Raw genomic sequence first — 57325 nt, 5'->3', positions numbered from 1 at the left:
AGTGTCCCCCACGCGGTGTCGTCGAGGGCGGCCAGGCGGTCGGCGTGGTCGCGGGCCGGGGGTGCGGCGAGGTCACCGGGGACGGTGAGGGCGGCGGCGGCCATCAGGTGGCCGTGGCGCAGGCGCTGGCGCACGGGCAGTCCGCGCAGGGTGGCGGAGAGGAACCCGGCGGCGAAGGCGTCGCCCGCGCCGACGGCGGCGACGACGTCGACGGTGAGGGCGGGGACGGTGGTGACGCGGGTGGTCTCGGTGCCGTCGGCGTCGACGGTCCGGTGGAAGGCGGTGGCGCCGGCGGCGCCCTGCTTGACGACGAGCAGGTCGGGTTCGGGCAGCGCGGCGCGCACGGCTTCGGGGCCGCCGAGTCCCCACGCCTCGTCCTCGCCGACGAAGACGAGGTCGGCGCCCCGGGCCAGCTCCAGGAGCACCCGGGGGCCGTCGGTGTCCCCGTGCCACAGCCCCGGGCGGTGGTTGACGTCGAAGGAGACGAGGGGCCGGCCGGGGCGGCGGGCGGTCAGCTCCCGCATCAGCTCCAGGCAGTCGGCGGAGAGCGCCGGCGTGATGCCGGACAGGTGGAGCACGCGGCCGGAGCGGATCGCGTCGAGGTCCATGGTGCGGACGGACATCGCGGAGGCGGCCGAGCCCGCCCGGTAGTACGCGACCTCGTGGGCGTCGGTGGCGCGGTCCCCGGCGGTGCGGAAGTAGACGCCGGTGGGGCGGTCGGGGTCGCGGCGCACGGCGTGGACGTCGACCCCGTAGGCGCCGATGGCCTCGACGAGGTGGTCGCCGAAGCCGTCCGCGCCGACCCGGCTGATCCAGCGGGCGCTGTGGCCGGCCGCGGCGAGCACACAGGCCACGTTGGACTCGGCGCCGCCGATGGCGCGCTCGAAGGAGGGGACGTCGGCGAGGCGGCCGGGCACGGTGGGGAGGAAGGTGACCATGGACTCGCCGAGCGCGACGACGTCCACGACGTCGGGGGTGGTGCTGCGGGGTCCGTCGAGGGTCACGATGGTCATGGCTCCTGGTCGCGTCTCGCGGGCGGCGGCTCCGTTGACCCCGCGTTCGCCGAGATGTTAGACAGCAGTAAGCGATATACGCAACGACCGTTGCAAGTGTTGCAACGCAACCGCAACGCATCAGAGCAGGGAGGCTCCATGGCCCTCGACACCGGTACCGCGGGCAACCGCGACGCCCTCGCCAAGCTGGGCGAGGAGCACGTCGACCACCGCTTCAAGGGCCTCCCGCCGGACGCCTACGGCCTGACCGTCGCCGAGCTGGCCGGACAGCGCCGCAACCTCTTCACCGGTGGCTTCACCACGCCCGTGCTGGCCCTGTCCGCCGAGCGCCTGGAGCACAACCTGAGGCTCATGGAGACGTACTCCGCCCGGCACGGCCTGGCCTTCGCGCCGCACGGCAAGACCTCCATGGCCCCGCAGCTCTTCCAGCGCCAGATCGAGCACGGCGCCTGGGGCATCACCCTCGCCGTGCCGCACCAGGTGCGGGTGGCGCGGGCCTTCGGCGTCCAGCGGGTCTTCCTCGCCAACGAGCTGGTCGACGCCGCCGCCCTGCGCTGGATCTCCTCGGAGCTGGACGCCGACCCGGACTTCCGCTTCGTCTGCTACGTCGACTCCGTGCGCGGGGTCGAGCTGATGGACGCGGCGCTGACCGGGGCGGGCGCCTCCCGCCCGGTGGACGTCGTGGTGGAGCTGGCCGCCGGTGAGGGCGCGCGGACCGGCGTGCGCACCGAGGCCCGGTGCGCGGCCGTCGCCGACGCGGTGGCCGGGGCGCGGACGCTGCGGCTGGCGGGAGTCGCCGGGTACGAGGGCGAGGTGCCGGACGCCGACACCGGGAAGGTGCACGCCTGGCTGCGGCGGCTGGTCGCGCTCGCCGTCGACTTCGACAAGGCCGGGCGGTTCGACGGGCTGGAGGAGATCGTGGTGAGCGCGGGCGGCAGTGCCTGGTTCGACGCGGTGGCCGACGTGTTCGCCGAGGTCCCCGACCTGTCCCTGCCGGTGCTGAAGCTGCTGCGCTCGGGCGCGTACGTCTCCCACGACGACGGCCACTACCGCGAGCTGACCCCCTTCAACCGGGTCCCCGAGGAGGGCGCCCTGGAGCCCGCCTTCCGCCTGTGGAGCCAGGTCGTCTCCCGCCCCTCCCCCGGGCAGGCGTTCACCAACGCGGGCAAGCGCGACGCCGCCTACGACCTCCACCTGCCCTTCGCCCAGGTCGTGCGCCCCGCGGACGGCGGCCCCGAGCGCCCGGCGACCGGCATCGAGGTGACCGGGCTGTCCGACCAGCACGCCTGGCTGCGCACCACCGAGGAGGCCGACCTGGAGGTGGGCGACTGGCTCGGGGCGGGCCTGTCCCACCCCTGCACCTCCTTCGACAAGTGGCAGCTCATCCCGGTCGCCGAGGCGGACGGGACGGTCGTCGACTACATCCGCACGTTCTTCTAGGACGCCCGAGAGCGCCTGGGAAAGGGAGCCGGACATGGAAGAGCTGGTCATCAGGGACGCGGACGTGGTCGACGGCTCCGGCGCGGATTCCTACCGCGCGGACGTCGTGGTCGACGGCGGCCGGATCGTCTCGATCGTCAAGGAGGCGGCCGCCGCCGGCTGCCAGCGCCCGAGGGCACGCCGTGAGCTGGACGCCGAGGGCCTGGTCCTGGCCCCCGGCTTCATCGACATGCACGCCCACAGCGACCTGGCGCTGCTGCGGGACCCCGACCACAGCGCCAAGGCCGCGCAGGGCGTCACCCTGGAGGTCATCGGCCAGGACGGGCTGTCGTACGCGCCGGTGGACGACCGCACCCTCGGCGAGGTGCGCCGCGCCATCGCCGGGTGGAACGGGCCCGGCGACGACGTGGACTTCGACTGGCGGTCGGTCGGCGAGTACCTGGACCGGCTCGACCGCGGCATCGCCGTCAACGCCGCGTATCTGATCCCGCAGGGCACCGTCCGCGCCCTCGCCGTCGGCTGGGACGACCGGGAGGCGACCGAGGCCGAGCTGGAGCACATGCGGCGGCTGGTCGCCGAGGGCATGGAGCAGGGCGCGGTCGGCATGTCGTCCGGGCTGACGTACACGCCGGGCATGTACGCCAAGGACGCGGAGCTGACCGAGCTGTGCAGGGTGGTGGCCTCGTACGGCGGCTACTACTGCCCGCACCACCGCTCGTACGGGGCCGGGGCGCTCCAGGCGTACGAGGAGATGGTGGAGCTGACCCGGGAGGCGGACTGCCCGCTCCACCTCGCCCACGCCACCATGAACTTCGGCGTCAACAAGGGCCGCGCCCCCGAACTGCTGACGCTGCTCGACGACGCGCTCGCCGCCGGCGCCGACATCACGCTCGACACCTATCCGTACACCCCCGGCTGCACCACCCTCGTGGCGCTGCTGCCGAGCTGGGCGAACGAGGGCGGCCCGGAGCGCGTCCTGGAACGGCTCGCGGACGACGACACCGCCGAGCGCATCCGGCACCACCTGGAGGAGACCGGCTCCGATGGCTGCCACGGCGTGCCCGTGGAGTGGGAGACGATCGAGATCTCCGGCACCGGCGACCCGGCCCTCGCCGAGTACGTCGGCCGTACGGTCCTGGAGTCGGCGCGGCTGCGCGGCGAGAGTCCGTGGACGGTCGCCCGGCGCCTGCTGCTGACCGACCGGCTGGCGCCGACCATCCTCCAGCACGTCGGCCACGAGGAGAACGTCCGCGCGATCATGCGGCACCGGGTGCACACCGGCGGCTCGGACGGCATCCTCCAGGGCGCCAAGCCGCACCCGCGCGCCTACGGCACCTTCCCGCACTACCTCGGGCACTACGTGCGCGAGCTGGGCGTGCTGTCGCTGGAGGAGTGCGTCGCGCACCTCACCTCGCGGGCGGCGGCGCGGCTGCGGCTGCCGGACCGGGGGCTGGTCCGCGAGGGGTACCGGGCCGACCTGGTGCTCTTCGACCCGGCGACGGTCGGGGCGGGCAGCACCTACGAGAACCCGCGTGTGCTGCCGACGGGCATCCCGCACGTGCTGGTCGACGGACGGTTCGTGATGGAGGACGGGCGGCGCACGGATGTGCTGGCGGGGCGGTCGGTGCGGCGCGCTCCGCGGTGACCCGGCCGCCAGGGAGTGAGGAAATCCACCCAAACCACACGTCTCACGTGGCGGATAACACGGCCCGTGGGAGGTGACCGGGTCGTAAGCTCACGGACATGCAGGTGATCCAGTCGACCAAGCTCGCCAACGTCTGTTACGAGATCCGGGGCCCGGTGCTCGAGGAGGCGATGCGGCTGGAAGCGGCCGGCCACCGCATCCTGAAGCTCAACACCGGCAACCCGGCCGCCTTCGGCTTCGAGTGCCCGCCGGAGATCCTGGAGGACATCCTCCGCAACGTCTCGACGGCCCACGGCTACGGCGACGCCAAGGGCCTGCTGGCCGCGCGCCGGGCCGTGGTCATGCACAACCAGACCCTCGGCATCGAGACCGACGTCGAGCACGTCTTCATCGGCAACGGCGTCTCCGAGCTGATCGTGATGGCGATGCAGGGCCTGCTGGACGACGGTGACGAGGTCCTGGTCCCGGCGCCCGACTACCCGCTGTGGACGGCCGCCGTGTCGCTGTCCGGCGGCACGGCGGTGCACTACCGCTGCGACGAGCAGTCCGACTGGATGCCCGACCTCGCGGACGTCGAACGGAAGATCACCGACCGCACCAAGGCGCTCGTGATCATCAACCCGAACAACCCGACGGGCGCGGTCTACGACGAGGCGATGGTGCGCGCGCTGACCGACATCGCCCGCCGCCACAACCTGCTGGTCTGCTCCGACGAGATCTACGACAAGATCCTGTACGACGAGGCCACGCACACCCCGACCGCCGCCGTCGCCCCGGACCTGCTGACCCTCACCTTCAACGGCATGTCGAAGGCGTACCGGGTGGCCGGTTACCGCGTCGGCTGGATGTCGATCTCCGGGCCGCGCGCGCACGCCGAGTCCTACATCGAGGGCCTGACGGTCCTGGCCAACATGCGGCTGTGCGCCAACATGCCGGGGCAGCACGGCGTGGTCGCGGCGCTCAGCGGGCGGCAGACCATCAACGAGCTGGTGCTGCCGGGCGGGCGGCTGCGCGAGCAGCGGGACGCCGCGCACGAGGCGCTGACCAGCATCCCGGGGGTGACCTGCGTGAAGCCGAAGGGCGCGCTCTACCTCTTCCCGCGGCTCGACCCCAAGGTCTTCAAGATCAAGGACGACCGGCGGATGGTCCTGGACCTGCTGCGCCAGGAGAAGATCATGGTCGTCCAGGGCACCGGCTTCAACTGGCCCGAGCCCGACCACTTCCGGGTGGTGACCCTGCCGACGGCGAGCGACCTGCGCGACGCGGTGGGGCGGATCGGCACCTTCCTGGACGGCTACAGCCAGCCCTGAGCCATTTCCCGATCGGCATCAACTTTAGATTAAATCTAATGTAGGATGGCTTCCTGAAGCAGTCAGGAGGCCATCCCATGTACGAACCGATCCGTACCAAGTCGGTCCACAGCACGATGGCCGGCACCACCGCGGACTTTCCCCACCGGTCCCGGGAGGAGGAGCTGGACATCCAGCTCGCGGGCCACCTCTCCGCGCTGCTCGCCGTCACCGACGAGCTGCGCGCCCTGGCGCCCGGCACCGACCTGGACACCGCCGCCGACCGGCTCGCCGAGCAGGTGACCCGGCTGCGGGGAGGACAGGCGCCGGTCCGCGTACCGGTGACCGCCGCCCGCCCCTCGGCCCGTCCGGCGGCCCTGCACCGTCGGGCGCACACCCTGGCGGGCCGCGCCCTGGTGGTGGCGGCCTCCCGCGCCGACACGGCGGTCGCGATCCTGACCGCCGAGCGGATGGACGCGCACGCCGCGGCCCTGGAGCCGCGCGAACTCGCGTCCCGCTGAGCCCTCCGGGCTCCCCCGACGGCCCCGGCCCGCGCGCACCCGCAGCGACGCGCGGGCCGGGTGCCCTTCACTTCCGGCCCGGGGTCAGCGGGTGACGCGCACCGTCGCCGACGCGCTCGACCCCTCGTGCAGGTCGTCACCGGCCCAGCTGACCGTGTAGGTGGTGTCCCGGCGGGTGCGCGGCAGGTCGTCGACGGTGAACGTGCCGTCGGCGGCGACCGTCACCGAGGACAGCGTGCCGGTGCCCAGCCGGTCGGTGCGCTCCACCTTCAGCACGGCCCGCTCGGGCAGCGCCTTCCCCTGCGCGGTGAACGTGCCGGCGATGTGGACGCCGGTGCTCATCGACGCCTCCGCCGGAGCCGTCAGCGCGATCGAGCTGGCCGCCTTGCCGACGGTCACCGTGTGGGTCACGTCGGTGGCCGGGCGGTGGGTCAGGTCCCCGAGGAACGACACCGTGTACGTGGCCTCACCGATCAGGTCCGGCTCGTCGAGCACGGTGAAGGTGCCGTCCGCCTTGACGGTCGCGGTGCCCAGCCGGTGGGTGCCGGCCGCGTCGGTGCGGGTCGCCGTGACCTTCAGCGGCTCGGCCGGCGCCGGGCCGTCCAGCTCCAGCCTGCCGCGCACCGCCAGCGCCTCGCCCACGACCGCCTGGGCCGGGCTGTGGGCCAGGCCGCCGGTGAAACGGGCGTCGTACTGGACGGCGGGCGGCTGGACGACGTGCAGCCAGAACTGGTTCCCGGCGGTGTTGGTGGTGACCGCGAACAGCCGGGAGCCGTCGGCGGACCACTCCAGGCCGCGCGGCGCCACCCGGTCGCCGTCGAGGCTGCCCTCGAAGGCGAACTCCAGCGGAGCCGTCCCGTCCTCCGGATCGGCGGGCGACAGAAGCAGGTCGGGCGTGGCACCGGAGGCCGCGGCGCCGCGCGCGAGGTACTTCCCGTCACCGCTGAAGGCGACGGCGGAGGCCGAGGCGCCGGACGGCAGCGCCGGGTAGCCGGTCGCGGCGTCGGACAGGTCGGCGGTGTTCAGCAGCCGGGTGCCGGCGGCCGCGTCGGCGACGGCGACCTTGCTGCCGTCGGCGGAGAACGCCATGTCCTTGAGGTTCAGGGCGCCCTTGCCCTCGGCGTCGGCGAAGCGGCGGCCGGCCGTGCGCACCAGGGTCGTCCCGCTCGCGTCGAACACCGACACGAAGGGGTCCGGGGCCTTGGTGTTCAACGGCTGACCCATCATCAGCCGGTCACCGGGACCCGCCTCCAGCTGGAGCTTGCCATTGTCCTGCCACCCGCTGCGCTGCCAGGTGTGGTCGGCCTGGCTGTAGTCCAGGTACGTGAGCGTGGTGTCGCAGTCGGACAGGTAGTTCGCGTACGGCGCGGTATGGTACACCTTGCCGCCCGCGAAGGCCATGCTGCGCCCGCAGGTGTCGGTGCCCGCCACCACGGAGCTGAGCGGCAGGTACGTGGTGGTGTCGTACCGCAGGACGCCGTCCCGGCTGCCGACGTACAGCACGCTGCCGTCGGCGTTCAGCGCCAGGCCGGAGATGTGGCGCGCGGTGGTGAGGGTGGTGACGCGCTCGCCGGAGAAGTCGTAGACGGCGACGAGCCCCTTGTTGTCGTAGTAGCCGAGGTTGCTGTCGGCGACGTACACGCGCTGGTGCGCGGAGTCGACGGTCAGCGCCGAGAAAGAGGAGATCGGCAGCTTGGCCACGACGTCGGAGGCCGCGGCGTGCGCGGCGGGTGCGGCGGCGACCGTCAGGCCGCCGGCGGCGAGCGCGGCGGTGAGCAGCGTGGCCGCGAGACGTCTGGTGTTTCGGACGGTATTCAACTGTGCCCCCCACAGGTCTTGTTGGCGGCCCTCGCGAAACGGCACCCCCCTCCCCGCAGGACGGGGAACAGCCGTTCGGGCCGGACAAGATCGGGAGCGTACACCGCCGATCCGGCGGAGGGGATCGTTCCCGTTGCATACCGGTATGGCTCGGCCACTTCTCGTTCACCCGGGACGCCGGGGAACGTAGAGTTCCGCGGAGATGCTCCGCGAGTGAGACGAATCGCAGGAATAGTCCTCGCGGTCCTGCTGATCGGCGGAGTGGTGGCAGCCGTCGTCGCGGGCCGGGAAGCGGCCGACGCGGAGGACAAGGGCACGGCAACGAAGACCGTGCGCGCGGTGATCGGGTCGGAGAAGGCGGCCTTCTTCACCGACCCCGACGTGGTGAAGGCCCTCGCCACCAAGGGCTGGACCGTACGGGCGGAGACCTCCGGCTCGTGGGCCATGGAGCAGCTCGACCTCGGGGGGTACGACCTCGCCTTCCCGTCCAGCCAGGCCCCGGCCGACGAACTCGCCGACACCTACGGCGTGCGCAAGCCGCTGCCCCGGCCCTTCTACTCGCCGCTGGTCGTGGTGGCCCACCGCAGCGCGGCCCAGGTGCTCGCGGCGAACGGGCTGGTGACGCTCGACCGCAGCCGGGGCGGCACCCTGAGGATGGGGCCCTTCCTGGACGCGGCCCGTGCCGACCGGACCTGGCAGCAGCTGAAGGGGGCCGGGAAGCACGGCGAGCTGATCGGGACGGTGTACGTCGCGACGACCGACCCGGAGAGTTCCAACTCCGGCGCGCTCTACCTGGCCGCCGCCTCCTACGTGGCGAACGGCAACCGGGTCGTGGCCGGCACCGCCGAACTGGACCGCGTCACGCCGCTGATGCGCAAGCTGGTCCAGGCCCAGGGCGCCCAGAAGTCCAGCTCCGACGCGACGTTCCGGGACTTCGTCAGCGGCGTCGGGGACCCGCTGGTGCTGGTGTACGAGTCGCAGGTGGCCGCGCTGCTGAGGGAGGGCGGCCCGAGCGTCGGCGACCTCACCGTGCTGTACCCGGACACCACCGCCACCAGCGACCACACCGTGGTGCCGCTGACCGACGAGGGCCGCGCGCTCGGCGACCTTCTCGCCGCCGATCCGCAGCTGCGGCAGCTCGCGGTGCGGCACGGGTTCCGGCCGCAGGGCGCGAGCGCCGAGTTCACCGAGGCCACCGACGCCCACACCGCCTATCTCAACCAGCAGCTGACCGGCGTCCGGCAGGCTCCCGTGCCCACCTCCGAGGTGCTGCGCGAGATGGCCCGCCGGGCGCGCGGATGACAGCGGACGACAGGGGGACCGTCCATATGACCGGCATCGACGACGACTTCACGCTCACGCTCACCCCGCCCGACCCCGTCGCGGCCGTGCCCCGGGAGAAGGCCGGCGGCCTCGTGCCCGTCGACGAAGGGGTCCGCGCGGACATGGACCGCAAGGCCGCCGCCTACGTCGAAGGGCTCGCCGCGCTCGACGCCCGCTCACCGGAGTTCGCCGGCAAGGTCGGCGAGATCACCGGGCTCGGCGCCGCCGAGATGCGGACCGCCGCCGCGCAGTCCAACCGGATGCTGGAGCGGACCGTGCGCAGCCTGCCCGACCGGGGCGACGACGCCCAGGCACGGGTCGCGGGCTCCCTGGTGGAGCTGCGGCGCGTGGTGGAAGACCTGGACCCGCGCGCCCTGCCCGCCGGCAAGGGCCGCGCGTTCCTGTCCCGGCTGCCCGGCGGCAACCGCCTGCGCGACCACGTCGCCAAGTACGCCTCCGCGCAGTCCACCCTCAACGGGATCGTGGGCTCGCTGCGCGGCGGCCAGGACGAACTGCGGCGTGACAACGCCGCGTTGCAGACCGAGCGGGTCCGCCTGTGGGAGACCATGGGCAAGCTCCAGGAGTACGTCGTGCTCACCGAGGCCCTGGACACGGCCGTCGAGCGGCACGTCGCCGGGGTGGAGCCGACCGATCCGCGAGCCGCCGACGCGCTGCGCGCCGACGTCCTCTTCCCGGTGCGGCAGAAGCACCAGGACCTGCTCACCCAGCTCGCGGTGTGCGCCCAGGGCTACCTCGCCATGGACGTCGTGCGCCGCAACAACGAGGAGCTGATCAAGGGCGTCGACCGGGCGGCCACGACCACGGTGTCCGCGTTGCGGATCTCCGTGATGCTGGCCTCGGCCCTGGACCACCAGAAGAAGGTCGTCCGGCAGGTCGACGCCCTGCGCGGGACGACGGAGGACCTGATCCGGGGCAACGCGGAGATGCTCGGCACGCAGAGCGGCGAGATCCAGCGCATCGCCGCCGACCCGGCGGTCGGGGCGGAGACCCTGCGCGGCGCCTTCCAGCAGATCTACCGCACCCTCGACGCCATCGACACCTACAAGGTGCAGGCGACCGAGGCGATGGCGGCGACCGTGGAGTCCCTGACCGGCGAACTGCGGCAGGCGAGCGCGTATCTGGAGCGCAGCCGCGCGCAGGGGCGGCTGGAGTCCCGCGAAGGGGGCCCGGCATGAGACGCGCCCTGGCGGGATGCCTCGCCGCGCTGGCCCTCCTCACCTCCTGCACCACGCGGGAGGACGGGACGGACGACGCGCCGCCACCCGGTGCGCCGGCCACCGCCGAACCCGGCACCCTGCGGGTCCTCGCCTCCAGCGAGCTGAGCGACATGGCCCCGGTCCTGGAGCGGGTCCGCGAGGACACCGGCGTCACCGTCCGGCTCACCCCCATCGGCACCCTCGACGCCGTGGACCTGCTGGCGCGGGGTGCGACGGACGGGACGTACGACGCCGTGTGGCTCTCCTCCAACGACTCCCTGCGGCTGCGCCCCGAGGCGGGGAAGAGGATCGTGTCCGAGACCCCGGTGATGACCAGCCCCGTCGCCATCGGCGTGAAGGACGCCACCGTGCGCGCACTGGGCTGGCGGCCGCGGGAGGTCACCTGGTCGGACGTCGAGCGGGCCGTCGCCGAGGGGCGGCTCACCTACGGCATGACCGACCCGGCCCGCTCCCACTCCGGCTTCGCCACGCTGGTCTCCGTCGCCTCCGCGCTCTCCGGCGCCCAGTCCGCCCTGACGGACGCGGACGTGGCGAAGGCGACGCCCCGGCTGAAGGAGTTCTTCACCGGGCAGAAGCTGACCTCGGGCTCGTCGGGCTGGCTGGCGTCCGCCTACGAGCGGCGCGGGAACGTGGACGCGCTGCTCAACTACGAGTCCGTCCTGAAGGGCATCGACGGCCTCACCGTCATCCGGCCCGCCGACGGCGTGCTCACCGCCGACTACCCGCTCTCCAGCCTCGCCTCGACCGACGCCGCGACCCGCGAGGACGTCCGCCGCGTCGCCGACGCGCTGCGCACCCCCGGGATCCAGCGGGAGATCACCCGCGTCACCCACCGCCGCCCGGTCGACGCCTCGGTGCCGCCGGCGCCCGGCCTGGGCACCGGCCGACGGCGCGAACTGCCCTCGCCGGGGTCCCGGTCGGTGGCGGACGGCCTGCTCGACGCGTACGAGAACGACCTGCGCCGCCCGTCCCGGACGGTCTACGTCCTCGACACCTCCGGCTCGATGGAGGGCGGGCGGCTGAAGCGGCTGAAGCAGGCGCTCACCGCCCTCACCGGCGACTTCCGCGACCGCGAGGAGGTGACGCTGATGCCCTTCGGGTCGGAGGTGAAGCGGGTGACGACCCATGTCGTGGACCCGGCCGACCCGCAGTCCGGACTGGACGGCATCCGCCGGGACACCGAGCGGCTCACCGCACGGGGCGACACCGCGATCTACACCTCGCTGGAGAAGGCGTACGACCGTCTCGGCGGCGGGGACGACACGTTCACGTCGATCGTGCTGATGACGGACGGCGAGAACACCACCGGAGCCGAGGCGGCCGACTTCGACCGCTTCTACGGCTCGCTGAGCGCGGACCGGAAGGAGATCCCGGTCTTCGCCGTCCTCTTCGGCGACTCCGACCACGCGGAGCTGGCCCACATCGCCGAACTCACCGGCGGCCGCCTCTTCGACGCCCGGGAGGGTTCGCTGGACGGCGCCTTCGAGGAGATCCGTGGCTACCAGTAGGAGCGGCGGCCTCTGGGCGTACCTGGAGTCGCGCAAGAACCTGACCGGCAGCGCCTGCGGGCTGGCGGGGGTGGTGCTGACCTTCACGGGGGCGGCGGGGCCCTACTGGCCCGCGGTCGTCGCCGGGCTGTACGGCGCGGGCGCGCTGCTCGCGCCGCCCGAGCGGCCCGCGCCGCCGGACTTCCCCGACCCGTCGGCGCAGCTGGACGAGGTGCGCGCCGACTTCGGGCGGCTGCGCGGCTACCTGGCCGGCGTCGAGCTGCCGCCGGCCGCCGGGGAGCGCCTCGGTGAGCTGACCGGTCTGCTGGGGGCGCTGCTGGAGCCCGGCTGGGTCGCCGAGGTGCTGGCCGCCGACCCGGACGGGGTGCACGCGGTGTCGCGGGCGGTGCGGCAGGACGTGCCGGAGGCGGTCGACGCCTATGTGCGGGCCCGGTGGTGGACGCGGATGACGCCGGGGCAGGAGCCGCCGGAGCGGCATCTGGAACGGCAGCTGACGCTGCTGCGCGAGGAGGCGGCACGGCTGACGGACCGGCTGCGGGACGCCGAGGCCCGGCGGCAGGAGTCCCACACGCGGTATCTGGAGGACCGCTCGGGCTGAGGGGCGACGGGCGGTCCGGGAACGCCGAAGGGCCGGGTCCTCCGCACGCCGTTGTGCGGTGACCCGGCCCGAGCGGGACCTCCCCGTGCTCCGGGGTACTGCTGAGCTACTGGAGCGCGGGGCGGTCCCCTCGTGGCCGGCCTTCGTGACGACTTCGCGGGTCAGGGCTAGTCGGACCGGCCACGGAGACTGTCGGTGCGGGCGGGCTCAGCCCAGGCGCCGCACCAGCGCCCGGTACTGGTCCCACAGCTCGGCGGGCGTGTGGTCGCCGAAGGTGTTCAGGTGCTCGGGGACGAGCGCCGCCTCCTCGCGCCACACCTCCTTGTCGACACTGAGCAGGAAGTCCAGGTCGGCGTCGGCGAGGTCGAGGCCGTCGGTGTCCAGGGCCTCCTTGGTCGGCAGGATGCCGATCGGGGTCTCGACGCCGTCCGCCTTGCCCTCCAGACGCTCCACGATCCACTTCAGGACGCGGCCGTTCTCGCCGAAGCCCGGCCAGACGAACTTGCCCTCGTCGTCCTTGCGGAACCAGTTGACGTAGTAGATCTTCGGCAGCTTGGACTGGTCCTTGTCCTTGGCCACGTCGATCCAGTGACCCATGTAGTCGCCCATGTTGTAGCCGCAGAACGGCAGCATGGCGAAGGGGTCGCGGCGCAGCTCGCCGACCTTGCCCTCGGCGGCGGCGGTCTTCTCGGAGGCCACGTTGGCACCGAGGAAGACGCCGTGGTTCCAGTCGAAGGACTCGGTGACCAGCGGTACGGCGGTGGCGCGGCGTCCGCCGAAGAGGATCGCCGAGATCGGCACGCCCTTGGGGTCCTCCCACTCCGGCGCGATGATCGGGCACTGCGCGGCGGGGGTGGTGAAGCGGGCGTTGGGGTGGGCGGCCGGGGTGCCGGACTCGGGCGTCCAGTCGTTGCCCTTCCAGTCCGTGAGGTGGGCCGGGACCTCCTCGGTCATGCCCTCCCACCACACGTCGCCGTCGTCGGTGAGGGCGACGTTGGTGAAGACGGAGTTGCCCCACAGGGTCTTCATCGCGTTGGCGTTGGTGTGCTCACCGGTGCCCGGCGCGACGCCGAAGAAGCCGGCCTCGGGGTTGATGGCGTACAGGCGGCCGTCCTCGCCGAACCGCATCCAGGCGATGTCGTCGCCGATGGTCTCCACGGTCCAGCCGGAGATCGTGGGCTCCAGCATGGCGAGGTTGGTCTTGCCGCAGGCCGACGGGAAGGCGGCGGCGACGTACTTGGGCTCGCCGGTGGGCGGGGTCAGCTTCAGCACCAGCATGTGCTCGGCGAGCCAGCCCTCGTCGCGGGCCATGACGGAGGCGATGCGCAGGGCGTAGCACTTCTTGCCGAGCAGGGCGTTGCCGCCGTAGCCGGAGCCGTAGGACCAGATCTCGCGGTCCTCGGGGAAGTGCGAGATGTACTTGGTGGAGTTGCACGGCCACGGGACGTCCTGCTGGCCCTCCTCCAGGGGGGCGCCGAGGGTGTGGACGGCCTTGACGAAGAAGCCCTCGTCGCCCAGCTCGTCCAGGACCGGCTGTCCCATGCGGGTCATGGTGCGCATGGAGACGGCGACGTACGCGGAGTCGGTGATCTCGACGCCCAGCGCGGACAGCGGGGAGCCGAGGGGGCCCATGCAGAAGGGCACCACGTACATGGTCCGGCCGCGCATGGAGCCGCGGAACAGGCCGCCCTCGCCCTTCTCACCGGTGAAGATCTCCCGCATCTCGGCGGGGTCCTTCCAGTGGTTGGTGGGGCCGGCGTCCTCCTCCTTCGCGGAGCAGATGAAGGTCCGGTCCTCGACGCGCGCGACGTCGGAGGGGTCGGAGGCCGCGTAGTAGGAGTTCGGGCGCTTGATGGGGTCGAGCTTGCGGAAGGTCCCCTTCTCGACGAGCTCCCCGCACAGGCGCTCGTACTCGGCCTCGGATCCGTCACACCAGACCACTTCGTCCGGCTGGGTCAGTTCGGCGATCTCGTTCACCCACGAGATCAGCTCCTGGTGGTTGGTGGGGACGGGGGGAGCAGCGATGTCGCGCGCCACGATTGCTCCTAAATGAGGGGTTTTTTGTTGGGAGGCCCCGTGGGGGCTGCGACCCGGATGCGTGACGTTGTCCTCTTGGGCGCTCATCCGGTGTCGACCGCACTCATTTGATCATCCGACGTGAGCGCCCATCTGTCCAGAGGGCGTCACACCTGAGCGGCGTGAGGATCGCCACGTGCCCGCATCGGGGGTTTTCGGGGGGTGCGCGGCCGGGTACCCCGTGAGACGATGACCACTCAGGATCGACGAGACTCCGTACTGACGCGTAACTTACGGTCCCGTAGGTACGATGCGGCCATGACTGCGTCCGTCCCCGACGCGCACGAGGACACGCCGGCCGCCGGCCGCGGTCCCGTGGCGCTCTCCCTGCCGCATCCGGTCAAGCCCAAACTGCGCGGTTGGCTGCACCTCGGCATGTTCCCGGCCGTGCTGGTCGCGGGCCTGGTGCTCACCGCCCTCGCCGAGACGTCCGAAGCCCGCATCGCCTGCGGGATCTACGTCCTGACCGCCTGCCTGCTGTTCGGCGTCAGCGCCCTCTACCACCGGGGCAACTGGAGTCCGCGGATGGACGGCGTGCTGCGCCGTCTCGACCACGCCAACATCTTCCTGATCATCGCGGGCACCTACACCCCGCTCACCATGCTGCTGCTGCCCGACGCCAAGGGCCAGTGGCTGCTGTGGGGCATCTGGGCCGCCGCCGCGGCGGGCATCGTCTTCCGCGTCTTCTGGGTCGGCGCCCCGCGCTGGCTCTACACGCCGTGCTACCTCGCGATGGGCTGGGCGGCCGTCTTCTACCTCCCCGACTTCATGCGGTCCGGCGGCATCGCCGTCCTGGTCCTGGTGATCCTGGGCGGCCTGCTCTACAGCGCGGGCGGCGTGATCTACGGCATCAAGCGTCCCAACCCCTCACCGCGCTGGTTCGGCTTCCACGAGGTCTTCCACTCCTTCACGCTGGCCGCCTTCATCGCGCACTACGTGGGGATCTCGCTGGTCGCCTACTGATCCGGGGAGGGGCGCGCCGGACCTGCGACATCCCCGAGCCCGCGCCCCTCGCCCCGTGGCATCCTCACAGGGTGAACGGTCCCGAGATCCACGTGGAATTCGCCCCCGAACTGCACCTGTTCGTCCCGCGCGCCCGCCCCACCGGCGCCACCCGCGCCGGCACCGACGGCGTCTCCACCCTCGGCCACGTCGTCGAGTCCCTCGGCGTCCCGCTGACCGAGGTCGGCGCGCTCCTCGTCGACGGCCGCGAGGTGCCGCGCGGGCACGTGCCCTCGGGTGGCGAGTCGGTGAGCGTCCGTGCCGTGGAGCGCCCCCAGCGGGTGCCGGGCGCTCCCCTGCGCTTCCTGCTCGACGTGCACCTGGGCACCCTCGCCCGCCGGCTGCGGCTGCTCGGCGTGGACACCGCCTACGAGTCCACCGACCTCGGCGACCCGGCGCTCGCCGCCCTGTCGGCGGCCGAGAAGCGGGTCCTGCTCAGCCGCGACCGGGGCCTGCTGCGCCGCCGCGAGCTGTGGGCCGGCGCCTACGTCTACGGCACCCGTCCCGACGACCAGCTCCGCGAGGTGCTGGACCGGTTCCGGCCCGAGCTGCGTCCGTGGACGCGGTGCACCGCCTGCAACGGGCTGCTGCGGAAAGCCTCCAAGGAGGAGGTGGCGGACCAGCTCAAGGGCGGTACCCAGCGTTCCTACGACGTGTTCGCGCAGTGCCGGGAGTGCGGGCGGGCGTACTGGAAGGGCGCGCACCACGAGCAGCTGGAGGCCATCGTGGAGCGCGCCCTGACCGAGTCGCGCGGGGAGCGCTAGCGCCTTCCGCGCACGTCGCCCTTCCCGCAGGCGACGCCGTCGCGGTCGCGGTCGAGCTTCAGCGGGTCGTCCTTGCCGTTGACCTTCAGACGGCCGTAGTCGTGCTCCTTCAGCCAGGTGCAGCGGTCGGCCGTCGTCGCCTTCACCTCCTCGGGGAAGGCGGTCGGCACGCACACGTTGGCGGAGCCGTAGTGCCGGTCGCAGCCGGAGACGGTGGGGCTGACCGGCTGCGAGGTCCGCTTCGCGCCCTCCTCGGTCACCTTGCCCCGCGGGGCGTCGGCGAAGGAGTGGACGTGGGCGGAGGCGTCCTTGGTGCTGAGCGCCTGCGGGCCGTCGAGGTGCACCCACTTCGCCACCGAGGGCACGCCGTTGGCGTCGACCGCGAAGAGCATGTACCAGCCGGGCGGGGCCAGGTTGGGGTTGCTGGTGACGTTGAGGTCGACGTTGTTCCCGTCGACGGACAGCGGCAGGTCGACGAAGCGCTGGTTCGGGTCCGAGGAGTGGGTGACGGCGGCCGGGCGGATCAGCTCGGCCTTGGCGATCGGGCGGTCGACGGTGATCCGCTGGGTGTCGCCGTAGTTCCACTCGGTGTCGATGACCGAGGTGATCGCCGGACGCTCGCCCTTGAGCAGGTAGGGCGGGGTGTAGATCGACACGTCGTGGTTCCAGGAGCCGTTGCCCGGGTTGTCGCCGGTCGTCATGACCCGGCCGTCGGGCAGCAGGAACGCCGAGGAGTGGTAGCCGCGGGCCTCGGGGTCGACGGCCACCGGGTCGAAGGTCTCGGTCGCCGGGTCGAAGATCGAGGTCTCGAAGACCGGGTCGGCCCGGTTGTGCAGGGCGCCGCCGGTCTCCAGCACCTTGCCGTCGGGCAGCAGCACCGCGGAGACGTACATCTTGCCCTGGTCACCGGTCTGCGGGACCGGACCGTCGCCGAGGTCGACGGTGCCCTGCGGGAGCGGCGGCCCGGCGACGTACGCCGGGTCGGGCTGCTTGAGGTCGATGATGTCGGTGAGGCGGTTGGCCTCCGGGTTGGAGTCGATGTTGCCGCCGCCGATGGTCAGCACCTTCTGGTCCTGCGCCGGGGGCAGCAGCACGCTCATCGACTGGTCCCGCTCGTCCTTGCGCTGGAGGCCGGGCACCTGGGTGATGGTGTTGGCCTCGTAGTCGTAGATCGCCGAGCCGGTGCCGGGGATGTTGTTGCCGAAGACGTGGCTGCCGGAGTAGAAGAGGCGGCCGTCCTGCATGAGGATCATCGACGGGTACAGGCCCCAGTAGGACCAGGTCTGGTTGACCTGCCAGGTCGGCAGCCACTTCTGCTGCTCGTCGGACCACAGGTCGGCCGTCACCGAGCCGGTGGAGTCCTCGCGCAGCCCGCCGAAGGAGATCACGTCGCCGTTGCCGAGGATGGTCGCCGACGGGTACCAGTGGCCGTCGTTCATGTCGTTGGTCTTGGAGTAGGTCTCGGTCTGCGGGTCGAAGATGTACGAGTCCTTGTAGCCCTGGTAGCCGATCGTGCCGTCGGCGGACGGGTAGCCCTTGTTGCCGCTCATGACGAGGACCCGGCCGTCCTTGAGCTGCACGTGCCCGGCGCAGAACATGTCCTTGGGCGTCGGGATCGCCTTGTAGTCGCCGGTCTCGGGGTCGTAGAGCGCCGTTTCGAAGGTGCCCGCCTCGAACATCTCCGGATCGTTGCCGGAGCCCGCGATCAGCAGCACCTTGCCGTTGTGCAGGACGACGGAGTGCATGGAGCGGACCGGGTTCCGGGTGGGCAGCACGTCCCAGCGGCCGTCGGCGCACTCCGCGGCGGTGCCCGTGCACTCCGGGTCCGGAATCGGGTCGGCGACCTGCTCCATCGTGTAGTCGTCGGTCGTCGCCGAGCCGGTGCCGTAGACGGAGACGCCCCAGCTGATGCGGTCGGTGCCGGCCGGGACCTCGGGGGTGCGCACGCTCGCCCGCGTCCAGTCGGCCGCCAGGTCCAGGGTCTTGAGGTCGGTCCAGTACTGCCAGCCGGCGGTGGCGTCGTGCCGGAAGAGGGTGAGGGAGGCGTCCGGCGTGGTGGTCTTGTACCAGAGCGACAGGTCGTACTGCTTGCCCTCGGTCACCACCGGCGCGCACTCGGCGGACTCGGTGATCAGGGCCTTGCGGTCGCCGTCGGTCCGGCGGGTCAGCTCGACCTTCATGGCCTTGGTGCCGGTGTGGGCGTCGGCGACCGTCTCGAAGGTGAAGTCGTTGTCGCCCCAGCCGGACTTCTCCCAGCAGTACGGCATGTCGCCGGTGCCGGCGGTCTCGAAGCCCGGGTTGGTGATCAGGTTGGCGGCGGAGGCGGGCTGCGGCGCGGTGAGCAGGAGGCCGCCGGTGAGGGCGGACACCGCCAGCAGGGCGGAGGTTCTGCGTCCGGGTCTTCTTCTCGGGTGTCTTCTCATGCGTCGCTCCTTGCGGTGCGGGCTGCCGTACGGCGTCGGCGCGGGAGGTACACGAGCGCTTCGGTCCCGGCGAAGCGCAGGACGAAGGTGATGACGAGGGCCAGCGCGGTGGCCGGCAGCACGGCCAGCCCGAACTGCCCGACGAGCAGGGCGATGAGCGGGATGCGCAGCACCAGGTCGGCGTTGGCGATCAGCGCGAACCTGACGGTCCGGTCGGCCCAGTGCCGGTGGCGGCGCCGGTCGCGGAAGAGCAGCCGCTCCAGGAGCAGGAAGTTCCAGGCCACGCCGAACTGGTTGGCGGCGATCTCGGCGGGCAGGTAGTGCAGGCCGGCCTCGGTGAACGCCCACAGGGCGGCCAGGTTCGGCAGGAAGCCGCTCAGCCCGATCAGCCCGAAGACCACCATGCGGGCCAGCGGCGAGGCGGTGCGCAGTCCGGCGAGGTGGCGCAGGAAGCGCATGCCCTCCTGCGCGGTGGACTTGGACTCGCCCGCGAAGCGCTCCTCGAAGACGAAGGGCACCTCGGTGACGGTCTGGGGGCGGCTGCGGACGGCCAGCTCCAGAAGGATCTTGTAGCCGAGCGGTGCGAGCACCTCGGCGGTGACCTCGCTGCGGCGGATGGCGAAGAAGCCGCTCATCGGGTCGCTGATGCCGTGCAGGCGGCGTGGGAAGAGCGCCTTGGTCAGCCAGGTCGCCGCCCGTGAGACGGCGATCCGGTAGCTGCCCGCCAGCCCGGCGCGGCTGCCGCCCTTGACGTACCGGGAGGCGACGACGAGTCCGGCGCCGGTCCGCTCACCGGTGGCGACCAGCTCCGGCACCAGGGACGGCGGGTGCTGGCAGTCGCCGTCCATGACGACGATCCAGTCCGACCCGGCCGCCTTCATGCCCTCGACGACGGCGCCGCCGAGCCCGCCGACCGGTTCGTCGCGATGCAGCACGGTCACCGGGAAGGGGCAGTCGGGGGCCGCCGCGCGGATCACGTCCGGGGTGTCGTCGGTGGAGTCGTCCACGAAGACGACCTCGCAGGGCAGCCGGGCCGGCACCGCGTCGGTGATCAGGCGCAGCAGCCGCCGTACGTTGCCGGACTCGTTGAAGGTCGGTACGACGATGGTGACGGCGCCCGGCTCGGGCACCTCGGCGGCGTCTACGGCCGGATTCCCCAGCTCGCCGGGGACGGTGGACTCGTGGCTCATCGGGCGGCTCCGGAGGGCTGGACGCGGCGGATCTCGACACGGTCCGCACCGGTGCCGAAGACGGCGACGGGGGTCGAGTGGTTCATGGCGGCCTGCACATTGGGCAGGTCGACCGCGTCGCGCCGCACCGTCGGCGAGGCGACCACGTAGTCGATGTCCCGCCAGCCGCCCGGCATCGTCTCGGTGACGGCCGGGTCGAGGTCGGCCTTGTAGAACCAGATGACGCCGAGCCCCGGTTCGTACCCGGCGTGCACCAGGTCCAGCCAGAGCGCGTCGTCGACGAGGACGCGGGTGTCCTGCGGGTTCGGCACCTCGGTCGCCATCCAGTCGGCGGCGGCCTCGTAGGGGGCGTTGGCGTCGGCGGTGACGGCGGTGCGGTCGCCGTCGTACCAGCGGGGTACGACATAGGCGCCGGCGGCGAGCACCAGGACCCCGGCGAGGGCGTACCTGCCCAGGGTGACGCCCCGTTTCTCGGCCTCGGTGCGCCATCTGCGCAGCACGGCGTGGGCGACGCTCGCGGCGCCGCCGGCCAGCACCAGGGCGAGGAAGGGCAGCGCCTGGATGACGTACATGGCGGGCAGGTAGCCGCTGGGGCGCAGGGCGAGGGCGGCGAGGATCGCGACGGTCAGGGCCGGTCCGGCCAGGGCGCGGGCGGTGACCGACCAGCGCCAGGTGGCGAGCAGCAGCAGCGCGCCCGCGAGGCCGCCGAGCGGCAGGACCCGGTCGTAGTACAGCCAGGACTGCAGGACGCCCCAGGAGCCGGAGCCCTCGTCGAGGACGAAACCGGAGCCGGGGCGGGTGAGCTGGTACTCGATGCCCTCCCACAGGGACACGTGCCCGTCGCCCGGCAGCAGCTCGCCCTTGAGCAGGGCGAAGAGCGGGTACGAGAAGCCGATGAGCGCGCAGGCCGTGACGGCGCCGGTCAGCGCGAACTTGCGGGTGTCCTTGTGGCTGTGCCGCCAGGCGGTGACGAACAGGGCGGGCAGGACGACGAGCATCGTCTCCTTGGTGAGCACGGCCGTGGCGGCGGCGATGCCCGCGCCGAAGTGGTGCCACAGGTGCTTGCTCGGGGAGGCGGCCAGCGCGAAGGCCAGCAGGGTCCACATCACCGCGAGGTTGTCGAGGAAGATCTCCCGCTGGAGGACCACGGACAGCGGGGAGAGGCCGAAGAGGGCCATGGCCAGTCCGGCCGCCCAGCGGGGCAAGGACATGCGGCGGGCGATGACGTAGACCAGGACCGCGGAGACGGCGCTGATCAGCAGCATGACCCCGCGCATGGTGCCGACGGTCATCGACTCCGGGCTGAGCAGCGCCGGTATCCAGGTCAGCACGGCTATCTGGATCCAGCCGAGCGGCGGGTGGTCGTACCAGTAGGTGTAGTGGGCCAGGCCCTCGCCCTGCTGGACGGCCCAGGCCTGGGCGAGATAGGTGCCCTCGTCGTCGCTGAGGGTCGGGTAGGCGGAGATGTTCCAGCCCTGCACCAGCATGATCGCGACGAGGAGCGTGCCGCAGAGCAGGAGGTCGGGGCGCGAGGCGCGCAGCCGGCCCGGTGGTGCCGCCCGGCGGGCGGGCGGGTCGGTGTCGTGGGCAGGCCGGCGCTGCGCGGGGACCTGGGTGCCGGTCGCCGCGGGGAGGGTGGAGGTCACGCGGGAACGTCCTCTCGGTCCACCGGCGCGAGATGGGCGCCGACGTGGCTGGTCAACTCCCAGTCGGTGCGCCCGCGTTGCTCGCGCCACACGGCGCGGACGGCGGCTCCGGCGAGGAGGATCTGGTAGAAGGGGCCGCCGACGATCAGCTTCACGTAGTGGGTGAAGCGGACGCGCAGGCCGTACTGCTTGCCGAAGTCGTGCAGGCCGACGACCTCGAAGACGAAGGTGACCAGGGCGGTGACGGCCGGCAGGAAGGTCACGAAGGCGATACCGACGGGCACGTCCAGCAGCAGCGCGACGGCCGCGTTGAGCGGGATGATCACGCCGGTGAACGCCTGGAAGAACGGCGTCATCAGGGTGTAGCGGGCCAGCAGCCGCTGGGTGAAGGTGGGCAGTTGCTTCCAGTCCTTCTTGCGGTACACCTGGAGGAATCCCTGGTTCCAGCGGGTGCGCTGCTTCAGCAGGGAGACCAGCGAGCCCGGTGTCTCCTCGCGGGTGACCATGTCGGAGTCGTAGGCGACGACGACCTTCTTGCCGGTGCTGGACAGGCGCACCCCGAGGTCGCAGTCCTCGGCCAGGCATTCCGGGTCCCAGCCGCCCGCCTCGCGCAGTACGCCGGTGCGCACGAAGACGGTGTTGCCGCCCAGCGGGATGAACCCCTTCTGCGCGTGCAGGTGGAGCCGGGAGCGGAACCAGAAGAAGTACTCCAGGCAGTTGCGCAGGCTGTACCAGCTGGAGTGGAAGTTGATGAGCTGGACGCCGCCCTGCACCACGTCGGCGCCGGTGGTGCGGAAGGCGTGGTCGACGTGGGCGAGCAGTTCGGGATGGACCTGGTCCTCGGCGTCGAAGACCCCGACGACGTCGCCGCGGCAGTGCGGCAGCGCCGTGTTCATGGCCTTCGGCTTGTTCTTGCTCTCGTGGGTGTCGACCACGACCCGCACCCGCGGATCGCGGTCGGCGGCCCGTTCGGCGACGGCGGTGGTCTCCGGATCGTCGTGCCCGACGATCACGATGATCTCGAAGTCGGTGTGGGACGAGGTCAGCAGCCGCTGGATGGTGTGGTCCAGCACGGCCTGCTCGTGCCGCGCGGGCAGCAGCAGCGAGAACGACACGTGCGCGTCCCCGTCGGGCGGGCTGAACCGGGTCGAGGCGAGAACCTCGGGCGTACGCCAGGCGTGCATCTGCCACCAGAGCGTGAACGCCGCCATCCAGAAGAGCGCCAGTGAAACGGCAGCGATGAAGACGGACGTCAGCAAAAGATCCCCCCAGATCTTGAACTCCCCCTGCCGCGGCGGCGCGCCCTATACCGGGCGACCACTCCGCCGCGTCACGGTGAAGAGGCTAGGGGTAATCCGTGAAACACATAAGGTGGTTGGGTGAAGAGCGTGTTTCCTCACAACGTGGACCGGGTCTGAACATTTCCCCCACCGGTCCCGTTCCCCTTGTTTCCCTTTGTGGCGTTTCAGCTGTTCAGGCCGGCGCGCAGACGTTCCGGATCGGTGGTCGGCGCCTCACAGGTGAAGTTACGGCAGACGTACGCCGCCGGTGCCCCGCCCACCAGTGGCCGGTCGGCGAGCAAGGGGAACTCGTCGCTCCCCTCGGTGCCGAAGGCGACGACGGCGCCGGGCGCCGTACCGAGGAGCGCCGTGCGGTGCAGTCCGCGCGTGGCCGCGTCGCTCAACGCGGGCCCCACCACGGCCACTTCGCGGGGCCCGTCGAGCAGGGCCTCGGCGGCGGCCAGTCCCCAGCCGATGAAGCGCGGGACCCGCGGCCCGAGCGCCTTGACCACGCCGAGCGCGTGCTCGGCGGCCTCGCGGTGGGGCTCGGAGCCGGTGTGAGCGGCGTAGGAGAGCAGGGCGCCCGCGGCGGCGGTCCAGCCGGACGGGGTGGCGTTGTCGGTGGGGTCCTGCGGGCGGCGGATCAGCCGCTCGGCGTCGGAGGCGGTGTCGTAGAGGGAGCCGGAGTCGTCCCGGAAGCGGGTGAGGACGTGGTCGAGCAGCAGCCCGGCGAAGTCCAGCCAGACGCCCTCCCCGGTGACCGACGCCAGCGCGAGGAAGCCCTCGGCCACGTCGGCGTAGTCCTCCAGCACCCCGGCGTGCGCGCCCGCGCGGCCGTCCTTGCTGGTGCGGAAGAGCCGGGCGTGGTCGTCGAGGTGCAGCCGGACGAGCAGGTCGGCGGCGGCGCCGGCGGCCTCGACCAGATCGGGGCGCTCGAAGTAGGCGCCGGTCTCGGCGAGCGCCGCGATCGCCAGCCCGTTCCAGGCGGCGACCACCTTGTCGTCCCGGCCGGGAGCGGGGCGGCCGTCCCGGGCGGCCAGCAGCCGCTCCCTGACCGACGCGATCCGGTCGGCGTCGAAGACGCCGTCCTGCTGCGGCAGTTGCAGTACGGAGGCCCCGTGCTCGAAGGTGCCCTCCCGGGTCACGCCGAAGTACCGCCCGGCCAGCTCGGCGTCCTCGTCCCCCAGGACCTCGGCCAGCTGCGCGGGCGTCCACACGTAGTAGGCGCCCTCGACGTGCCGGCCCGTCCCGTCGTCGCTGTCGGCGTCCAGCGCGGAGGCGAAGCCGCCCTCGGCGGTGCGCAGTTCACGGACCATGAAGTCGGCGGTCTCCAGGGCGACGCGGCGGGCCAGGTCCGAGCCGGTGGCGCGCCACAGGTGGGCGTAGACCCGGCACAGCAGCGCGTTGTCGTAGAGCATCTTCTCGAAGTGCGGCACCACCCACTCGCGGTCGACCGAGTAGCGGGCGAAGCCTCCGCCGAGCTGGTCGTAGATGCCGCCGCGCGCCATCCGCTCGCAGGTGTCGGCCGCCATCTGGAGCGCGCCCTCGGCGCCGGTGCGGGCGTGGTGGCGCAGCAGGAACTCGATCACCATGGACGGCGGGAACTTCGGCGCCCCGCCGAATCCGCCGCGCTGCGGGTCGTACTCCCGGGTGAGCCCGAGCAGCGCCTGCCCCAGTTCGGCCTCGCCGGGCGCCTGCGCGTCGCCGTAGGAGATCTCCCGCCCGGCGAGGTCCCGCACGATCTTGCCGGCGACCTCGGTGACCTCACCGCGCCGCTCGGCCCACGCCTGGTGGACGCCCTGGAGCACCTGCCGGAAGGACGGCATGCCGTGCCGGGGCTCGGGCGGGTAGTAGGTACCGAAGTAGAAGGGCTCGGCGTCCGGGGTGAGGAAGACGGTCATGGGCCAGCCGCCCTGCCCGGTCGCCGCCTGCACGGCCTCCATGTAGACGGCGTCCACGTCGGGCCGCTCCTCGCGGTCGACCTTGACGGACACGAAGTGCCCGTTCATGTACGCGGCGGTCTCGTCGTCCTCGAAGGACTCGTGCGCCATGACGTGGCACCAGTGGCACGCGCTGTAGCCGACGCTCAGGAGCACGGGGACATCACGCCGCCGCGCCTCCTCGAACGCCTTGGTCGACCAGGGCCACCAGTCGACCGGGTTGTCGGCATGTTGAAGCAGGTATGGGGACATGGCATCGGCCAGGCGGTTCACCATGCGGGCAGTATCGCAGCACCGGCCGCGCGAACCCCGAAACCTGAACGGACCGGCGGGGCCCTTCCAACCGACGGTCAGCGCGTTCCACCAGCCGTTACGGCACTGCGGAGTCGGGTGCGACAACGATCCTGACCGCTCCTTCTTGTGAGAGTGACAGTAACTCAAGTACCTTGCTCTGCATGCAAGATGACGTGTGGTCACCTCCGTCTGTGCTACTGACGGTCGATCTCGTGATCCTGACGCTGCGGGAGGGGCACCTGCACGTCCTCCTGGTACAGCGGGGCGAGGAACCCTTTCGGGGGCTGCCCGCCCTGCCGGGAGGATTCCTGAACCACGATGGCGAGGAGATTCTGGATGCCGCCCACCGCGAACTGGACGAGGAAACGGCCCTGACCTCCAGCTGGGTACACCTCGAACAGCTCGCCGTGTACGGAGATTCGGGCCGCGACCCCCGGGGCCGGGTCGTCTCCGTGGCGCACTTGGCGATCGCGCCAGGGCTGCCCGACCCGGTCGCGGGAACGGATGCCACCGATGCCGCGTGGGTTCCCGCGGAGTCCGTGCTGTCCGGCGAGGTGACACTCGCCTTCGACCACCGTCGAATCGCGACGGACGGAATCGAGCACGCGCGCAAGAAGCTCGAGTTCACGTCGCTGGCCACGGCGTTCTGCGGAAAGGAATTCACCATCGCAGAGCTGCAACAGGTGTACGAGGCCGTCTGGGGTACCGAACTCGACACTCGCAATTTCTACCGGAAGGTCCAAGCCGCAAAGGGATTCATCGTCCCCGTCGGCACGGACCGCAGGAGCACGGGCGGACGGCCAGCACGGCTGTACAGGGCCGGCCCGAAGACCGTGCTGTTCCCACCGCTGATCCGGCCCGCGCCGTCCAGCACGAAAAGGAAAACGAAAGGGGAAGAGTAACAAATGCCGAAGAGCCCGGTGGTGATCCTCACCGCCCTCAATCTCGAGTATCAGGCCGTACACCAGAAGCTGGCGAGTCCGCAGGTGCACCGCCATGAGCGTGGCACTCGTTTCGAAACGGGAACCGTGCGAGGAACCTCGTGCCGTGTCGCACTCGGTCTGACAAGCAAGGGGAATGCTTCCGCAGCAGTGATCGCCGAACGCGCCATCCAGGAGTTTTCACCGATGGCCGTACTGTTCGTCGGGGTCGCCGGCGCCTTATGGGACACCACCAGGCTGGGTGACGTGGTGGTGGCGTCACACGTGTACGCGTATCACGGTGGGACCAGCGAGGATGACGGGCTCAAAGCCCGCCCCCGGGTGTGGGAAGCACCGCATGGCATCACCCAGCTCGCCTCGCACTTGGCTCGCTCGAACGACTGGGCGGACACAGCCTTCGGCCGGCCGGACGCGCCACAGGTGCGTTTCGGGGCGATCGCCGCCGGCGAGATCGTCCAGAACTCAAGGATCTCGGCCGAGGCGAAATGGATCCGGCAGCACTACAACGACGCACTCGCCATCGAGATGGAGGCGGCCGGTGTGGCACAGGCCGGCCATCTCAACGGGGCGCCGGTGGCCATCATCCGTGGAATCAGCGACCGGGCGGACGGCACGAAGAACAGCACGGACGACCGCAGCCAACAGCCGAAGGCCGCAGCGAACGCGGCGGCATTCGCCATCCGGCTGGCCGTGGAACTCGCTCGGGAGCAGGAGGAGACCGACATGTCCAGAGACGACATCGTCCCTTCGGCAGACCGGCTCAGCCGACACGTGAGCAACATCGCCCACAACAGCACCGTCGGCATCATGGCCGGCTCGGTCACGGGCAGCAGCGTTCATATGGACACGACTCCGCACGAGTCCGGTCCGACGCACCTCATCACGGGTCTCAAAGACTTCCGCGAGAATCTGAGGCGCCACCATGCTGAAGGCGCCCTCGACGACGATACCTACCACGAGGCACTTGCCGATCTGGATCTCGCCCTCCGGTCGGCCGGGGGAAAGACCCCAGATTCGCCGAAACGGGCGGCTATGACGCTCAGAAGACTGCGCGGACTGGTCGCGGACTGCCCTGCACTGATGGCTGAGCTGGCCCCCTTGATCGCCGCAGCCGGAGACCGAGCGTGAGCGAGAGCAGCGGTGCCGCCTACAGTTCGGCCGCGTACAACTCCACCGTCGGAATCCAGGCCGAGACCGTACACAACTCCAACGTCTACTTCGTTCACCCGGATGCTTCGCCGCAGGAGAAGTACCGGGTGGGCGTGCGGCTGCTGGAGGACGGGATCCCCAGCCGAGCCCGCGAAATGATCTCTGATGCGATTGCTCACGGCTTCCACAACGCCGAGGTCCGTTTCCACTGGGTGCTCGCCACGCTCAGCGCACGCACCTATCACGACCTCAGCGCCGAAGACGTCCAACGGCTGCAGTACGTCTCCGGGCTCGTACGGACCTACGCCGAGGACGACTGGAAGGAAGCCCTGCGCGTCACGTTCGACCTACTGGGGGCGCTCGGCACCGCAAGCGGAGAGACCGGGCCCGTACTGAAGCAGTTGCAGGATCTTCCGTCCCGCCAACGCAATGCGATCCTTCGCCACCTCGACCTCATACTCACCGGAGGGCTGAAGGACGAGCTGTGGGCGGAAACCCTTGAGCGGGCCACGACGGAGCGCTTCGGGAACGACCGGGTCCGCCGGGTCTGGGCCTACTTCGAGCCCGACCCCATCGGGGCGCGGGTCGCGCCGCCCCGGCCGAGGTCTGCTGCCGCTGCCGCTGCCGCTGCGGCCCTCCCCGTTCGGGTAGCTCTCTTCGTGCTCAGCAGTGTGATCCTCGGGGCCCTGGCATGGATCGCGAATCCAGCCCAAGCGGTCGTCGAGGCACTGGCGGCACTTGTAGCGGGTCGCACCGCGGCCCGCTACGGCCTCCTATGGTGGGGCCGGAACCCCCGGCCAGACTTCATGGTCGAGGCCGGCGCCCAACAGCCTCACCATCCCGCCCCTGCCGAGGACGGGTTCACCAAACGCGTCCACAGTAGGTTTGACCACTACTTCAGCGTCCGCACGCCCTACGGCTTCACCCCGGAGGCCTGGCTCGCCCACACCACGGACATCCGCAACGGCCTCGCGGCCGAGATCGCGGACCTTTACCGGGAGAGCCGGATCGGTGTGGAGCGGGTCGCCTGGCTGATCCGACACCTCGCCGAGGAGACACGGAATCGCCATAACAACGGCGCTCTGTTCGAGCAGCACCACCAAGGTCGGGCGCCGGCCAAGGCGAAGGTCATGACCGTCGTGGCCCTCGCCGTTCTCGGCGCCGCGGCTCTCTCAGGTCTCGCCACGGCAGTCTCGGGCACCGTCCCACCAGGGCCGCTGTGGGCAGTCCTGGCCTTGCTCGGTGCGGCCTGGTCCGGTCACACGGCCGCTCACCTGTGGCTGGAGGTCCGGCGTGAAGGCCACCGAGTGGCCCGGGAAACTCGGGAGTACCAGGAAGAACTGGCCGCACGACAGCACGCCTACCAGCGCTGGAAGGCGCTCCTGGACGCGACCCGCCCCAGTGAGCGGGAGATGGAGACCTGGCTCACCTGCGACAAGACTTCGTTCGTCGATGAGGCGCTACGACACCACCGGCTCACCTGGCGAGATCTGATCACGCACGCCATTCTCGTGGCCCCGGCCTCCTCCTACAGGCGGGGCCGGGTCCGGGGCGGCCCATGGCGGTACTCGCACTACGTCATCCGCCTCTTCCTGTTCACCCGGGACGGCATCCGCGAGATCAGCTCCGAGTTCAACTTCTCCGACGCAACGCGCAAGAACGAACAGCGGAGCAACTACCGGTTCGACGCACTGTCCTCGGTACAGGTGACGGAGAACATCGACGTCGGCTATGACCTGGAACTCGTCCTCACCAATGGACCAGCCCGGAAGATCCGCGTCAAGGATGCCGATGCCCATCAGCTGGCACCGGACGAGAGCGCCCAGGAGATATCCGAGATCAGCCTCAGCGCGGCCGGCTTCACCCATACCTTCCGCCTCCTGGAGGGGATCGCGGCAGACGGGAAGGGCTGGATCGAGCGACGCAACCCTGATGATTCGCCGATTTTCCGAGTCGCCGACTGATCCTGAAATCGAGCATAGAAATGGCTGCGCCTTCCATGGACGATGTCACCGAGAGCAAAGTCCTACTGGCCGAGTACGACCGTCTCAAGGAGGAGCAGAAGACCCGCATAGGGTTCCGCGACAACCTGCTCTACTTCACGATCGCCGCAGTCACCGTAGTCGTGGCGCTCACCGTCCAGAGCGGACAGTCCCCCCTCCTCCTCTCCGCGCCCGCGATCTGCCTGATTCTCGGCTGGACCTACCTGGTCAATGACGAGAAGATCTCGACGATCGGCTGCTACGTCCGCGACCGGCTGGGGCCGCGTCTCGGGGAACTCGCCTCCGCCCACGGCACGGTGTTCGGCTGGGAGGTCTACCACCGCGACGTGGCGGGCCGCACCATGCGCAAACGACTTCAGACTGCGGTGGACATGTTCACGTACCTGATTCTGCCCATGGTCTGCACGACCGCCTTCTGGTGCTCCACCGCCGTTCAGCCCCTGCTCCTGCTTGCTTCACTGGTGCAGACGCTCGCCCTGGCCATGCTGGGCTGGCAGTTCCTGCGCCGTACGGATTCGTAGCGCTTGCCAGGACGCCTGGACCTGTAGCCCCCAGAGGCCGCCGGGGCGGTCCGACCCCTTGCGCAACATGATGGTCGGCGGAGTCGAGACAAGCCGCTGCACGAGCGATCTACGGGATGTAATAGAGGTGGTCCTACACTAGATCCATGAAACGGAACCGAGCCGGAGTCACCGAGAACATCTCTGTGTCCATGCCCTCCGAGCTGGTCAGTGAACTCCGATCAAGGACCGGCCGCCGAGGTCTGTCCGGCTACATCACCGAAGCCGTCAGGCACCAGCTCGCCATGGACGGTCTCGCCGAGATCGTGGCCTCCCACGAGGAGGAACACGGCGCGCTCACGGAGCAGGAGGTCGAAGCCGCTCGTCGCGAGCTGTTCGGAGACGAGAACACCGAGCAGGGCGCCGCGTGAAGGAGCAGCCGGCCCGCTCGCTGGTGCTCGACTCCGAGGCGCTTTCCCGACTCCTGCGCAACGACCGTGCAATGGCGGCTCGCATTGAGGCATCCCGACAGGCCGGTGTCCCCGTTCTCGTGTCCGCGCTGACCATCGTTGAAGCCGTCCACGGAAAGACCGATGTGTCGCGCTTGAAATGGGTGCTCTCCCGGCTGCGAGTGGAACCGGTCAGCCAGGAGGACTCGCTCACTGCGGTAGGACTGCTGCGGGACGCAGGCGGGCTGCACGGGCACAAGTACGCGATTGACGCCCTCGTTGCCGCGCTCGCGCTTCGTGTCCCGGCCCCCGTGATCGTTCTGACCTCCGACCGCGATGACTGGTCGAAGCTCTGCGGGAGCCGCGTGATCATCAGAGAGGTGTGAGCACCGTCAGCTACTGGGCCTACCGGAGCAGGTAGGACGGCAGGCCCACACAAGTTGATGCTCTTCGTCCGACTCACCGCGCCAGGCGAGTGTCTCTGCGACGATCGATTCTCGTCGGGTGGGAACGAACAAGGGGTGGGTACCGATGTCGGAGTCGACCGTGGACGATGTCGAGGAGCTGACGACCGGACGGGCCTCCTATCTGATCGGCGGGCGACGGGTACGGGTATCGGATCTTGTGGAGGCCGGCCTGCTCCCGGCGGGAACACAGCTCACGTTCCTGCGCCGGCGATCGGGACAGGAGTACACCGCTTTCGTCACCGTGGACGGCAAGATCGAACTGCCTAACGGCCGACGGTTCCCCACCCCGTCGAAGGCGGCGGCCGCAGCCACCGGACGAGGCCCCTTCGACGGCTGGACCGCCTGGCAGCTGCCCGACGGCACGCTGCTGGACGCGTTGCGACAGGAGTTTCTCGACGCGGCTGCCGAACCGCTGTCCGGCGAGGACTCTCCCGAGAACGGTTCGGCGGCTCGGCACGCCTGGCTGAAGGAAGCCCGGAAGAAGGCTGACACATCGACACCGATCACGCTTACCGTCCGTAACCTCCTGGCGTGGTGGGGCTCGTCCCGACGCGGCTACCTGGTCACCGAGCAAGTAGCCGCGGAGCTGGCGAACCATGGGTTGTCCACGGTCCCGGACTTCGCGGCGGTCGGCCTCGACGACCGGGTCACCCTGACCGGGCCGCCCGTGGATACCGAGGACAGTCAGGATGCCGTGGCTGAGGACGAACCGAGGTCAGAGCGGCTGGTCGTCGGAACGCCCGGTGAGCCAGAAGCTGCACCGCCGGAACGTATTCCCTTGACCGCCGCTCCGCCGCCCAGCGCCTCCGTCGACGAGAAGAGCGGCGACGAGGACGAGCCCATACAGGGGCAGACGGTCGGTAACCTGCGCTCCGCCCTGGGAGGAGTGACATCGGTGAAGTCCTCGGCCAGCTTCGAGGAAGCGTTCACCAAGATGCGGCTCAACGGGTTCTCGCAGCTTCCGGTACTGAACGGGACTCGCAATCTCCAGGGCGCAGTCACGTGGGAATCCATGGCGCTGGCCCGCTACACGGACACCGAGGCGCCCTTCGCCCGCGCCATCGTCAAGGCCCACGCCGTCAGCTACGCGGATCACCTGATCGACGTCCTGCCGCATCTTGAACGGTTCGGCTTCGTCCTTGTGAAGAACCAGACCAACGAGATCGCCGGCATCGTCACCATTGCCGACGTGGCCGCTGAGTACGGTGCAACGGCCAGGCCGTTCCTGCTCATCGGCGATCTGGATCGGCAATTGCGTCGGGTCATTTCGGAAGGACTCGACCTGGCGGACGTGATCGCGTTGTGCGACTCGGACGGCCGCCGCAAGCTCGCCTCGTTCAATCAGCTTTCCTTCGGCGACTACCAGCGCGTCCTGAGCAACCAGGAACAGTGGGACAAGCTGGGTTGGCCGCTGGACCGCAAGTCCTTCACGGACTGCCTCAATGAACTGCGTGAGGTTCGCAATGAACTTATGCACTTCAACGACAAGGACAAGGCCGGAGAAGCAGCCATCCCGATGTTGCGCAACATGATCGACTTGCTGCGGGAACACGCGGGGTGAGAAGGGGCATCGTTCGTCGGTGAGCTGACGGCCCCGGAGGGGCCACACGTGGCGGGACGCGACGTGCGGCCCCCGCTCCGGTGCGGGGCGGCGGTTCGCCGATCAGTAGTCGACGCGGTCGCTCTTGGCGAGCCAGGCGTCGAACGGCTGGGTGCGGTGGGGCAGGTCGAGGTGCTCGACGGACATGGGCCACAGCTCCTGCGGACGCTTCTCGAAGAGGTCGTAGAACTTGCGGTCGTCGAAGCCGGCCACGGCGGCGTCGTGGCGGTCGGCGGAGTAGATCAGCCGGTCGACACGGGCCCACAGGGAGGAGGAGAGGCACATCGGGCAGGGCTCGCAGGACGTGACGAGGGTGCAGCCCTCCAGGCTGAAGGTGCCGAGCTGCCGGCAGGCGGCGCGGATGGCGCTGACCTCGGCGTGCGCGGTGGGGTCGAGGCTGGCGGTGACCTGGTTGTTGGCGAGCGCGACGACCTCGCCGTCCTTGGCGATGAGCGCGCCGAAGGGGCCGCCGCCGTTCGCGACGCTGGTGGTGGCCAGCTCGATCGCCTGGTTCATCCAGGCGCGCTCCTGCTCGCGGATGCCGGTCTCGGCGGTGTGGGTGGTCATGGCACTCCTCGGCTGGTGTGTGGTGGACCTGCGGCTGCAACCCGTAGGGGGAGTACACAGGCTGCTGGCCGGTAGCGGCCAGGGACCGAAGGCACGAACAACGAGCAGGCTGGTACCAGCGCTTCGTAGGTTCCCACAAACTCTATTCAGGCTTGCCGCGCCGGCCGGCGCACATGCCGGAGGGGTGCCCCCGTCCGCGCGGTTCACGCGGGCGGGGGCACCCCTCCGGACCGGTCCTGCGGGTCAGTCCCCCGCCGACTCGAAGGTGCGCAGCAGATCGGCCGCGACGCTCACGGCGATGGTCGCGGGCTCCTTGCCTGCGATGTCGGGCAGCCCGATCGGAGTCTTGATCCGGTCGATGGCGGCGTCGTCGTGCCCGCCCTCGGTGGCCAGGCGCTTACGGAACCGCGCCCACTTCGCCGCCGACCCGATCAGCCCGATGGAGCCGAGGTGATCGGTGCGCAGGGCGGCGTCGCACAGGGCGGCGTCCTCGGCGTGGTCGTGGGTCATGATCAGGACGTGGGTGCCGGGCGGCAACTCGGCCAGCACCTCCTCCGGCAGCAGCGGGGTGTGGTGCACGTGCACCTGGGCCACCGCGTCCGCCAGCACGCCGAGCCGTTCGTCGTCCAGGAGGTCGGCGCGGCTGTCGATCAGGTGCAGGTCGAGGTCCTGGCGGGCCAGGACGCGGGCCAGTTCCAGCCCGACGTGCCCGACCCCGAAGACCGCCACCGCGCGGACCACCGGAAGCGGTTCGAGCAGCACCGAGACCGTGCCGCCGCAGCACTGCACGCCGTGCCGGTTGGTCACCTTGTCGTTCAGGGCGAAATCCATCAGCTCGGGCTCCGGCTGGGACGCGGCGATCATCTCCCGCGCCCGGTCGATCGCGACGGCCTCGACGTTGCCGCCGCCGATCGAGCCCCACGTCCCGGTCCGCCCCACGACGAGCTTGGCACCGGCCTCACGCGGGGCGTGGCCGCGCACGGTCGCGACGGTCACCAGCACGCCGGGCTCCCGGCGTGCCCGCAACCGTGCGACCGCGGCGATCCACGTCATGTCAGGCACCGCTCAGCGCTTTCGCTCCGGTGCGGACCTCGCCGGCACCGGTGGCCGCGCTCCGGGAGCCGCCGTTCCCGGCCGCGTCGGCCCGCCGGGCCGCCTCGATCGCCCAGTACACCGCCTCCGGCGTCGCGGGCGAGGCCAGCTCCACGCTCACGCCGTCGGGGCCGAACGCGGCGGCGGCCTGCCGCAGCGCCTCGCGCACCGAGAACGCCAGCATCAGCGGGGGCTCGCCGACCGCCTTGGAGCCGTAGACCGCGCCCTCCTCGGTGGCGTTCTCCAGCAGGTGGACGTTGAACTCCTCGGGCATCTCCGAGAAGCTCGGCAGCTTGTAGGTGCTGGCGGCCTGGGTGAGCAGCCGGCCGCGGTTCGGGCCGTCGCCGGTGTCCCAGCGCAGGTCCTCCAGCGTCAGCCAGCCGGCGCCCTGCACGAAGCCGCCCTCGACCTGACCGATGTCGATCATCGGGGAGAGGCTGTCGCCGACGTCGTGGACGATGTCCACCCGCCGGATGCGGTACGCGCCGGTGAAGCCGTCCACCTCCACCTCGGTCGCCGCGGCGCCGATCGCGAAGTACTTGAACGGGGAGCCCCGGAAGGACTTCGCGTCCCAGTGCAGCCCCTCGGTCCGGTAGTAGCCGGCCGCCGACAGCTGGACCCGCTGGAAGTACGCGGTGCGCACCAGGTCGTCCCAGGCCAGCTCGGTGTCGCTGCCGAGGGCGCGCGCGACGCCCTCGACGATGCGCACGTCCGAGGCGTTGGCGCCGAGCTGCGAGGCGGCCACCTGCAGCAGCCGCTCGCGCAACTGCTCGCAGGCGTTCTTGATCGCGCCGCCGTTCAGGTCCGCGCCGGAACTGGCGGCGGTGGCGGAGGTGTTGGGCACCTTGTCGGTCCGGGTCGGGGCGAGGCGCACCTTGTGCAGCGGGATGCCCAGCGTGGTCGCGGCCACCTGGAGCATCTTGGTGTGCAGGCCCTGGCCCATCTCGGTGCCGCCGTGGTTGATCAGGACGGAGCCGTCCTTGTAGATCAGCACCAGCGCGCCGCCCTGGTTGAAGGCGGTGAGGTTGAACGAGATGCCGAACTTCACGCCGGTGACCGCCAGGGCCCGCTTGGTGTGCGGGTGCGCGGCGTTGAAGGCGGCGATCTCGCGCCTGCGGTCGGCGATGCCGCCGTCGGCCCGCACCTGCTCCCAGACGGTGGCGATCCGCTCGGGCTGGGTGACCGGCTGCCCGTACGGTGTCGTCTGGCCCTGGCCCGGCCGGTAGAAGTTGCGTTCCCGCAGCTCCATCGGGTCCAGGCCGAGCCGCGGCGCGCAGCGGCCGAGGATGTCCTCGATGACCAGCATGCCCTGCGGTCCGCCGAAGCCGCGGAAGGCGGTGTTGGAGACCGTGTGGGTCTTGGCGATGCGGCCGGCGACGCGCGCGTTGGGGATCCAGTACGTGTTGTCGATGTGGCACAGCGCGCGGGCCAGCACCGGCTCGGACAGGTCCAGGCTCCAGCCGCCGTCCGCGGTCAGCGTGGCCTCCAGGGCCTGGATGCGGCCCTCGGTGTCGAAGCCGATCTTCCACTCGGCGTGGAAGCCGTGCCGCTTGCCGGACATGGTCAGGTCCTGGGTCCGGTTGAGCCGGAACCGGACCGGGCGGCCGGTGAGCTTGGCGCCGAGCGCGGCGACGGCTGCGAAGCCGTGCGGCTGCATCTCCTTGCCGCCGAAGCCGCCGCCCATCCGCAGGCACTGCACGGTCACCTCGTGGGAGGGGACCCCGAGCACGTGCGCGACGATCTCCTGGGTCTCCGACGGGTGCTGGGTGCTCGACTGGATGAACACCTGCCCGTTCTCGTCGATCTGGGCGAGGGCCGCGTGCGTCTCCAGGTAGAAGTGCTCCTGGCCGGAGAACTGGAACTCGCCGGTGAACACGTGCGCGGAGTCGGCGAAGCCGGCGTCGACGTCGCCGTGCGTCATGACGGGGCGGGCGCCGTGGTAGCTGTCGGCCGCGATCGCGTCCTGGAGGGTGATCAGGGAGGGCAGCTCCTCGATCTCCACCTCGACGGCCGCCGCGCCCAGCCGGGCCGCCTCCAGGGTCTCGCCGAGCACCCAGGCGACGGCGTGGCCGTGGAACATGACCTCGTCGGGGAAGAGCGGCTCGTCGTGCTTCATCCCGGCGTCGTTGACACCGGGCACGTCGGCGCCGGTCAGGACGCGGACCACGCCGGGCACGGCGAGCGCGGGGGCGGTGCGCAGCGCGGTGATCCGGCCGTGGGCCTTCATGACCTGGACCGGGTGGGCGTGCAGCACGTCCTTGGTGCGCTGGACCAGGTCGTCGGTGTAGAGCGCGGTGCCCGTGACGTGCTGGTAGGCGCTCTCGTGGGGCATCGAGACGCCGACGGCCGGCTTCTCGGGACGCTCGGACAGGTGGCTCATGACGGCACCGCCTCGGTGGTCTGGGCGTACAGCTTCAGCAGGCTCTGGCCGAGCATCGCGGAGCGGTAGAGGGAGCTGGCGCGATGGTCGTCCATGGGGGTGCCCTCGCCCCGCAGCACCCGGGCCGCGTCCTCGGCGGTCTGAGCCGACCAGGGCCGGCCCTCCAGGGCCGCCTCGGTGGCGAGCGCGCGGACCGGGGTGGCGGCCACGCCGCCCAGGCCGATGCGCGCCTTGCGGACGACGCCTTCCTCCACGTCGAGGGCGAAGGCGACCGCCACGCTGGAGATGTCGTCGAAGCGACGCTTGGCGATCTTGTGGAAGGCGGTGACCGGCGACAGCGGCAGCGGGACGCGCACCGCGCGGATCAGCTCTCCGGGGCGGCGCACGCTCTGCCGGTACCCGGTGAAGTACTCGGCCAGCGGCACCTCGCGCTCGCCGTCGGCGTCGGCCAGGAGCAGCGACGCCTCCAGCGCGAGCAGCACCGGCGGGCTGTCACCGATGGGCGAGCCGGTCCCGAGGTTGCCGCCCAGGGTGGCGCCGTTGCGGATCAGCCGGGAGGCGAACTGCGGGAACAGCTCCGCCAGCAGCGGCACGGTGCCGTCGAGGCGGCGTTCGATCTCGGTGAGCGTGAGGGCCGCGCCGATCTCGATGTGGTCGTCCTCCACCCGCAGCTCCCGCAGTTCGGGCAGCCGGTCGACGGCGACCACGCAGTCCGCGCGGCGGGCGCGGATGTTGACCTCCACGCCCCAGTCGGTGCTGCCCGCGACGACGACCGCGTCGGGCCGCTCGCGCAGCAGCCGCAGGGTCTCGGCCAGGGTGTCCCGGCGCAGGAACGCGGTGTCGTCCCGGGTGTACTCGGTGGCGACGGGGGCGGGCGGGGCCTGCTCGCGGCGCCGCGCCAGCGGGTCCTCGTCGGCGGGCGCGCCGACGGCGAAGGCGGCGTCGCGGATCGGGCGGTAACCGGTGCAGCGGCACAGGTTGCCGCTGAGGGCGTGCAGGTCGAAGCCGTTCGGGCCGTGCTCGGCGTCCATGCCGCCGGCCGGCTCCGGGGCCTCGGACCCGTGGGCGCAGCGGTCGGGCCGGTAGTACTCGGCCGCCATGCTGCACACGAACCCCGGCGTGCAGTAGCCGCACTGCGAGCCGCCGCGGACCGCCATCTCCTCCTGCACCGGGTGCAGGACGGCGGGCGTACCCGGTGCACCGGCGGTGGCCAGTCCCTCGGAGGTGACGACCTCCTGGCCGTCGAGCGCCGCGACCGGGACCAGGCAGGCGTTGACCGCCACCCAGTCGGTGGGCTTGTTCACGCCGGGGCGGGCCACCAGGACGGAACAGGCACCGCACTCGCCCTCCGCGCAGCCCTCCTTGGTGCCGGTGAGACCGCGGTCGCGCAGGAAGTCCAGCACCGTGGTGTGGGGCGCGGCGGGGGCGATGGGCTCTTCTTTCCCGTTGACGGTGATCCGTGCCGCTACCATGCCAGGCCTTCATTTCGGTTTCGGGCAGGACGATTCATCATGTTCGCCAATTCCAGGCAGCTTTCTGTGTTCGGACGCGCCACGCGGGGAAAAACGGGCGCACATCGACACGCGACGAGGGCATGCCGTGAAGTGAAGAAGGGGAAAACCCGAAAAGTGCCACGCGAGGGCACAGCGGAACGGCTACTCAGCAGCCGTGCGCGACCCGACCGGAAACCCAGACCGTACGGCGGGCGAGGCGACTCAGATCAGAGTTGGTGTTCATCTGCCGGTCGCCTCCTTTCAAAGATTATGGGTCTGCCTCCTTCGCAAATTAGTGGCTGCGGTCACCCCGGTCAAGAGTTCGGGGACAAACTGCGGGACGAGATCTTCCGGGCCGGCCGATGACGGCCCGGACCCTCCCCAGGGTCTCCCCCTCGCAGGACACTTGACCGACGCACAACCGGGGAAGGACCCGGGGATGAGCCGGGAGAGTCCCCCGGAGGTTCGGGGACACCCGGGTGGCACCGATGCCGCCGGAGGGGGCGCGACATGCGGGACAGTCATCGGTCGGAGGCCGAGCGGCTGCTGAGGCGAGCCGTGGAGGAGGAGGTACGGCGCTCGGGCGGCCGCACGGACGGCACTGTGCTGCTGTCCCGGGCGCGCGGGTCGCTGGACGCGATGGCGGGCACCGCCGCCGAGGAGTACGAGGCGTACGTCCGGGCCCTCGACGAGGCGACGGCCGGACAGCTCACCTTCCGGCAGCGTTACGCCCGGGAGGGCGCAGGCACTCCCCTGCTGGTGGCCGCCGTGGCGGCGGTCGCCGCCGTGGTGGCCGACGTGGCCCTGGGCACCGGCACGGGCACCGCGGTGGGCGCGGGTGTGGCCGTCGGGGTGGTCGGCGCCGCCGCGACCGTGGTGAAGGTGGTCGGGTCCCATCTGCCGGCCGCCCACCACCGCGCGGGGGCCGCCGGCCAGCCCGGCGGGCCGGAGCAGCTGCGGCTGCAGTGGCTCACGGCGCTGGAGGTGCGCGGCATCCGCCCCTTCCTCGACCAGCAGCGGATGCTCGCCGCGTCCACCGGGCCGAAGAAGCAGCCCGGCCCCAAGCTGCGGGGCGCGGACAAGAGCGCGGCGGCCCGCGGGCGCAACGCGCTGGAGCAGTCGTTCGCGCAGCTCCCGGAGCCGGAGGCCACCTTCGCGGGCCGGCGCCACGAGATGGCCCGGCTGCGGCAGTGGGTGCAGGCGGCCCGCGCGAGCACGCAGACCCTGCCGACGGTGGTGGTGCTGCACGGGGCGCCGGGCAGCGGACGTACGACGCTGGCGGTGCGGGCCGCCCACGAGCTGCGGGACCACTTCCGCGGGGCGTGCGTGGTGGATCTGCGCGGGGACGCCCCCGCCTCGGGCGGCGAGGCACCGCTGAGCACCCGTGAAGCCCTGCTGCACCTGCTGAACCGGCTCGGGGCGCCCCGCGAGCAGCTGCTGTTCCGGGAGCGGGCCTCGGCGGCCCAGCAGGTCAAACGGCTCAGCGAGCTGTACCACCAGCATCTGACGGGCGTGCCGGTCACCGTCGTACTGGATGACGCCTGCGATCCGGAGCAGGTGCGCACGCTGATCCCGGAGCGGTCGGACAGCCTGGTCCTGGTCACCGCGCGCGAGCCGCTCCGGCTGCCGCCCGACCTGCCGGCGCGGGTGTACGACCTGCCCGTCGGGGCGCTGGACGCGGCCGGCGCGGAGGAGCTGCTGGCCGCCTGCGCGCAGGACGCCTCGGGGCCCTACGACGCGGAAGCCTGCGACCGTGTCCGGGAGCTGTGCGGCGGGCTGCCGCTGGCGCTGCGCATCGCGGGGTCGTCGCTGGGCCCGCGTTCGCCGCGCGCCCTGGCGACCGACCTGGGCGCGTACGGGCCGGTGGAGCCGGCCGAGCGGGCGCTGTGGCTGCGCTACACCGACCAGCCGGAGGTCGCCCGCCGGCTGCTGCGCCGGCTGGCGCTGGCCGGGCGCACCTCGCTGGGCGCGCCGGCCGCCGCCGCGCTGCTGGCCACGGACGAGACGGAGGCGGCCCGGCAGCTGGCGGAGCTGGCGCGGGCGGGCCTGCTCGACCATGTGCGCGGCAGCCGGTACCGGCTGCACGACGTGGTGCGGGCCTTCGCCCGGGCGCGGCTCGCCGACGAGGAGGAGCCGGCCGAGCGGGCGGCGGCGCAGGAGCGGCTGATCGCGAACTACGCCGAGCTGGCCGACTCGGTGCTGCGCCTGGTCGACGGCAACATGTCGACCCGCTCGGACCGCTTCGGGCAGTACGGCTTCACCTCCCTGGACGAGGCGCTGCGCTGGCTGGACGACGAGTCGAGCTTCATCACGGCGACGCTCAGACACGCGGAGGGCGTGGACCAGGGCGCGGTGCTGAACCTGCTGGGAGCGCTGTGCGACTACTGCCTGCTCCGCGGCGACCTGTACCGGCTGGGCGAGATCAGCGAGCTGGCGCAGTCCGTGGACCAGGGGCTGCTGGTGCGCTCGGTGCAGTGGCGCACCGGCATCGCGGCGCGGCAGCTGGGTGAGCTGGACAAGGCGCGGACGACGCTCACCTCCGTGGTCGACCTGTACATGGAGGCCCACCACGACGCGGGGGCGGCCCGTGCCCTGTGCTCGCTGGGCATCACCCTGCACCACCAGGGCAACCTGACCGAGGCGGCGGCGAAGCTGCGGGAGGCGCTGGACCTCCAGGCATCGCCCGAGCTGGCCACGGACCGCGCGTGGACCCTGCACGCGCTGGCCGCGGTGCAACGGGACCGGGCGCGGCTCGCGGAGGCCCTGGACCTGCTCACCGAGTCACTGGTGCTGCACCGGGCGGGCGAGTCGCTGCACGGCCAGGCGTGGGCCCACTTCCAGCTGGGCCAGCTCCACCTGCGCAGGGGCGACGTACCGGGCGCGGAGGCGGATCTGCGGGCGGCCCTGGAACTGTACGGCCGCACCCAGGACGCCCGGGGCGAGGCGTGGGCGCTGACCCAGCTGGCGCGGGCGCGCCTGGTGGACGGCGACGCGTCCGAGGCGCTGGACGAGCTGCGGCGGGCGGCGGTCCGGCACCGGGAGAACGAGGACGCGCGCGGCGAGGCGTGGACGGTCTACTACGTGGGCCAGGCGCTGGAGGAGACCGGCGACCTCGACCAGTCGGTCCGCGAGCTGGAGCGCTCCCGCACGATGTTCTCCCGGATGCGGGACGTGTACGGGCTGGCCTGCGCCCGGCACCACTCGGCCCGGGTGACCCGCGACCAGCGCGCCGCCCAGACCGGCTCGCTGCGCAACTCGGGCTTCGCCCGGCAGCTCCTGGTCGACGCGCGCGCCGACTTCCAGCGCATCGGCGTCGGGCACGGGGAGGCGTGGACCTGCCTGGAGCTGGCGGTCGTGGACGCGGGCAACGCCCGTACCCAGCAGGCCCTGGCCCTGTGCGACGAGGCGGCGGCGCTCTTCGCGGCCTACGGCGACCGGCGGGGCGAGGACTGGGCCCGCTTCCTGCGCTGCACCCTGCTGCCGTACGCCGCTCCCGGCGGCGTGGAGGTCGGCACGGCGGTGGCGCAGGAGGAGCTGGCCCAGCTGTCCCGGGCCGGTCACCCGGCCCGGGACACCAAACTGGACGACTACATCGGGGCCTACCGGCTCCTCCTGGAACGCGGCGTCCAGCTGGAGGCGGGCTGGCAGGCCTGGCGCCTGGGCATGGTCCCGAACCGTCAGGCCCGGGAGGTGATGGGAGTGGCGGTCACGGCCGAACCGTGACCGCGCCGGGTCCTGCCGTCACACTCCCGTCGTCCGCCGCGAGGCAGACGGGAGTGGGGACGACAGACCCTCAGCGCCGGTCGGACTCGACCCGCTCACCGCCGGGGGCCTCCGCCTCCTTGAAGTCCACCCTGCCCATGTGCCGGTTCATGGACTTCATCAGGCCCCACACCGCCAGAGCCATCACCGCGAAGACGATGAACCCGAGGACGCCGGGCGTGACCTTGTCCTCGTCCAGCTCGGCGAGGGTGACGAGGTGCGTCATTGCCATGCTTGCGCTTGCGCTCATGTCAGGCATTGTCCCGGATGCCCGCGAAGAGGTCGTCCTCGGGGAGGGAGGTTTCCACGAGGGACTTCGCGAGCTCGTACTCCTCGGTGGGCCAGACCTCCTTCTGGATCTCCATCGGCACCCGGAACCAGCCCCCGTCGGGGTCGATCTGGGTGGCGTGCGCGATCAGCGCCTTGTCGCGGATCTCGAAGAAGTCGGCGCAGGGCACGTGCGTGGTGAGCGTGCGCTCCTTGCGCTCGAACTCCGACCAGCGCTTGAGCCAGTCCCCGTAGGGCGACTCCAGGCCGCGCTCGAGCAGCGCGTTGTGCAGCGCCTCCGTGCGGGGGCGGTTGAAGCCCTGGTTGTAGTAGACCTTCAGCGGCTGGTAGGCCGCCCCGTACTCCGCCTCCGGGTACTTCTCGGTGTCCGCCGCGCCCTCGAAGGCCACCATCGTGATCTTGTGGGTCATGATGTGGTCGGGGTGCGGGTAGCCGCCGTTCTCGTCGTAGGTGGTGATCACCTGGGGGCGGAAGGCGCGGATCTTGCGCACCAGCTCGCCGGCCGCCTTGTCGACGTCCTCCAGGGCGAAGCAGCCCTCCGGCAGCGGCGGCAGCGGGTCGCCCTCGGGCAGTCCGGAGTCGACGAAGCCGAGCCACTCCTGCTTGACGCCGAGGATCTCCCGGGCCTCGTCCATCTCCTTCTTGCGCACCTCGTGGATGTGCTCCTCGATGTACGCGTCGCCCTGGAGCTTGGGGTTGAGGATGGAGCCGCGTTCCCCGCCCGTGCAGGTCACCACCAGCACGTCCACCCCCTCGGACACGTACTTCGCCATGGTGGCCGCGCCCTTGCTCGACTCGTCGTCGGGGTGGGCGTGGACGGCCATCAGTCGCAGCTGGTCAGTCAAGACTCATTCCTCGGTCAGTCGGCGCCCTGGTGCATCGGCGCGATCCAATGGGTGCCGCCCCGTAGGGGCGTCCGTGAGGGGCGGCGGTCGGGTGGCGGGTGGGCGGCTTCTATAGTGACCGAATCGGGCGCGGAATAATTCCGCGGCCCGGGCGGACCCGCTCCAGCGGAGAGGACGATCATGAGTACGGCGAGCACACGAGCGCCCGAGAGCCGGTACGGCCGCTCCTCGGACGAACGGGCCGACCGCACGCTCAAGATCGTCGGCGCCGTGCTCGGGGCCGTCCTGCTCGCCGTCATCGGCTGGTTCGGCTACCACTACGTCGGCCAGAACAAGATCAGTGGCGAGCTGATCGGGTTCGAGCTGGCCGAGGACTCGGTGCAGGTGCACCTGGAGGTCCGCAAGGACGCGGGGGTCACCGGCTACTGCACGGTCCGCTCCCAGGCGGAGGACGGCGACGAGGTGGGCCGGGCGGACTTCCGCTTCGAGGACGACGACACGCGCATCGACCGGGTCGTCACCCTGCGCACCAAGGCGGCGGGCACGACGGCCGAGCTGCTCGGCTGCCACGCGGACTGATCCCACGGGCGTCCGCCGCCACCAATCCGCAGGCCCTGACCTGCGGACTCACGATTCTGGTGGCTTATGTCCTCCCCCTTTGGGCAGTCAATTGTTAGGCTCGTGGTTTCGCCCTTCCGTGAAGGAACATCCTTCTGGGTAGGGCGTTGATTTGTATTCCCAGTACCAACGAGGAGCACCCGTGACCCAGACCAGCGAGAACGTCACCTGGCTGACCCAGGAGGCGTACAACAAGCTCAAGGAGGAGCTTGCATACCTTACTGGTCCTGCGCGCACCGAGATCTCTGCCAAGATCGCCGCGGCGCGTGAGGAGGGGGACCTGCGCGAGAACGGCGGGTACCACGCGGCGAAGGAGGAGCAGGGCAAGCAGGAGCTCCGCGTGCGCCAGCTGACCCAGCTGCTCGAGAGCGCCAAGGTGGGTGAGGCTCCGGCCGCCGACGGCGCGGTGGCGCCCGGCATGGTGGTCACGATCGCCTTCGACGGTGACGAGGACGACACGCTGACCTTCCTGCTCGCCTCGCGCGAGTACGCGAGCTCGGACATCGAGACCTACTCGCCGCAGTCCCCGCTGGGCTCGGGCGTCATCGGCCACAAGGTCGGCGAGGACGCCGAGTACGAGCTGCCGAACGGCAAGATGGCCTCCGTGAAGATCCTGAAGGCCGAGCCGTACAACGGCTGACCCGGCCGACGGCCCGGGCCCCCGCGGGGCCGGGCCGGCATCCGTGCTGTGCGGGCCCCCGGCGTCCTGGTGACGCCGGGGGCTTCGTCATGCGGCGGCCGAGCGGTACTTGCGCACCGCCAGCGTGCGGAAGACCGCGATGATCAGCACGGACCAGATCAGCGAGGCCCAGACGGGGTGCTGCATGGGCCAGGCGTCGGACTGCACGACACCCGGGTTGCCGAACAGCTCGCGCGTGGCCTGCACGGTCGCGCTGAACGGGTTCCACTCGGCGATGTGGCGCAGCCAGGGGGTCATCTGGCTGGAGTCCACGAACGCGTTCGACACGAAGGTCACCGGGAACAGCCAGATGATCCCGCCCGAGGTCGCCGCCTCCGGGGTGCGGACCGACAGCCCGATCAGGGCGCCGATCCACGTGAACGCGTACCCGAGCAGGAGGAGCAGGCCGAAGGCGCCCAGCACCTTCCCGGCGTTGGTCGGCTCGGCGGACCCCACGCGCCAGCCGACGATGAGCGCGACGACGGCGAGGACCAGCACCGTGACGCAGGTCTGCGCGAGATCGGCGACGGTCCGGCCGGTCAGCACGGCGCCGCGGGCCATCGGCAGCGACCGGAAGCGGTCGACCAGTCCCTTCTGCATGTCGTCGGCGATGCCGGCGGCCGATCCGGCGGTGGCGAAGGTGACGGTCTGGGCGAAGATGCCGGCCATCAGGAAGTCCTTGTAGACGTCCGCGTCGGTGGTGTTCCCGATCTTCATCGAGCCACCGAAGACGTAGGTGAAGAGGACCACGAACATGACCGGCTGGATGACCCCGAAGAGGACCATCTCCGGGATCCGGGTCATCCGGATCAGATTCCTGCGGGCGATGACCAGCGAGTCCCGCACGGACTGGCCCACGGAACCGACGGAACCGGTGTGTGCCGCGGTCCGCGCGGCGTCGGTGGCGGCGCTCACTTGGCGGCCTCCTTCTCGGGCTGGTGACCGGGGTCTGTCTCGGGGGCGTCGTCCTCGGCCTTGGTCTCGGCCGCGTGGCCGGTGAGGGAGAGGAAGACGTCGTCGAGGGTGGGGCGGCGCAGGCCGATGTCGTCGATCTCGATGCCGCGCGTGTCCAGCTCGCGGATCACCTCGGCGAGCAGCTTGGCACCGCCGGTGACGGGGACGGTGAGCTTGCGGGTGTGGTCCTCGACGGTGGTGGCGCCCTTGCCGAAGCCGGTGAGCACCTCGGCGGCCGTCGCCATGTGCTCGCGCTCGTGCACCACGACCTCGACGCGCTCCCCGCCGGTGCGCGCCTTGAGCTCGTCCGAGGTGCCGCGGGCGATGACGTGTCCGCGGTCGACGACCGCGATGTCGTGCGCGAGGTGGTCGGCCTCCTCCAGGTACTGGGTGGTCAGCAGCAGGGTCGTACCGCCGGAGACCAGCTGCTTGATGACTTCCCAGAGCTGCTGGCGGTTGCGCGGGTCCAGGCCGGTCGTCGGCTCGTCCATGAACATGACGGGCGGGGAGACGACCAGGGCGGCGGCGAGGTCGAGCCGCCGGCGCATACCGCCGGAGTAGGTCTTGGCGGGGCGGTCGGCGGCGTCCGAGAGGTGGAACTGCTCCAGCAGCTCGACGGCGCGGGCCTTCGCCGCCCTGGCCCGCATCTGGTAGAGCTGGCCGACCATCTGGAGGTTCTCACGGCCGGTCAGGTACTCGTCGACCGCGGCGAACTGGCCGGAGAGGCCGATCGAGCGGCGGACCTCGTTGGGGTGTGCGAGGACGTCGATGCCCGCGACGAACGCCCTGCCGCTGTCCGGGCGCAGCAGCGTCGTCAGACAGCGGACGGCGGTGGTCTTGCCCGCGCCGTTCGGCCCGAGGAGGCCGAGGACGGTGCCTTCGGGGACGTCCAGGTCGACGCCGTCCAGAGCCCTTACGTCACCGAAGGTCTTCACCAGGCCTTCGGCATAGATGGCGCCCGGCATATGAGTCTCCACGTCTTCGGGGAATCTTCGGAAAGCCTAGGTTTGTACGTTTCGCGGCGCCCGGCGAGCGATTTACGGCGAGCGATCCACGTCACACCATAACGCGATGTATCGCGTTCCACAACGCGCGGGCGGGCATTCGTCCGCCCGCGCCGTCGGGGCCGGCGCCGTGGTGCCGGTGGTCCCGTGGTGCCGGTGGTCCCGTGGTGCCGGTGGTCCCGTGGTGCCGCGCCGGCGCCTCTCAGCCGATGACCGGGTAGCCGGCCTCCCGCAGAGCGCGGCCGACCTCGACGCAGTGCTCCGGGCCCTTCGTCTCCAGGTGGAGCTCGACCTCCGCCTCCGTGAGCCCGAGCCGCGGGTCGGTCCGTACGTGGCTCACGTCCAACACGTTCGCGTCCACCACCGACAACACCCCCAGCAGTGTCGCCAGCGCCCCCGGCCGGTCCGTCAGACGCAGGCGAACGGCCAGGTAGCGGCCCTGCGCGGCCATGCCGTGCCGCAGCACGCCCTGCATCAGCACCGGGTCCACGTTCCCGCCGGACAGCACCGCCACCACCGGGCCCGCGAAGGCGCCGGGCTCGCTCAGCAGCGCCGCCACCGGGCTCGCGCCGGCCGGCTCCACCACCAGCTTGGCCCGCTCCAGGCACAGCAGCAGGGCGGTGGACAGCTCGTCCTCGGAGACCGTGCGCACCTCGTCCACCAGATCGCCGACGATCCCGAACGGCACGTCACCGGGCCGCCCGACCTTGATGCCGTCGGCCATCGTCGAGGGGTGCTCGACGGCCACCGGGCGCCCCGCCGCGAGCGAGGGCGGGTACGCCGCCGCGCCCTCGGCCTGCACGCCCACGATCCGCACGTCCGGCCGCAGCGCCTTCACCGCGACCGCGATCCCGGCCGCCAGCCCTCCCCCGCCGATGCCGACCACGACGGTCCGCACCTCGGGGCACTGCTCCAGGATCTCCAGCCCGACCGTGCCCTGCCCCGCGATGACGTCCGGGTGGTCGAAGGGGTGGATGAACACCGCGCCCGTCCGCTCGGCGTACTCCTGCGCTGCGGCCAGCGTCTCGTCGACCACCTGGCCGTGCAGCCGCACCTCGGCGCCGTAGTCGCGGGTCGCGCTGATCTTGGGCAGCGGGGCGCCCTTCGGCATGAACACCGTCGCGTGCACCCCGAGCAGCGACGACGCCAGCGCCACGCCCTGCGCGTGGTTGCCCGCGCTCGCCGCGACCACGCCGGCGGCCCGCTGCTCGGGCAGCAGACCGGCGATCCGGACGTAGGCGCCGCGCAGCTTGAACGAACCGGTCCGCTGGAGGTTCTCGCACTTGAGGTGCACCGGCGCGCCGACCAGTTGGGACAGGTGCCGGCTGCCCTCCATCGCGGTCACCCGCGCCACACCCGAGAGCATCTTCTGCGCCCCGCGCACGTCGTCGAGGGTGACGGGTGCGACAGGGGCGGCCGTGCGGTAGCTCATGTCTCCAGCATCGCAGTTCACGGACGCCCGAGGCCGTTGTGACCAACCTCCGAGACCCGCTTTGCCCGGCGCGGGCCCGGCTCGCCGCCCGGCCGCGTACCCTGTCCCCCAATTAGCAGCCCTCCACGAAGTGAGCCCCCGGCCATGCCCACAACACCTGAAATGTCGATGGACATGACGACCGCCGGTGACACCGGTCTTCTCGAGACGCTCCAGCACGAGGTGGCGCTCTTCGCCCGTCGTGCCGAACAGACCCGGCTCGGTGGCGTCGGGCAGGTGCGCAACACCATGGACCGCGCCGCCTACCTGCTGCTCAACCGCCTCGACAAAGAGGGCCCGATGGGCGTGAAGGCGCTCGCGGCGAGCATGGGCATCGACTCCTCCACCGTCACCCGGCAGGTGGCCCCGCTCGTCGACACCGGCCTGGTCAAGCGGACCTCGCACCCCGAGGACGGCCGCGCGGTGGTCCTCCAGCTGTCCCCGCGCGGCGTGTCGCGGCTGGAGGAGGTCCGCTCCTCCCGGCGTCAGCTCATGGCCGAGCTGACACACGACTGGGCGCCGGAGGAGCGCGAGGCGTTCTGCACGCTCCTCGCGCGCTTCAACGGCGCCCTGTCCGCCCGTATGGCCCCCTCGGGCGCGGCGGCGGGCCAGGACTCGCCCGCCTCCTCCTGAGCCTCGCGCCCGGGCCCCCGCCGGACGGCCGCCGGGCTCACGGATGCCGGGCTCACGGGTGCCGGCCGGGCTTTCGCGAGCGGATCGCACCGGACTCTTGACCGACGGGCCGCCCCTGGCCTGATATGAGACCTCAGGGGTCGTCGTCGAATCCCGGAGGCCGTCGTCCTCCGGGCGGGAGGCGCGGTGCGAGACAGGCAGGTGTCCCCCGGCGCCCGCCGAGCCCGGGAGTTCCAGGCGTTCGTCGCGGGCGCGGCAGGGCGGCTGCTGCATGCCGCCACCCTGCTCACGGCCGAGGCGCCGGACGACAATCCGCGCGCGCGGCGCCTGCTCGCCGTCTCCCTCGCCCACACGTACGCGTACTGGGACCAGTTGCACGGCGACGATCCGTACGACCGCACCCGCCAGTACCTGGCCACCCGCTTCGCCCGCGAGGCGTGGCACCGCCACGGCGGCGGCCTCGGCCGGGGCCGCAGGCGCCCCGCCGGCCGGCTGGGCGGGCTCACGCCGCAGGAGCGCCTGATCCTGGTGCTCAGGCTCTACGAGGGTGTCGCGGAGGAACAGGCGGCGGCCCTGCTGGGCCTGCCCGTGGAACGCGTACGGACGATCTGCGACCGGGCGACGGCCACGCTGCTGCACCCGCCCTCCGAACCGTCCCGTCCGGTGGCGGAGCCGAAGGCGGCGACGTCGTGACGGCCGCGCGCGCGAGGAGTGCGGGGAGGCGGTGCCGGTGAACCGTCCGCAGCGGGAGGCGGCGGCCCGGCGGATCATGGAGCAGTCGCCGCCGCGGGTGCCGCCGGAGCTGTACGCGGATGCCGTGCGCCGCGGCGGCCGGGTGCTGCGGCGCAGGACCGCCGTGCGCCGCCTGCTGTGGGTGGTGCTGGCTGCCGTGGTCGTGGCCTTCACGGTGTGGGCGCTGACCGTCCGGCCGTGGGTGGAGCCGCCGTCGGAGACGACCCCACCCGTGACCGGCTGGGAGGGCTGGTGAGCCGTCCGGGCTAGCCCAGCGCCTGCTGGAGGTCGGCGAGCAGGTCGTCGACGTTCTCGATGCCGACGGACAGGCGCACCAGGTCGGCGGGCACCTCCAGGGCCGAGCCGGCGGCGGAGGCGTGCGTCATGCGGCCCGGGTGCTCGATCAGCGACTCGACGCCGCCCAGGGACTCGCCGAGGGTGAACACCTGCGCGCGGTTGCAGACCTCGACGGCCGCCTCCTCGCCGCCCTCGACGCGGAAGGACACCATGCCGCCGAACGCCTTCATCTGCTTGGCGGCGACCTCGTGGCCCGGGTGGTCCGGCAGCCCCGGGTACAGCACGCTCGTCACGCGCGCGTGCCGGGTGAGCATGTCGGCGACCTTGGTCGCGTTCTCGCTGTGCCGGTCCATGCGGACCGCGAGGGTCTTGGTGCCGCGCAGCACCAGCCAGGAGTCGAAGGGGCCGGCGATCGCGCCCATCGCGTTCTGGTGGAAGGCCAGCTCCTCGCCCAGCTCCTGGTCGTTCACGATCAGCGCGCCGCCGACGACGTCCGAGTGACCGCCCATGTACTTGGTCAGGGAGTGCACGACGACGTCCGCGCCGAGCGCCAGCGGCTGCTGGAGGTACGGCGTGGCGAAGGTGTTGTCGACGACGAGCCGGGCGCCGGCGTCCCGGGCGACCTGGGAGAGGGCGGCGATGTCGGTGATGCCGAGCAGCGGGTTGGACGGCGTCTCCACCCATACGGCCTTGGTCTTCGGGGTGATCGCCGCCCGCACGGCCGCGGGGTCGCTCGAGTCGGCCACCGACCACTCCACGCCCCACCGGGTGGCGACCTTGGCGAACAGCCGGAAGGTGCCGCCGTACGCGTCGTTGGGGATGACCACGTGGTCGCCGGGGCGCAGCAGCGTGCGCAACAGGCAGTCCTCGGCCGCCAGTCCGGACGCGAACGCGAGGCCGCGACGGCCGCCCTCCAGGGCGGCGAGGTTCTCCTCCAGGGCCGTGCGCGTCGGGTTCGCGCTGCGGCTGTACTCGTATCCGCCGCGCAGCCCGCCGACGCCGTCCTGCTTGTACGTCGACACCTGGTAGATCGGCGGGACGACCGCGCCGGTCTGCGGATCTGCGGTGTTGCCCGCGTGGATCGCGAGCGTCTCGAAGTGCTGACTGATGTGCCTGTCGCTCATGGGGCCCGAGCGTAGCGGCGCGGACGTCCGCGTGCGTTTTCCACAGGCCCGGGGCCCAGGTTGGCCAATTGTCGGCGCGGTCTGGTTCGCTTGAGGCATGGAGATTCTCTGGGTCCTGATGGCACTGGCCATGCTGGCCGTGGTGCTGGTCCCCCTTCTGCGGCGCCGGCGGGGCGCGGTCGGCCTGGTCCCGCCCGGCCACCCCGACGCGGCGGATCCCGCGAACTACGGCTTCGCCCGCGAGGAGGAGCTGGACATCCGCATGCCCGGTCCCGACCAGGACCTGCTGGACGTCCTGGACCTGGTGCAGCGCACCCAGGACTACCGGGGGGCGCAGCAGCTGCTGGCCGGCACGGAGGCCCGGGGCGAGCGGCGCTGGCAGCGCGTGCAGGCCTTCGCGGGCGCCGCGTCGCTGGAGCTGGCGCGGCGGCCCGGCGGGGTCGGCGAGACGCCGGGCGGGCAGTGGCTGCGGGTGTGGCGGGCCGAGGCGCCCAAGGACGCGGGCGGCGCGGCCGTGCAGGCCGAGTTCCTGGTGCAGCAGGCGTGGCGGACGGCGACGCCGGGCACGGACGAGTTCCGGATCATCATGGAGGAGGCGAAGGCGGCCTGCGGCGAGGCGGCGCTGCTCGCCCCCGGCGACCCGATCCCGTACATCGTGGAGCTGTCGGTGGCCCGCGGGCTCGGCTACTCGCGCGAGGAGTTCGAGCAGCTCTGGCTGAAGATCCTGGACCGCGCGCCCGACCACATGGGGGCCCACCTGGCCGCCCTGCACTACTGGTGCGAGAAGTGGCACGGCTCCCGCGAGCTGGCGTACTCCTTCGCGGAGGCCGCGGCCGCCCGCGCGCCGCGGGGCTCCCTGCTCGCGGCGATGCCCCTCTTCGCGGTCTTCGAGCATCTGCCCGAGATCACCATGGTCCGCAGCTTCCACCAGAGCGAGGTCGTCACCAAGGCGGTCCACGGCGCCCTGCACGCGGTCCACTCGGCCCGACCGGACGACCCGATGCAGGCGCACGTCCGCCATCTGCTGGTGTTCTTCCTGGTCCGCGGTGAGCGCTGGTCCGAGGCGATGAACCAGCTGATAGTCATCGACGGCCATGTGGGCGCGCTGCCCTGGACCCTGTCCCCCGACCCGGCGGCGGAGTTCGCCGTCTACCGGGCCCTGGCGGTGGCGGGCTACGAGGCCAACGGGGGCAGCCCGGCGACACTCCCCCACTGACGGCCCGCCGGTGGACGGCGGACGGACACGGAGAGGGCCCGGCGGGGATTCCGCCGGGCCCTCTCCGTGTCGCGTCGCGCTCGCCGCCCGGGCCGTCAGCCCTCGGAGCGGGCGGGCAGCCGCCATCCCGGGCGCGGGAAGTGGCAGGTGTACCCGTCCGGGTACCGCTGGAGGTAGTCCTGGTGCTCGGGCTCGGCCTCCCAGAAGGGACCGACCGGCTCCACCTCGGTGACGACCTTGCCCGGCCACAGCCCGGAGGCGTCCACGTCCGCGATGGTGTCCTCGGCGATGCGCTTCTGCTCGTCGTCCACGTAGTAGATCGCCGAGCGGTAGCTCATGCCGATGTCGTTGCCCTGGCGGTTCTTGGTGCTCGGGTCGTGGATCTGGAAGAAGAACTCCAGGAGCGTGCGGTAGTCCGTCTGCTCGGGGTCGAAGAGGATCTCGATCGCCTCCGCGTGCGTGCCGTGGTTACGGTACGTCGCGTTCGGCACGTCACCCCCGGTGTATCCGACCCGGGTCGCCGTCACGCCCGGAAGCTTGCGGATCAGCTCCTCCATCCCCCAGAAGCATCCGCCCGCCAGCACGGCCCTCTGCGTCTGCGCAGCCATCGAGGCCCTCCAATTCCTGTCGCTCTGGTCACTCGGGCTACTCGGCTCGCACACCGACATCCCACGTCCACCAGCGTCAACGCATGAGGGTTCCGAGCGATTCCGCCCGGCCCGGGACGCTCCGCTACTCCACCTCGATCCCGAAATCCCGGACCAGCTCCTCCAGGCCGCCCGGGTAGCCCCTGCCGCCCAGGACGAAGTCCCAGTCCCCGTTGGCCCGGCGGCGGAAGGACCCGAGCACCAGCGCGGTCTCGCCCGGCCGGCCGTCGGAGACCTCCAGTCGTCCCAGCTCGGCCAGGCCCGGGTCGAGCAGGCGGATGCCCGCCCGGGTGAAGCCCGAGAGGTCCGCGTCCGGATTGACCTCCGGGTCGACGGCGGCCACGAGCACGAATCGATCGCAGTCGTCCGGTAAGGCGTCGAAGGCGACACAGATCGCGGCCTTGTCGGGAGCGGTGGCGGGCAGGGCGCGCACGGCACCGTCCGGTGTCCGCGGATTGTTGTAGAAGACGAAGTGATCGTCGCTGAGGACACGGTTGCCGTGACAGACCAGGGCGCACACGTCCAGCGCGACGCTTCCGGCCCACGACATGCCCAGGACGTTGTAGTCCTCGGGCAGTGACGTGTCCGGGACCGCCGGCGTCGGCGGCGCGGCGGGCCGGGGGGCGCCGTCGCCCAGACGTCCGCGCAGACCGTGACGGTGCAGCAGGTCGACGAGTTCGGGTCCCGGTATCAGTTCCAGCGGCTTGCCGTTGGCGAAGGTGTGCGAGCCGGGGCCGAACCGGGACGTCGTGACGAGGACGCCCTTGTTGGCGCCGGCGTCCTGCACGGTCCCGTAGAGATCGCGTACGGCGGTGGGCGGCACGGTGGCGCGGTAGCGCTTCACCTGCACGACGATCTTCCCGCCCCGGACGGGCGTCGGGTCCAGGGCGTCGACGTCCACTCCGCCGTCGTTCGAGCGTTGGGTGGTGACGGCCTGCATGCCCATGGCCCGGAAGAGATCGGCGACGAGGTTCTCGAAGGCGATCGGGTCCATCTCGTACAGATCGGGGTCCTCGTCACCGCCGTGCGTGACGACACGGTTCCCGACCTCCTGCGGCCGGCGGCTCGGCCGCACCGGGGTGAGCTGGTCGGGACGGGTCGAGAGCTGCCCGCGCAGTCCGTCGACCAGGCAGCTGCAGGCGTCCACCTGCGCCAGGTGCAGGGCGCTGAACCGCGAGCGCGGGGCCATGACGGTCGCCAGCGGGATGCGGCCGGGCCGGCCGGTCGCGGGGTCGTGCCCGTCCACGAATCCGTTCAGGGCCACCGACTCGAGTGCGCCCAGCTCGTCCGCGGCGAAGAGTTCGTGCAGGACGAGCAGCACGCACTGCGCGAGCACCTCCCGGTAGAGCGCGCGACGCTGGGTCACCGGCCGGGGACTCTCCTTGTGCTGGTCGGCCGCGTACATGTACCGGACGGACTTGGCCTCGGGGACGACGCTGTACGGGGGCAGCTCCCAGTCCAGCACCAACTGCCCGGCTGCCACGTCGTAGGCCGCCGACACCTGACGCGGGAAACCCTCCGGCCACGCGGTCGACGCGTAGAGAGCGGCGGAGAAGTACTCGATCACGGCGTCGGGGTGGCGGCGCCGCACTCCCTCGGTCAGCTCGGCGATGTCGGCGTTGTGCCGCCGCACCTCGGCCAGTCGGGCGTCGGCCCACTGTTGGTACTGCCGCTGGTAGGCCGCGAGTTGGTGCTGTCGCTGCGCCTCGGCCGCCTGGGCCGCGTGCCGGTCCCGCTCGAAACGCGCCCGCGCTTCCGCCTGTGCCTGTGCTCGACGACCGGCGGTCCATCCGCTCTGCGCCTGGTAGTGACCGAAGTCCGGCATGGGCACGGGCTGCCCCAGTGACCCCGGGGCGAACGGCTGGACCTCTTCGCGGCGCAGGAGGGAGGACGCCCGGAAGGCCGGAGCCCGGCACCCCGAGGCGAGGAGCCCTTGCAGCGACGCGACGCGCGCGTCCAGTTCGTCGGTGCGGCGTACGGCCTCCGCCTGCATGTACTCGCGGTGGCTCTGGGCGGCTCGCCGCTGGTAGGCGCGCGCCTGCTGCTCTTCTTGCCTCCGCCGCCTGGCGTCGGCCTCGATCTGACGCTGTTGCTGCCTCTGCATCTCGGCCCAGACGCCGGCCAAGCCCTGAGAACGACGACTCATGTGCTGCGGACCCTCCCCCTGGCGCTCTGGCTGTCCCCACAACCAGGTGTAACGGGGCGACTCTATCCAGCAAGGGCGATCACGCACATCCGCCCGGCAGGAGATCGTGACGACCGGTCGGGGCGGTCCGGAGAGGCGCCCGACGGAGCGCTCCGCCGGCGCACCGGGCGCGGCTTCGCGACGCCCGCGGCACCGGCCACGGGCCGGTGCGCCCCCGTCACTCCGGCCGGCGCAGGCCCGACACCAGGATTGCCACCAGCCGCCGGGCGTCGTAGCGCGGGTCGTGTTCGGCGCCGATGCAGAGGTTGCCGGTGGCGCGCATGAGTTCGTACGGGGACAGGTCGGCGCGGATCTCGCCGGCGGCGGTCGCGGCGTCGAGGAGGTCGCCGCAGACCGGCACCAGGCGGTCGAGGAAGTACGCGTGCAGCGTCTCGAAACCGGCGCTGTCGGACTGGAGCACGCCGGCGAGGCCGTGCTTGGTGACCAGGAAGTCGACGAAGAGGTCGATCCACCGCGCGAGGGCGGCGTACGGGGTGGGGCAGCTCGCCAGCAGTTCGGGACCGGCCTCGGCGCAGGCCTCCACCTGGTGGCGGTAGACGCCGACGATGAGGTCGGCCCGCGTCGGGAAGTGGCGGTAGATGGTGGCCGTACCGACCCCGGCCTCGGCCGCGATGTCGCGGACCGGCGCCTCCACGCCGGACCTCACGAAGACCGCGGCGGCCGCGTCCAGGAGGGCCTTCTGGTTGCGGCGGGCGTCCGCCCTCCTGGGGCGGTCGGTGCGCCCCCGGCCCTCGTCGCCGTCCACCATCGCGTCGATCCCTCCGCATACCGGCATTGCTAAACGGGACAGCGTTCCGTATCGTCAAACGGGACGGCGTTCCGGTTGACCATGATGCCAGAGCCCGGAGCCGTCGTGCCACGCCGTGCGCCCGTGCGCGCGCCACCGCTCCCCCGACGGAGGACCACGATCATGCAGTACCGCACTCTCGGCCGCACCGGCGTCCGGGTCAGCACACTCGCGCTCGGCGCCATGAACTTCGGCAGCATCGGGCGCACCACCCAGGACGAGGCCACCGCCATCGTCGACGCCGCTCTGGAGGCCGGGGTCAACGTCATCGACACCGCCGACATGTACGGCGCGGGCGAGTCGGAGGAGATGGTCGGCAAGGCCATCGCCGGCCGCCGCGACGACATCGTGCTGGCCACCAAGGCCGGCATGCCGATGGGCGAGGACCCCAACCGCCGGGGCTCCTCGCGCCGTTGGCTGGTCACCGAGCTGGACGCCAGCCTGCGCCGCCTCGGCGTCGACCACGTCGACCTGTACCAGATCCACCGGTGGGACCCGGAGACCGGCGACGAGGAGACCCTGTCGGCGCTGACCGACCTGCAGCGCGCGGGGAAGATCCGCTACTTCGGGTCCTCGACCTTCCCCGCGTACCGCGTCGTGCAGGCCCAGTGGGCCGCCCGCGAACACCGCCTGAGCCGCTACGTCACCGAGCAGCCCAGCTACTCGCTGCTCCAGCGGGGGATCGAGCGCGACGTACTGCCGGTGAGCCAGGAGTACGGGCTCGGCGTGCTGGTGTGGAGCCCGCTGGCGTCGGGCTGGCTGTCCGGCGCGGTGCGGGCGGGGCGGGAGATCGCCACCCACCGGTCGGCGACCCTGCCGGACCGGTTCGACACGGCGCTGCCCGCCAACCGGGCCCGGCTCGACGCCGTCGAACGGCTGGCCCGCGTCGCCGACGAGGCCGGCCTGACCCTGATCCAGCTGGCGCTCGGCTTCGTGACCGCGCACCCCGCCGTGACCGCCGCCCTCATCGGCCCGCGCACCGTGGACCACCTGCGCGCCCAGCTCGCCGCCGCCGACACCGTGCTCCCGGCCGACGTCCTGGACGCGATCGACGAGATCGTCGCGCCCGGCACCGACCTGGCAGCGCACGAGAAGTTCGACACCCCGCCCGCGCTGCTCGGCGCGTCGCTGCGGCGCCGCTGACCGCCGGGGCCCGGCGGCGCCCCGCCGCCTCACGAACGGACGCCCCGCCGCCTCACGAACGGACGCCCCGCCGCCTCACGAACGGACGGGAGCCCCCGCCGTCTCACGAGCGGGCGGGAGCCTCCGTCGCCCTCTCCGCGACGCGTTCGGCCAGGAACTCCTCCCAGGTCAGCCGGCCCGTCGCCGCTCCCTCCAGCGTGAGGTTGGCCCCCTCGCGGTAGGCGCGGCCCGCCTTGCCGGGGATGCGGACCGGCAGGTGCGGGCGCCGGCGCCTGCCGTGCAGGGCCAGGTAGGGACGGACCAGGGCGGCCAGGTCGTGGACCTCGGGGCCGGTCAGGTCGGCGACCCGGCCGGCCGGGGCCGCGAGGGTCAGTTCGGCCATGCGGGCGGCGACCTCGCGGGCGGCGACCGGCTGGAGGCGCAGACCGCCGGGGACGGGCAGGACCGGCAGCTTCGCCATCTTCTCCACCATCGTGAGCGTCAGCTCGTGGAACTGGGCCGCCCGCAGGACCGTCCACGGGATGCCCGAGTCGGCCACCGCCCGCTCCGACTCCAGCTTGGTGCGCAGCCAGGCCAGCGGGACGCGGTCCGCACCGACGACCGAGATGTACACCAGGTGCCGTACGTCCGCCCCGCGGGCGGCGCCCACCAGGGCGCGGGTCGCCACGTCGTCGCCCTTGGGACCGCCCGCCAGGTGCAGCACGGTGTGCGCGCCGGCGACGGCGGCCTCGACGCCCTCCCCGGTAAGGAGGTCGCCGGTGACGTGGGTGACGCCGTCGGCGTCGGGGCGGGGGTGGCGGGTGAGAACGCGCACCTCGTGGCCCGCCGCCCGCAGCAAGGGGACGACGTGGCGGCCGAGGGTGCCGGTGCCGCCGGTGACCAGGAGGGGGGTGCCGGAGGTCGAGGGGTACGTCATGGCTGCTGCTCCCTGTCTGTGGTGTCCGGGAGCGGGACGGCCGCCGATACGCGCCCGCCCCGCCCCGGACCGTCCGCCGTGGGTGTCGTGGCGGTGTGACCCGGGGCGGGGCGGCTGTGTGACAGGCAGGCGGGAGGAATCCGTGACTTTTTTTCCGGGGGATCGACGCGGAGCCGGTCCCGAGGGGTCAGATCGTCGCGGAGCCGTTCCCGAGGGGTCAGATCGTGGCGGTGTCGATCACGAAGCGGTACCGCACGTCGCTCGCCACGACCCGCTCGTACGCCTCGTTGATCTCGGACGCGGCGATCAGCTCGATCTCGGCGCCGATGCCGTGCTCGGCGCAGAAGTCCAGCA

The 57325-nt window shown here is 71.7% G+C and carries 48 protein-coding genes (2 of these 48 only partly in view); 25 read left to right on the top strand and 23 right to left on the bottom strand.

Features of this window, described 5'->3' with window-relative positions; genetic code table 11:
* Positions 1-1013: the 5' portion of a sugar kinase gene (locus tag ACFZP7_RS22355; protein ID WP_385635386.1), read on the bottom strand. Its footprint begins 64 nt before the window's first position; only the first 1013 of its 1077 coding nucleotides appear in the window; its start codon is at positions 1011-1013; its stop codon lies beyond the left edge, outside the window.
* Positions 1014-1151: 138 nt separating this feature from the next.
* Between ACFZP7_RS22355 and ACFZP7_RS22350 the strand changes: the two genes are divergently transcribed.
* The 4 genes from ACFZP7_RS22350 to ACFZP7_RS22335 all read left to right on the top strand — a co-directional run bounded on the left by ACFZP7_RS22350 (position 1152) and on the right by ACFZP7_RS22335 (position 5908).
* Positions 1152-2453: an amino acid deaminase gene (locus ACFZP7_RS22350; RefSeq protein WP_385635384.1), complete on the top strand. Its 1302-nt coding sequence runs from the start codon at positions 1152-1154 to the stop codon at positions 2451-2453.
* A gap of 34 nt (positions 2454-2487) precedes the next feature.
* Complete coding sequence (locus tag ACFZP7_RS22345; RefSeq protein ID WP_019329151.1) at positions 2488-4098, top strand: amidohydrolase family protein; 1611 nt, start codon at positions 2488-2490, stop codon at positions 4096-4098.
* A gap of 98 nt (positions 4099-4196) precedes the next feature.
* The gene (locus tag ACFZP7_RS22340; RefSeq protein WP_031018872.1) at positions 4197-5408 is read left to right on the top strand and encodes a pyridoxal phosphate-dependent aminotransferase; all 1212 of its coding nucleotides are present in this window, start codon (positions 4197-4199) and stop codon (positions 5406-5408) included.
* A gap of 77 nt (positions 5409-5485) precedes the next feature.
* Positions 5486-5908: a hypothetical protein gene (locus ACFZP7_RS22335; protein WP_385635381.1), complete on the top strand. Its 423-nt coding sequence runs from the start codon at positions 5486-5488 to the stop codon at positions 5906-5908.
* 84 nt (positions 5909-5992) lie between these two features.
* Here ACFZP7_RS22335 and ACFZP7_RS22330 read toward each other — a convergent pair whose 3' ends face one another.
* Positions 5993-7726, bottom strand: coding sequence for a hypothetical protein (locus ACFZP7_RS22330; protein ID WP_019329148.1), 1734 nt, complete (start codon positions 7724-7726; stop codon positions 5993-5995).
* A gap of 213 nt (positions 7727-7939) precedes the next feature.
* Between ACFZP7_RS22330 and ACFZP7_RS22325 the strand changes: the two genes are divergently transcribed.
* Genes ACFZP7_RS22325 through ACFZP7_RS22310 form a run of 4 tightly spaced genes read left to right on the top strand, consistent with a single transcriptional unit; the run spans position 7940 to position 12393 of the window.
* Complete coding sequence (locus ACFZP7_RS22325) at positions 7940-9028, top strand: hypothetical protein (RefSeq protein WP_385635379.1); 1089 nt, start codon at positions 7940-7942, stop codon at positions 9026-9028.
* Positions 9029-9054: 26 nt separating this feature from the next.
* Positions 9055-10245 (top strand): toxic anion resistance protein, encoded by a 1191-nt coding sequence (locus ACFZP7_RS22320; protein ID WP_385635377.1) that lies wholly within the window; start codon positions 9055-9057, stop codon positions 10243-10245.
* Positions 10242-11795 (top strand): VWA domain-containing protein, encoded by a 1554-nt coding sequence (locus ACFZP7_RS22315; protein WP_385635375.1) that lies wholly within the window; start codon positions 10242-10244, stop codon positions 11793-11795. Before ACFZP7_RS22320 ends, ACFZP7_RS22315 begins: the two co-directional genes overlap by 4 nt.
* Positions 11782-12393 carry a hypothetical protein gene (locus ACFZP7_RS22310; protein ID WP_019329144.1) on the top strand — a complete coding sequence of 204 codons (612 nt, stop codon included), beginning with the start codon at positions 11782-11784 and terminating at the stop codon, positions 12391-12393. The genes ACFZP7_RS22315 and ACFZP7_RS22310 overlap by 14 nt, the downstream gene beginning before the upstream one ends.
* A gap of 207 nt (positions 12394-12600) precedes the next feature.
* On the opposite strand, the gene ACFZP7_RS22305 is transcribed toward ACFZP7_RS22310, so the two are convergent.
* Positions 12601-14430, bottom strand: a complete 1830-nt coding sequence (locus ACFZP7_RS22305; protein WP_030969373.1) for a phosphoenolpyruvate carboxykinase (GTP) — start codon at positions 14428-14430, stop codon at positions 12601-12603.
* 297 nt (positions 14431-14727) lie between these two features.
* Between ACFZP7_RS22305 and ACFZP7_RS22300 the strand changes: the two genes are divergently transcribed.
* Both ACFZP7_RS22300 and ACFZP7_RS22295 read left to right on the top strand, forming a co-directional pair.
* Positions 14728-15432 carry a hemolysin III family protein gene (locus tag ACFZP7_RS22300; protein ID WP_385635373.1) on the top strand — a complete coding sequence of 235 codons (705 nt, stop codon included), beginning with the start codon at positions 14728-14730 and terminating at the stop codon, positions 15430-15432.
* A 71-nt stretch (positions 15433-15503) separates the two neighbouring features.
* Complete coding sequence (locus ACFZP7_RS22295; protein ID WP_031018862.1) at positions 15504-16235, top strand: Mut7-C RNAse domain-containing protein; 732 nt, start codon at positions 15504-15506, stop codon at positions 16233-16235.
* On the opposite strand, the gene ACFZP7_RS22290 is transcribed toward ACFZP7_RS22295, so the two are convergent.
* The 5 genes from ACFZP7_RS22290 to ACFZP7_RS22270 all read right to left on the bottom strand — a co-directional run bounded on the left by ACFZP7_RS22290 (position 16232) and on the right by ACFZP7_RS22270 (position 24990).
* Entirely contained in the window at positions 16232-18658 is a 2427-nt protein-coding gene (locus ACFZP7_RS22290; RefSeq protein WP_031018860.1) for a galactose oxidase-like domain-containing protein, read from the bottom strand. The genes ACFZP7_RS22295 and ACFZP7_RS22290 overlap by 4 nt on opposite strands.
* Positions 18655-19848: a glycosyltransferase gene (locus ACFZP7_RS22285; RefSeq protein WP_322501355.1), complete on the bottom strand. Its 1194-nt coding sequence runs from the start codon at positions 19846-19848 to the stop codon at positions 18655-18657. The genes ACFZP7_RS22290 and ACFZP7_RS22285 overlap by 4 nt, the downstream gene beginning before the upstream one ends.
* Complete coding sequence (locus ACFZP7_RS22280) at positions 19845-21494, bottom strand: phospholipid carrier-dependent glycosyltransferase (protein WP_031018856.1); 1650 nt, start codon at positions 21492-21494, stop codon at positions 19845-19847. The genes ACFZP7_RS22285 and ACFZP7_RS22280 overlap by 4 nt, the downstream gene beginning before the upstream one ends.
* Positions 21491-22753, bottom strand: a complete 1263-nt coding sequence (locus tag ACFZP7_RS22275; RefSeq protein WP_355164236.1) for a glycosyltransferase — start codon at positions 22751-22753, stop codon at positions 21491-21493. The genes ACFZP7_RS22280 and ACFZP7_RS22275 overlap by 4 nt, the downstream gene beginning before the upstream one ends.
* A 206-nt stretch (positions 22754-22959) precedes the next feature.
* Complete coding sequence (locus tag ACFZP7_RS22270; RefSeq protein WP_385635370.1) at positions 22960-24990, bottom strand: thioredoxin domain-containing protein; 2031 nt, start codon at positions 24988-24990, stop codon at positions 22960-22962.
* Positions 24991-25169: 179 nt separating this feature from the next.
* Between ACFZP7_RS22270 and ACFZP7_RS22265 the strand changes: the two genes are divergently transcribed.
* From ACFZP7_RS22265 to ACFZP7_RS22235, 7 genes are all read left to right on the top strand, one after another.
* Entirely contained in the window at positions 25170-25910 is a 741-nt protein-coding gene (locus ACFZP7_RS22265) for an NrtR DNA-binding winged helix domain-containing protein (protein WP_385635368.1), read from the top strand.
* Between the two features lie 3 nt (positions 25911-25913).
* On the top strand, positions 25914-27077 hold the full coding sequence (locus tag ACFZP7_RS22260) for a purine phosphorylase (protein WP_385635366.1): 1164 nt from the start codon (positions 25914-25916) through the stop codon (positions 27075-27077).
* A complete protein-coding gene (locus ACFZP7_RS22255) occupies positions 27074-29062 on the top strand; it encodes a hypothetical protein (RefSeq protein WP_385635364.1) in 1989 nt (662 codons plus the stop codon). The genes ACFZP7_RS22260 and ACFZP7_RS22255 overlap by 4 nt, the downstream gene beginning before the upstream one ends.
* Before the next feature lie 20 nt (positions 29063-29082).
* Complete coding sequence (locus ACFZP7_RS22250; RefSeq protein ID WP_019329131.1) at positions 29083-29622, top strand: hypothetical protein; 540 nt, start codon at positions 29083-29085, stop codon at positions 29620-29622.
* Between the two features lie 146 nt (positions 29623-29768).
* On the top strand, positions 29769-30032 hold the full coding sequence (locus tag ACFZP7_RS22245) for a hypothetical protein (protein WP_029394141.1): 264 nt from the start codon (positions 29769-29771) through the stop codon (positions 30030-30032).
* Positions 30029-30436, top strand: a complete 408-nt coding sequence (locus ACFZP7_RS22240; RefSeq protein ID WP_062132049.1) for a PIN domain-containing protein — start codon at positions 30029-30031, stop codon at positions 30434-30436. Before ACFZP7_RS22245 ends, ACFZP7_RS22240 begins: the two co-directional genes overlap by 4 nt.
* Before the next feature lie 160 nt (positions 30437-30596).
* Positions 30597-32078 (top strand): CBS domain-containing protein, encoded by a 1482-nt coding sequence (locus ACFZP7_RS22235; RefSeq protein ID WP_385635361.1) that lies wholly within the window; start codon positions 30597-30599, stop codon positions 32076-32078.
* Between the two features lie 102 nt (positions 32079-32180).
* Here the strand turns inward: ACFZP7_RS22235 and ACFZP7_RS22230 are convergent, their stop codons facing one another.
* The 4 genes from ACFZP7_RS22230 to ACFZP7_RS22215 form a co-directional block, all read right to left on the bottom strand.
* Positions 32181-32684 carry a nucleoside deaminase gene (locus tag ACFZP7_RS22230; RefSeq protein WP_030969355.1) on the bottom strand — a complete coding sequence of 168 codons (504 nt, stop codon included), beginning with the start codon at positions 32682-32684 and terminating at the stop codon, positions 32181-32183.
* A 243-nt stretch (positions 32685-32927) separates the two neighbouring features.
* Complete coding sequence (gene xdhC / locus ACFZP7_RS22225) at positions 32928-33737, bottom strand: xanthine dehydrogenase accessory protein XdhC (RefSeq protein WP_031018841.1); 810 nt, start codon at positions 33735-33737, stop codon at positions 32928-32930.
* 1 nt (position 33738) lies between these two features.
* A complete protein-coding gene (gene xdhB / locus ACFZP7_RS22220; RefSeq protein ID WP_385635359.1) occupies positions 33739-36156 on the bottom strand; it encodes a xanthine dehydrogenase molybdopterin binding subunit in 2418 nt (805 codons plus the stop codon).
* The gene (locus tag ACFZP7_RS22215) at positions 36153-37628 is read right to left on the bottom strand and encodes a xanthine dehydrogenase small subunit (RefSeq protein WP_385635357.1); all 1476 of its coding nucleotides are present in this window, start codon (positions 37626-37628) and stop codon (positions 36153-36155) included. Before ACFZP7_RS22215 ends, xdhB begins: the two co-directional genes overlap by 4 nt.
* 531 nt (positions 37629-38159) lie before the next feature.
* Between ACFZP7_RS22215 and ACFZP7_RS22210 the strand changes: the two genes are divergently transcribed.
* Positions 38160-41372 carry a tetratricopeptide repeat protein gene (locus ACFZP7_RS22210; RefSeq protein WP_385635355.1) on the top strand — a complete coding sequence of 1071 codons (3213 nt, stop codon included), beginning with the start codon at positions 38160-38162 and terminating at the stop codon, positions 41370-41372.
* Positions 41373-41442: 70 nt separating this feature from the next.
* On the opposite strand, the gene ACFZP7_RS22205 is transcribed toward ACFZP7_RS22210, so the two are convergent.
* Together ACFZP7_RS22205 and mca are read right to left on the bottom strand one after the other, a co-directional pair.
* Positions 41443-41670 (bottom strand): hypothetical protein, encoded by a 228-nt coding sequence (locus tag ACFZP7_RS22205; protein WP_167546022.1) that lies wholly within the window; start codon positions 41668-41670, stop codon positions 41443-41445.
* Positions 41663-42544 (bottom strand): mycothiol conjugate amidase Mca, encoded by an 882-nt coding sequence (gene mca / locus ACFZP7_RS22200; RefSeq protein WP_029394139.1) that lies wholly within the window; start codon positions 42542-42544, stop codon positions 41663-41665. Before mca ends, ACFZP7_RS22205 begins: the two co-directional genes overlap by 8 nt.
* 180 nt (positions 42545-42724) lie before the next feature.
* On the opposite strand from mca, the gene ACFZP7_RS22195 reads away from it, so the two are divergent.
* On the top strand, positions 42725-43123 hold the full coding sequence (locus tag ACFZP7_RS22195) for a DUF4307 domain-containing protein (RefSeq protein ID WP_019329120.1): 399 nt from the start codon (positions 42725-42727) through the stop codon (positions 43121-43123).
* A gap of 181 nt (positions 43124-43304) precedes the next feature.
* Positions 43305-43802 carry a transcription elongation factor GreA gene (gene greA, locus ACFZP7_RS22190; protein ID WP_019329119.1) on the top strand — a complete coding sequence of 166 codons (498 nt, stop codon included), beginning with the start codon at positions 43305-43307 and terminating at the stop codon, positions 43800-43802.
* 87 nt (positions 43803-43889) lie between these two features.
* Here the strand turns inward: greA and ACFZP7_RS22185 are convergent, their stop codons facing one another.
* The 3 genes from ACFZP7_RS22185 to ilvA all read right to left on the bottom strand — a co-directional run bounded on the left by ACFZP7_RS22185 (position 43890) and on the right by ilvA (position 47231).
* The gene (locus tag ACFZP7_RS22185; RefSeq protein ID WP_031018834.1) at positions 43890-44756 is read right to left on the bottom strand and encodes an ABC transporter permease; all 867 of its coding nucleotides are present in this window, start codon (positions 44754-44756) and stop codon (positions 43890-43892) included.
* Positions 44753-45760 (bottom strand): ATP-binding cassette domain-containing protein, encoded by a 1008-nt coding sequence (locus ACFZP7_RS22180; protein ID WP_385635353.1) that lies wholly within the window; start codon positions 45758-45760, stop codon positions 44753-44755. Before ACFZP7_RS22180 ends, ACFZP7_RS22185 begins: the two co-directional genes overlap by 4 nt.
* 241 nt (positions 45761-46001) lie before the next feature.
* On the bottom strand, positions 46002-47231 hold the full coding sequence (gene ilvA, locus ACFZP7_RS22175) for a threonine ammonia-lyase (protein WP_019329116.1): 1230 nt from the start codon (positions 47229-47231) through the stop codon (positions 46002-46004).
* Positions 47232-47393: 162 nt separating this feature from the next.
* On the opposite strand from ilvA, the gene ACFZP7_RS22170 reads away from it, so the two are divergent.
* From ACFZP7_RS22170 to ACFZP7_RS22160, 3 genes are all read left to right on the top strand, one after another.
* On the top strand, positions 47394-47903 hold the full coding sequence (locus ACFZP7_RS22170) for a MarR family winged helix-turn-helix transcriptional regulator (RefSeq protein ID WP_175438202.1): 510 nt from the start codon (positions 47394-47396) through the stop codon (positions 47901-47903).
* 186 nt (positions 47904-48089) lie between these two features.
* The gene (locus ACFZP7_RS22165; protein ID WP_109202617.1) at positions 48090-48596 is read left to right on the top strand and encodes a sigma factor-like helix-turn-helix DNA-binding protein; all 507 of its coding nucleotides are present in this window, start codon (positions 48090-48092) and stop codon (positions 48594-48596) included.
* A 37-nt stretch (positions 48597-48633) separates the two neighbouring features.
* On the top strand, positions 48634-48891 hold the full coding sequence (locus tag ACFZP7_RS22160; protein WP_029394137.1) for a hypothetical protein: 258 nt from the start codon (positions 48634-48636) through the stop codon (positions 48889-48891).
* 10 nt (positions 48892-48901) lie between these two features.
* Here the strand turns inward: ACFZP7_RS22160 and ACFZP7_RS22155 are convergent, their stop codons facing one another.
* Positions 48902-50056 (bottom strand): cystathionine gamma-synthase, encoded by a 1155-nt coding sequence (locus ACFZP7_RS22155; protein ID WP_385635350.1) that lies wholly within the window; start codon positions 50054-50056, stop codon positions 48902-48904.
* 97 nt (positions 50057-50153) lie between these two features.
* On the opposite strand from ACFZP7_RS22155, the gene ACFZP7_RS22150 reads away from it, so the two are divergent.
* Positions 50154-51272: a hypothetical protein gene (locus ACFZP7_RS22150; protein WP_385635348.1), complete on the top strand. Its 1119-nt coding sequence runs from the start codon at positions 50154-50156 to the stop codon at positions 51270-51272.
* A 95-nt stretch (positions 51273-51367) separates the two neighbouring features.
* Here ACFZP7_RS22150 and msrA read toward each other — a convergent pair whose 3' ends face one another.
* From msrA to ACFZP7_RS22135, 3 genes are all read right to left on the bottom strand, one after another.
* Positions 51368-51880: a peptide-methionine (S)-S-oxide reductase MsrA gene (gene msrA, locus ACFZP7_RS22145; protein WP_029394136.1), complete on the bottom strand. Its 513-nt coding sequence runs from the start codon at positions 51878-51880 to the stop codon at positions 51368-51370.
* A 124-nt stretch (positions 51881-52004) separates the two neighbouring features.
* Entirely contained in the window at positions 52005-54065 is a 2061-nt protein-coding gene (locus ACFZP7_RS22140; protein WP_385635346.1) for a restriction endonuclease, read from the bottom strand.
* A gap of 217 nt (positions 54066-54282) precedes the next feature.
* A complete protein-coding gene (locus tag ACFZP7_RS22135; protein ID WP_385638502.1) occupies positions 54283-54873 on the bottom strand; it encodes a TetR/AcrR family transcriptional regulator in 591 nt (196 codons plus the stop codon).
* A 162-nt stretch (positions 54874-55035) separates the two neighbouring features.
* Here ACFZP7_RS22135 and ACFZP7_RS22130 point away from each other — a divergent pair, with 162 nt between their 5' ends.
* Positions 55036-56055, top strand: coding sequence for an aldo/keto reductase (locus ACFZP7_RS22130; protein WP_385635344.1), 1020 nt, complete (start codon positions 55036-55038; stop codon positions 56053-56055).
* Between the two features lie 103 nt (positions 56056-56158).
* Here ACFZP7_RS22130 and ACFZP7_RS22125 read toward each other — a convergent pair whose 3' ends face one another.
* Positions 56159-56971: an SDR family oxidoreductase gene (locus tag ACFZP7_RS22125; RefSeq protein ID WP_385635342.1), complete on the bottom strand. Its 813-nt coding sequence runs from the start codon at positions 56969-56971 to the stop codon at positions 56159-56161.
* Positions 56972-57188: 217 nt separating this feature from the next.
* Positions 57189-57325, bottom strand: the final stretch of a protein-coding gene (locus tag ACFZP7_RS22120) for an NAD(P)-dependent alcohol dehydrogenase (protein WP_019329106.1). 904 nt of this gene lie beyond the right edge of the window; the window shows 137 of its 1041 coding nt (coding positions 905-1041); the start codon falls outside the window, past its right edge; its stop codon occupies positions 57189-57191.

The organism is Streptomyces sp. SudanB5_2050, from assembly GCF_964272335.1.
GTDB lineage: Bacteria > Actinomycetota > Actinomycetes > Streptomycetales > Streptomycetaceae > Streptomyces > Streptomyces rochei.
The sequence above is the reverse complement of the archived record's forward strand: the minus strand, read 5'-3'. Positions and strand labels throughout refer to the sequence as shown.

Bases quoted from the DNA above. Each gene is read 5' to 3' on its own strand.
- ACFZP7_RS22350 (WP_385635384.1), top strand. From the start codon at position 1,152: ATGGCCCTCGACACCGGTACCGCGGGCAACCGCGACGCCCTCGCCAAG.
- ACFZP7_RS22345 (WP_019329151.1), top strand. From the start codon at position 2,488: ATGGAAGAGCTGGTCATCAGGGACGCGGACGTGGTCGACGGCTCCGGC.
- ACFZP7_RS22340 (WP_031018872.1), top strand. From the start codon at position 4,197: ATGCAGGTGATCCAGTCGACCAAGCTCGCCAACGTCTGTTACGAGATC.
- ACFZP7_RS22335 (WP_385635381.1), top strand. From the start codon at position 5,486: ATGTACGAACCGATCCGTACCAAGTCGGTCCACAGCACGATGGCCGGC.
- ACFZP7_RS22320 (WP_385635377.1), top strand. From the start codon at position 9,055: ATGACCGGCATCGACGACGACTTCACGCTCACGCTCACCCCGCCCGAC.
- ACFZP7_RS22315 (WP_385635375.1), top strand. From the start codon at position 10,242: ATGAGACGCGCCCTGGCGGGATGCCTCGCCGCGCTGGCCCTCCTCACC.
- ACFZP7_RS22300 (WP_385635373.1), top strand. From the start codon at position 14,728: ATGACTGCGTCCGTCCCCGACGCGCACGAGGACACGCCGGCCGCCGGC.
- ACFZP7_RS22290 (WP_031018860.1), bottom strand. From the start codon at position 18,658: ATGAGAAGACACCCGAGAAGAAGACCCGGACGCAGAACCTCCGCCCTG.
- ACFZP7_RS22285 (WP_322501355.1), bottom strand. From the start codon at position 19,848: ATGAGCCACGAGTCCACCGTCCCCGGCGAGCTGGGGAATCCGGCCGTA.
- ACFZP7_RS22270 (WP_385635370.1), bottom strand. From the start codon at position 24,990: ATGGTGAACCGCCTGGCCGATGCCATGTCCCCATACCTGCTTCAACAT.
- ACFZP7_RS22265 (WP_385635368.1), top strand. From the start codon at position 25,170: ATGCAAGATGACGTGTGGTCACCTCCGTCTGTGCTACTGACGGTCGAT.
- ACFZP7_RS22260 (WP_385635366.1), top strand. From the start codon at position 25,914: ATGCCGAAGAGCCCGGTGGTGATCCTCACCGCCCTCAATCTCGAGTAT.
- ACFZP7_RS22250 (WP_019329131.1), top strand. From the start codon at position 29,083: ATGGCTGCGCCTTCCATGGACGATGTCACCGAGAGCAAAGTCCTACTG.
- ACFZP7_RS22245 (WP_029394141.1), top strand. From the start codon at position 29,769: ATGAAACGGAACCGAGCCGGAGTCACCGAGAACATCTCTGTGTCCATG.
- ACFZP7_RS22230 (WP_030969355.1), bottom strand. From the start codon at position 32,684: ATGACCACCCACACCGCCGAGACCGGCATCCGCGAGCAGGAGCGCGCC.
- xdhC (WP_031018841.1), bottom strand. From the start codon at position 33,737: ATGACGTGGATCGCCGCGGTCGCACGGTTGCGGGCACGCCGGGAGCCC.
- xdhB (WP_385635359.1), bottom strand. From the start codon at position 36,156: ATGAGCCACCTGTCCGAGCGTCCCGAGAAGCCGGCCGTCGGCGTCTCG.
- ACFZP7_RS22215 (WP_385635357.1), bottom strand. From the start codon at position 37,628: ATGGTAGCGGCACGGATCACCGTCAACGGGAAAGAAGAGCCCATCGCC.
- ACFZP7_RS22210 (WP_385635355.1), top strand. From the start codon at position 38,160: ATGCGGGACAGTCATCGGTCGGAGGCCGAGCGGCTGCTGAGGCGAGCC.
- ACFZP7_RS22205 (WP_167546022.1), bottom strand. From the start codon at position 41,670: ATGCCTGACATGAGCGCAAGCGCAAGCATGGCAATGACGCACCTCGTC.
- ACFZP7_RS22195 (WP_019329120.1), top strand. From the start codon at position 42,725: ATGAGTACGGCGAGCACACGAGCGCCCGAGAGCCGGTACGGCCGCTCC.
- ACFZP7_RS22180 (WP_385635353.1), bottom strand. From the start codon at position 45,760: ATGCCGGGCGCCATCTATGCCGAAGGCCTGGTGAAGACCTTCGGTGAC.
- ilvA (WP_019329116.1), bottom strand. From the start codon at position 47,231: ATGAGCTACCGCACGGCCGCCCCTGTCGCACCCGTCACCCTCGACGAC.
- ACFZP7_RS22170 (WP_175438202.1), top strand. From the start codon at position 47,394: ATGTCGATGGACATGACGACCGCCGGTGACACCGGTCTTCTCGAGACG.
- ACFZP7_RS22155 (WP_385635350.1), bottom strand. From the start codon at position 50,056: ATGAGCGACAGGCACATCAGTCAGCACTTCGAGACGCTCGCGATCCAC.
- ACFZP7_RS22150 (WP_385635348.1), top strand. From the start codon at position 50,154: ATGGAGATTCTCTGGGTCCTGATGGCACTGGCCATGCTGGCCGTGGTG.
- msrA (WP_029394136.1), bottom strand. From the start codon at position 51,880: ATGGCTGCGCAGACGCAGAGGGCCGTGCTGGCGGGCGGATGCTTCTGG.
- ACFZP7_RS22140 (WP_385635346.1), bottom strand. From the start codon at position 54,065: ATGAGTCGTCGTTCTCAGGGCTTGGCCGGCGTCTGGGCCGAGATGCAG.
- ACFZP7_RS22135 (WP_385638502.1), bottom strand. From the start codon at position 54,873: ATGGTGGACGGCGACGAGGGCCGGGGGCGCACCGACCGCCCCAGGAGG.
- ACFZP7_RS22130 (WP_385635344.1), top strand. From the start codon at position 55,036: ATGCAGTACCGCACTCTCGGCCGCACCGGCGTCCGGGTCAGCACACTC.
- ACFZP7_RS22125 (WP_385635342.1), bottom strand. From the start codon at position 56,971: ATGACGTACCCCTCGACCTCCGGCACCCCCCTCCTGGTCACCGGCGGC.